The 57671-nt window shown below is 53.6% G+C and carries 48 protein-coding genes and 1 pseudogene (2 of these 49 only partly in view); 34 read left to right on the plus strand and 15 right to left on the minus strand.

Annotated elements, in window-relative coordinates; translation table 11 throughout:
• A protein-coding gene (locus EI42_RS02830; protein ID WP_111318601.1) for a cytochrome ubiquinol oxidase subunit I crosses the window boundary here: on the minus strand, nucleotides 1-393 show its beginning. 951 nt of this gene lie to the left of the window's left edge; only the first 393 of its 1344 coding nucleotides appear in the window; it begins with the start codon at nucleotides 391-393; its stop codon lies beyond the left edge, outside the window.
• Nucleotides 394-568: 175 nt separating this feature from the next.
• Complete coding sequence (locus EI42_RS02835) at nucleotides 569-1090, minus strand: GNAT family N-acetyltransferase (RefSeq protein WP_111318603.1); 522 nt, start codon at nucleotides 1088-1090, stop codon at nucleotides 569-571.
• Between the two features lie 85 nt (nucleotides 1091-1175).
• Here EI42_RS02835 and EI42_RS02840 point away from each other — a divergent pair, with 85 nt between their 5' ends.
• The 4 genes from EI42_RS02840 (at nucleotide 1176) to EI42_RS02855 (ending at nucleotide 6296) form a co-directional block, all read left to right on the plus strand.
• Nucleotides 1176-1823 (plus strand): 6TM ABC transporter family protein, encoded by a 648-nt coding sequence (locus EI42_RS02840; RefSeq protein ID WP_111318605.1) that lies wholly within the window; start codon nucleotides 1176-1178, stop codon nucleotides 1821-1823.
• Nucleotides 1824-2152: 329 nt separating this feature from the next.
• Entirely contained in the window at nucleotides 2153-2938 is a 786-nt protein-coding gene (locus tag EI42_RS02845; RefSeq protein ID WP_111318607.1) for an electron transfer flavoprotein subunit beta/FixA family protein, read from the plus strand.
• 24 nt (nucleotides 2939-2962) lie between these two features.
• Entirely contained in the window at nucleotides 2963-3928 is a 966-nt protein-coding gene (locus tag EI42_RS02850) for an electron transfer flavoprotein subunit alpha/FixB family protein (RefSeq protein ID WP_111318609.1), read from the plus strand.
• 232 nt (nucleotides 3929-4160) lie between these two features.
• Nucleotides 4161-6296 (plus strand): 4Fe-4S dicluster domain-containing protein, encoded by a 2136-nt coding sequence (locus EI42_RS02855; RefSeq protein ID WP_111318611.1) that lies wholly within the window; start codon nucleotides 4161-4163, stop codon nucleotides 6294-6296.
• A gap of 301 nt (nucleotides 6297-6597) precedes the next feature.
• On the opposite strand, the gene EI42_RS02860 is transcribed toward EI42_RS02855, so the two are convergent.
• The 3 genes from EI42_RS02860 to EI42_RS02870 are packed head-to-tail and all read right to left on the minus strand — an operon-like array spanning nucleotide 6598 to nucleotide 7738.
• On the minus strand, nucleotides 6598-7005 hold the full coding sequence (locus EI42_RS02860; protein WP_111318613.1) for a GntR family transcriptional regulator: 408 nt from the start codon (nucleotides 7003-7005) through the stop codon (nucleotides 6598-6600).
• 3 nt (nucleotides 7006-7008) lie between these two features.
• Nucleotides 7009-7401, minus strand: a complete 393-nt coding sequence (locus tag EI42_RS02865; protein WP_211326001.1) for a hypothetical protein — start codon at nucleotides 7399-7401, stop codon at nucleotides 7009-7011.
• Nucleotides 7334-7738, minus strand: a complete 405-nt coding sequence (locus EI42_RS02870; RefSeq protein ID WP_211326002.1) for a hypothetical protein — start codon at nucleotides 7736-7738, stop codon at nucleotides 7334-7336. The genes EI42_RS02865 and EI42_RS02870 overlap by 68 nt, the downstream gene beginning before the upstream one ends.
• A gap of 447 nt (nucleotides 7739-8185) precedes the next feature.
• On the opposite strand from EI42_RS02870, the gene EI42_RS02875 reads away from it, so the two are divergent.
• The gene (locus EI42_RS02875) at nucleotides 8186-9520 is read left to right on the plus strand and encodes a hemolysin family protein (RefSeq protein ID WP_111318619.1); all 1335 of its coding nucleotides are present in this window, start codon (nucleotides 8186-8188) and stop codon (nucleotides 9518-9520) included.
• Nucleotides 9521-9564: 44 nt separating this feature from the next.
• Here the strand turns inward: EI42_RS02875 and EI42_RS34605 are convergent.
• The 4 genes and pseudogenes from EI42_RS34605 to EI42_RS02900 form a co-directional block, all read right to left on the minus strand.
• Nucleotides 9565-9973: pseudogene (locus tag EI42_RS34605) on the minus strand (ABC transporter ATP-binding protein); the annotation flags it as partial.
• 176 nt (nucleotides 9974-10149) lie between these two features.
• Nucleotides 10150-10608, minus strand: coding sequence for an ATP-binding protein (locus tag EI42_RS02890; protein WP_111318625.1), 459 nt, complete (start codon nucleotides 10606-10608; stop codon nucleotides 10150-10152).
• On the minus strand, nucleotides 10596-11483 hold the full coding sequence (locus tag EI42_RS02895) for a class I SAM-dependent methyltransferase (RefSeq protein ID WP_111318627.1): 888 nt from the start codon (nucleotides 11481-11483) through the stop codon (nucleotides 10596-10598). The genes EI42_RS02890 and EI42_RS02895 overlap by 13 nt, the downstream gene beginning before the upstream one ends.
• Before the next feature lie 79 nt (nucleotides 11484-11562).
• Nucleotides 11563-12708 carry an acyl-CoA dehydrogenase gene (locus tag EI42_RS02900; RefSeq protein WP_111318629.1) on the minus strand — a complete coding sequence of 382 codons (1146 nt, stop codon included), beginning with the start codon at nucleotides 12706-12708 and terminating at the stop codon, nucleotides 11563-11565.
• A 239-nt stretch (nucleotides 12709-12947) separates the two neighbouring features.
• Here EI42_RS02900 and EI42_RS02905 point away from each other — a divergent pair, with 239 nt between their 5' ends.
• The gene (locus EI42_RS02905; RefSeq protein ID WP_170142306.1) at nucleotides 12948-13394 is read left to right on the plus strand and encodes a GNAT family N-acetyltransferase; all 447 of its coding nucleotides are present in this window, start codon (nucleotides 12948-12950) and stop codon (nucleotides 13392-13394) included.
• 3 nt (nucleotides 13395-13397) lie between these two features.
• Here the strand turns inward: EI42_RS02905 and EI42_RS02910 are convergent, their stop codons facing one another.
• Nucleotides 13398-13844 carry a YccF domain-containing protein gene (locus EI42_RS02910; protein WP_211326004.1) on the minus strand — a complete coding sequence of 149 codons (447 nt, stop codon included), beginning with the start codon at nucleotides 13842-13844 and terminating at the stop codon, nucleotides 13398-13400.
• A gap of 430 nt (nucleotides 13845-14274) precedes the next feature.
• Between EI42_RS02910 and nusA the strand changes: the two genes are divergently transcribed.
• The 13 genes from nusA to EI42_RS02975 all read left to right on the plus strand — a co-directional run bounded on the left by nusA (nucleotide 14275) and on the right by EI42_RS02975 (nucleotide 28844).
• Complete coding sequence (nusA, locus tag EI42_RS02915) at nucleotides 14275-15396, plus strand: transcription termination factor NusA (protein ID WP_111318633.1); 1122 nt, start codon at nucleotides 14275-14277, stop codon at nucleotides 15394-15396.
• 13 nt (nucleotides 15397-15409) lie between these two features.
• Nucleotides 15410-15739, plus strand: a complete 330-nt coding sequence (gene rnpM, locus EI42_RS02920) for an RNase P modulator RnpM (RefSeq protein WP_111318635.1) — start codon at nucleotides 15410-15412, stop codon at nucleotides 15737-15739.
• A gap of 663 nt (nucleotides 15740-16402) precedes the next feature.
• Nucleotides 16403-18706 (plus strand): translation initiation factor IF-2, encoded by a 2304-nt coding sequence (gene infB, locus EI42_RS02925; RefSeq protein ID WP_111318637.1) that lies wholly within the window; start codon nucleotides 16403-16405, stop codon nucleotides 18704-18706.
• A gap of 102 nt (nucleotides 18707-18808) precedes the next feature.
• Nucleotides 18809-19195 (plus strand): 30S ribosome-binding factor RbfA, encoded by a 387-nt coding sequence (gene rbfA, locus EI42_RS02930; protein ID WP_111318639.1) that lies wholly within the window; start codon nucleotides 18809-18811, stop codon nucleotides 19193-19195.
• Nucleotides 19192-20226 (plus strand): DHH family phosphoesterase, encoded by a 1035-nt coding sequence (locus EI42_RS02935; protein WP_111318641.1) that lies wholly within the window; start codon nucleotides 19192-19194, stop codon nucleotides 20224-20226. The genes rbfA and EI42_RS02935 overlap by 4 nt, the downstream gene beginning before the upstream one ends.
• Before the next feature lie 29 nt (nucleotides 20227-20255).
• Entirely contained in the window at nucleotides 20256-21146 is an 891-nt protein-coding gene (gene truB, locus EI42_RS02940; protein WP_111318643.1) for a tRNA pseudouridine(55) synthase TruB, read from the plus strand.
• A gap of 312 nt (nucleotides 21147-21458) precedes the next feature.
• Nucleotides 21459-22418, plus strand: a complete 960-nt coding sequence (locus EI42_RS02945) for a bifunctional riboflavin kinase/FAD synthetase (protein WP_111318645.1) — start codon at nucleotides 21459-21461, stop codon at nucleotides 22416-22418.
• Nucleotides 22415-23311 (plus strand): FHA domain-containing protein, encoded by an 897-nt coding sequence (locus EI42_RS02950; RefSeq protein ID WP_111318647.1) that lies wholly within the window; start codon nucleotides 22415-22417, stop codon nucleotides 23309-23311. The genes EI42_RS02945 and EI42_RS02950 overlap by 4 nt, the downstream gene beginning before the upstream one ends.
• Nucleotides 23312-23323: 12 nt before the next feature.
• Entirely contained in the window at nucleotides 23324-23776 is a 453-nt protein-coding gene (locus EI42_RS02955; protein WP_111318649.1) for an FHA domain-containing protein, read from the plus strand.
• Between the two features lie 177 nt (nucleotides 23777-23953).
• The gene (locus EI42_RS02960; RefSeq protein WP_111318651.1) at nucleotides 23954-25360 is read left to right on the plus strand and encodes an FtsW/RodA/SpoVE family cell cycle protein; all 1407 of its coding nucleotides are present in this window, start codon (nucleotides 23954-23956) and stop codon (nucleotides 25358-25360) included.
• Nucleotides 25361-25538: 178 nt separating this feature from the next.
• Nucleotides 25539-26969 carry an FtsW/RodA/SpoVE family cell cycle protein gene (locus EI42_RS02965; RefSeq protein WP_246046310.1) on the plus strand — a complete coding sequence of 477 codons (1431 nt, stop codon included), beginning with the start codon at nucleotides 25539-25541 and terminating at the stop codon, nucleotides 26967-26969.
• Between the two features lie 110 nt (nucleotides 26970-27079).
• Complete coding sequence (locus EI42_RS02970; protein ID WP_111318652.1) at nucleotides 27080-27547, plus strand: hypothetical protein; 468 nt, start codon at nucleotides 27080-27082, stop codon at nucleotides 27545-27547.
• A gap of 1 nt (nucleotide 27548) precedes the next feature.
• Entirely contained in the window at nucleotides 27549-28844 is a 1296-nt protein-coding gene (locus EI42_RS02975) for a hypothetical protein (RefSeq protein WP_111318654.1), read from the plus strand.
• A gap of 17 nt (nucleotides 28845-28861) precedes the next feature.
• On the opposite strand, the gene EI42_RS02980 is transcribed toward EI42_RS02975, so the two are convergent.
• Nucleotides 28862-29269, minus strand: a complete 408-nt coding sequence (locus EI42_RS02980) for a LapA family protein (protein WP_111318656.1) — start codon at nucleotides 29267-29269, stop codon at nucleotides 28862-28864.
• A 180-nt stretch (nucleotides 29270-29449) separates the two neighbouring features.
• Between EI42_RS02980 and mutS the strand changes: the two genes are divergently transcribed.
• The 9 genes from mutS to rpe all read left to right on the plus strand — a co-directional run bounded on the left by mutS (nucleotide 29450) and on the right by rpe (nucleotide 43229).
• Nucleotides 29450-32239 (plus strand): DNA mismatch repair protein MutS, encoded by a 2790-nt coding sequence (gene mutS, locus EI42_RS02985; RefSeq protein WP_111318658.1) that lies wholly within the window; start codon nucleotides 29450-29452, stop codon nucleotides 32237-32239.
• Nucleotides 32240-32561: 322 nt separating this feature from the next.
• A complete protein-coding gene (gene tkt / locus EI42_RS02990) occupies nucleotides 32562-34583 on the plus strand; it encodes a transketolase (protein ID WP_111318660.1) in 2022 nt (673 codons plus the stop codon).
• 117 nt (nucleotides 34584-34700) lie between these two features.
• A complete protein-coding gene (gene tal / locus EI42_RS02995; RefSeq protein WP_111318662.1) occupies nucleotides 34701-35846 on the plus strand; it encodes a transaldolase in 1146 nt (381 codons plus the stop codon).
• Entirely contained in the window at nucleotides 35846-37555 is a 1710-nt protein-coding gene (locus EI42_RS03000; RefSeq protein ID WP_111318664.1) for a glucose-6-phosphate isomerase, read from the plus strand. Before tal ends, EI42_RS03000 begins: the two co-directional genes overlap by 1 nt.
• A 192-nt stretch (nucleotides 37556-37747) precedes the next feature.
• Complete coding sequence (gnd, locus tag EI42_RS03005; protein WP_281278996.1) at nucleotides 37748-38659, plus strand: phosphogluconate dehydrogenase (NAD(+)-dependent, decarboxylating); 912 nt, start codon at nucleotides 37748-37750, stop codon at nucleotides 38657-38659.
• A gap of 169 nt (nucleotides 38660-38828) precedes the next feature.
• Complete coding sequence (zwf, locus tag EI42_RS03010; protein WP_111318668.1) at nucleotides 38829-40376, plus strand: glucose-6-phosphate dehydrogenase; 1548 nt, start codon at nucleotides 38829-38831, stop codon at nucleotides 40374-40376.
• An 86-nt stretch (nucleotides 40377-40462) separates the two neighbouring features.
• Nucleotides 40463-41761, plus strand: a complete 1299-nt coding sequence (locus EI42_RS03015) for a glucose-6-phosphate dehydrogenase assembly protein OpcA (RefSeq protein ID WP_111318670.1) — start codon at nucleotides 40463-40465, stop codon at nucleotides 41759-41761.
• Nucleotides 41762-41786: 25 nt separating this feature from the next.
• Nucleotides 41787-42536 carry a 6-phosphogluconolactonase gene (gene pgl / locus EI42_RS03020; RefSeq protein ID WP_111318672.1) on the plus strand — a complete coding sequence of 250 codons (750 nt, stop codon included), beginning with the start codon at nucleotides 41787-41789 and terminating at the stop codon, nucleotides 42534-42536.
• A gap of 21 nt (nucleotides 42537-42557) precedes the next feature.
• Nucleotides 42558-43229: a ribulose-phosphate 3-epimerase gene (rpe, locus tag EI42_RS03025; RefSeq protein WP_111318674.1), complete on the plus strand. Its 672-nt coding sequence runs from the start codon at nucleotides 42558-42560 to the stop codon at nucleotides 43227-43229.
• 62 nt (nucleotides 43230-43291) lie between these two features.
• On the opposite strand, the gene EI42_RS03030 is transcribed toward rpe, so the two are convergent.
• Together EI42_RS03030 and EI42_RS03035 are read right to left on the minus strand one after the other, a co-directional pair.
• Nucleotides 43292-43948: an alpha/beta family hydrolase gene (locus EI42_RS03030; RefSeq protein ID WP_111318676.1), complete on the minus strand. Its 657-nt coding sequence runs from the start codon at nucleotides 43946-43948 to the stop codon at nucleotides 43292-43294.
• A 26-nt stretch (nucleotides 43949-43974) separates the two neighbouring features.
• Entirely contained in the window at nucleotides 43975-44448 is a 474-nt protein-coding gene (locus EI42_RS03035; RefSeq protein ID WP_111318678.1) for an NUDIX domain-containing protein, read from the minus strand.
• 273 nt (nucleotides 44449-44721) lie between these two features.
• Between EI42_RS03035 and EI42_RS03040 the strand changes: the two genes are divergently transcribed.
• Together EI42_RS03040 and EI42_RS03045 are read left to right on the plus strand one after the other, a co-directional pair.
• Nucleotides 44722-46524: an alpha/beta fold hydrolase gene (locus EI42_RS03040; RefSeq protein WP_111318680.1), complete on the plus strand. Its 1803-nt coding sequence runs from the start codon at nucleotides 44722-44724 to the stop codon at nucleotides 46522-46524.
• A gap of 210 nt (nucleotides 46525-46734) precedes the next feature.
• The gene (locus tag EI42_RS03045; RefSeq protein WP_246046311.1) at nucleotides 46735-47706 is read left to right on the plus strand and encodes a P1 family peptidase; all 972 of its coding nucleotides are present in this window, start codon (nucleotides 46735-46737) and stop codon (nucleotides 47704-47706) included.
• 76 nt (nucleotides 47707-47782) lie between these two features.
• Here the strand turns inward: EI42_RS03045 and EI42_RS03050 are convergent, their stop codons facing one another.
• On the minus strand, nucleotides 47783-48097 hold the full coding sequence (locus EI42_RS03050) for a hypothetical protein (RefSeq protein WP_111318682.1): 315 nt from the start codon (nucleotides 48095-48097) through the stop codon (nucleotides 47783-47785).
• 275 nt (nucleotides 48098-48372) lie between these two features.
• The gene (locus tag EI42_RS03055) at nucleotides 48373-49002 is read right to left on the minus strand and encodes an NUDIX hydrolase (protein WP_111318684.1); all 630 of its coding nucleotides are present in this window, start codon (nucleotides 49000-49002) and stop codon (nucleotides 48373-48375) included.
• Between the two features lie 627 nt (nucleotides 49003-49629).
• Between EI42_RS03055 and EI42_RS03065 the strand changes: the two genes are divergently transcribed.
• The 4 genes from EI42_RS03065 to EI42_RS03080 all read left to right on the plus strand — a co-directional run.
• Nucleotides 49630-51168: a 30S ribosomal protein S1 gene (locus EI42_RS03065; protein ID WP_111318688.1), complete on the plus strand. Its 1539-nt coding sequence runs from the start codon at nucleotides 49630-49632 to the stop codon at nucleotides 51166-51168.
• Nucleotides 51169-51990: 822 nt separating this feature from the next.
• The gene (locus EI42_RS03070; protein WP_111318690.1) at nucleotides 51991-54510 is read left to right on the plus strand and encodes an ATP-dependent Clp protease ATP-binding subunit; all 2520 of its coding nucleotides are present in this window, start codon (nucleotides 51991-51993) and stop codon (nucleotides 54508-54510) included.
• Nucleotides 54511-54707: 197 nt separating this feature from the next.
• On the plus strand, nucleotides 54708-56129 hold the full coding sequence (radA, locus tag EI42_RS03075) for a DNA repair protein RadA (protein ID WP_111318692.1): 1422 nt from the start codon (nucleotides 54708-54710) through the stop codon (nucleotides 56127-56129).
• Between the two features lie 380 nt (nucleotides 56130-56509).
• On the plus strand, nucleotides 56510-57671 hold the 5' portion of the coding sequence (locus tag EI42_RS03080) for a PIN/TRAM domain-containing protein (protein ID WP_170142308.1). 23 nt of this gene lie beyond the right edge of the window; only the first 1162 of its 1185 coding nucleotides appear in the window; its start codon is at nucleotides 56510-56512; its stop codon lies off the right edge, out of view.

Raw genomic sequence — 57671 nt, forward strand, 5'->3', positions numbered from 1 at the left:
AACCGGAAAAGAACAGAGCCAGTGGGCACGCGGAGAAAGCCGATTCCAGCCATACAGGTAGAGACCAAGAAAGATAGCTTCCAGAAAGAAGGCAAATCCTTCCAGCATAAAAGGATATCCGATCACCCCGCCGCCAAAATCCATAAACGTTGGCCACAGAAGCCCGAGTTCAAACGAGAGAATGGTACCGGATACAGCGCCAATCGCAAACAGAATGGCGGCTCCCTTTGACCAACGGCGAGTCAGTAACATCCAGTCTCGATTCTTCGTTTTAAGCGCCAGACCCTCGGCTATGCAGAATAGAAGAGGCAGTCCGACCCCGAGAGCCGAAAAGATAATATGGAATGCCAGGGACGTTCCCATCTGGGCACGTGCAGCGAGCAGGTCTGACATACGAAATTCACCTCTACTCCTTCTAAAATTGAGGAACTGACTTCTTCTCTCCCCTCCGCACCACGGCGCCACCCGAATCACCCTTTCCTTATGCTACACGTGTCCAGAGCGAGTATTCGTTACACGCCGCATTTATGTCAACAACAACAATGCGCGCAGAATACCGGGAAGCAGATCAAAACGACATCGCGCGCAAATCGGGCCAACCGTAGGCAACCTCATGCAATGAAAAGCCGTTATCTTCCACCATCATTTCTCTAACCAGTATGCCTCCAAGCGCCTCATAGAAGCGCCGTGCCGGATTGGTGGCAAGCACCCAGATCAGCATACTCTCCATACCATGCGCGAGGAAATCTGCTACCAGCACCCTCACCAATGTGCGTCCGAGCCCCTGCCTCTGCGCTTCCTGTAACAGATAAAGGCAATATACTTCGGCGGCATAGCCGGGATCATCGCTCCGTAACGGTCCGCCGTTCGCAAAGCCCACAAGCCGCCCTTGTTTATCCTCCGCCACATAGACCAGCGCATCGGGCTGCTGCAACACATGTTCCCAGGTTCGCTGACGCCGCTCTAACGTACGCTGCGCGATATATTCGGCGGGCATCAACCCCTGATAGGTGGTCTGCCAGCTCTCAGTGTGAACGAAAGCAATGCCATGCGCGTCTTCAGTTCGCGCCGGACGAATGGTAACAACCATCTACGCACACTCCTGTCACTATGGTATAATCTGCCTTGATTTGAAAAATTCTATTCTGGTTCTATTCGCAGGAGGAGCAAACGCGGTGTCTCAAAGCCAGGCGCAAAAGATCATCAAAAGCCTGAAAGGGCTCGACAAGCAATTACAGCCAGATGAACAGCCTCTGCTTGATATTCCCGGTATCTGGGATAATGGCAAAGAGAAGCGTAGCGAGGCGGGAGACGTTGTGCTCACCAACCAGCGCGTTTTTGGCTTTTATTACCGCAGTTTCCCGCGAGAATATCTCTTCCTTGATGCTATTCCGCTTGCCTCCATCAAACGAGTAACGCTCCGTCAGAAGAGCTTTGAGCCGTTGTTCCGTGAATTAAGTATCAGCGATGGAGAACGAACTGTCTATGTGCGCTCCTCCCGTGCCAAAATTGAAGAATTGTACCGGGCACTTCGTTCCGCCATTGAAGAGCATGCCCCGACAGCCAGTGAGGCCTTTGAGCAGCCGCAAACCACAGAGGAGAGACGCGAGGCCCCAAGCTATGAGCGTCAGGAGGTCAGTGCTAAATTTGACACCTCCCCGCTGGCGATTACGCTCCTTTTCGCAGGCGGCATCTTACTTGAGGTCATCGGTGTCATTCTCTGGAGTTTTACCGGTAGTCCGCAGGCAGGCCTCTCGCTCTGTTTTGCAGGATTTATTGCCGTAATCACCGCTATTTTCGTCCAGCGACAACGTGCCCGCTAGCTCCTTGCACCACCAGGATAACACCTCCTCCTTTCCTGCAACAAACAGCCCACCCGAGTATGGCTCTGGAAGTGGGACACTTCCTCTTTTCTTCCAACCAGCGCTTCTGATTCCGCTTCGGAGTGATCTTCATGGATATAAGAAAATACCCCTCTTCCTTCTCCACAAACGCCGGGAAAGAAAAAGGCAGAGTTATTCCCATCTTCGCGCGTTAGCTAGCAACGTTGACACGTTCTTTTTCAGACAGGTACAATAGTATAACCGAAGGAAACAACGCGGTTTCCTTGTCTCCCACGTCCTACATCAACAATAGACGAGGCGCAGAAACGATGAAGATTATTGTCTGTATAAAACAGGTGCCTGACCCAAATACCACGGTCAGTAAACTGGACCCGAACACCAAACGACTCGTACGCACAGGCGTATCCCTCATTCTCGATCCTGGCGACGAGAGTACTATTTCCGCGGCAATCAAACTTCGTGACACCATTGGTAACAGCGAATTAATCGCGTTGAGCATGGGGCCCGCCTCCGCTCAGGAAGGCATGCGCCGCGCCCTGGCTATGGGCTGCGACCGCGCCATTCTGGTCACAGATGACGCGCTGGCAGGTTCTGACGCGCTGGCAACGGCTCGCGTCCTCTCCTCCGTCATCCAAAAAGAGGGGGCGGATCTGGTGTTCTGCTCGACCGAGAGTACCGATGGCTATACCGGCATGGTACCCGGTGGAATCGCGGAGTTTCTGGGCATTCCTCAGCTCACCTTTGCCCGCGAAATCAAGGTAGAAGGCACGAAAGCCGTCATCAAACGCGTGATTCCGTCCGGTTATCAAACCGTTGAATGTCAGTTGCCCGCTGTCGTCACCATCGCCAGTGGCTCGTTTGAGGCTATTTACCCGACCATGAAGGGTATTATGAGTGCAAAGCGCAAGCCATTCAGTCAGTTGAAGCTGGCGGATCTGGGTCTTGACGCGGCGCAGGTAGGTGAGCAGGGAGCCCGCGAGAAAATTCTGAGCATTGGTCAGGTCGAGGCCCGTGCGGCAGGACAGATTATCAAGGACGATGGCACTGCGGCTCAGCAGATCGCTGACTTTTTGCAGCGGTACCAGTTGCTTTAGGAACCAGCGAAAGGAGAATAGCAGATGGCACACACAATCTGGGTTCTGATCGAACTCGAAAATGGAAAGCCCGCCCGCTCTTCGCTGGAAGTGCTCGGGAAAGCTGCAAAACTGGGCCGTGCAGAAGCGATCGTGCTTGGTGCAGCCGCAGCAGAGATCGCTCCGGAACTTGGGCAGTACGGAGCTGAGAAGGTCTATGTCCACGCCGATGAAACCTATGACACATATCTGACCCTGCCCGCCGTTGAGACAGTCAGTAATCTTCTCAAGCAGCATCAGCCCGATCTACTCTTGCTGGCAACCACCTATAACCTGCGCGATATCGCTGCACGCCTGATGGTTCGCAACAATATCGGCCTGATTACCGACGCCACTGATCTGAACTTCGAGAATGATGGCCTGAAGGTCACTGTGCCCTGGGGTGGTGAGAATCTTGTCACCGCGACTCATCCCTATCAGGGAACCGGTATTGTGCTGGTCCGTCCGAAGGCCTTCGCACTGGAGCGCTACGAAGGGCGCACCGCTGAAGTTGAGACGCTCACGACCACAATCAGCACCGAAGCCCAGGCGATCAAGGTCATCGATACGGTCGAGGTTGCCAGTGAAGGACCAGCCCTCGAAGATGCCGCAGTGATTGTCAGTGGCGGTCGTGGCCTGGGTAAAGCCGAGAATTATCATCTGGTTGAAGAGCTGGCGGCAGCACTTGGAGGCGCTCCCGGAGCAACACGCGCCATTGTCGATGCTGGCTGGCTCCCCTATAGCTATCAGATCGGCCAGACGGGAAAGACCGTCAAGCCAACGCTTTATATTGCAGCGGGCATCAGCGGCGCGATTCAACATCTCTCAGGAATGAAAGGCTCAAAGTTTATCGTTGCCATAAACAAAGACGAGAATGCGCCTATCTTCTCAGTGGCAGATTTTGGCGTGGTTGGCGATGCGCTGACCATTCTGCCCCAACTGACAGAGGAAGTGAAGAAACGCAAAGCGTAGTCGCTTCTGTGACAATGCGGGTGCCTTTCCAGAGAGAAAGGTACCCTCTACAAGCACTTTTTACCCACGTCACCAACGATGCTGACGCGTTCCCCGCTTTCGGGGTGGTCGCCAGGCGTCGTGAAGAGAGTTCTTGAAAAAGAGGACTGAGCGCTTTTGTACGGGCGACCGATGCTCTCGCGAAAGCATTCCGAAAACCGCCCGTCCGAAGTCTAGACGGAGGTTCCATACCATGACGCCCCCACCGATTTCACCTACCGGGGGTTGGCTCGGCACCGCCCTGTTTCTTGTCGTACTGGTTGCAGCCCTGGGGCTCTTTGCCTGGCGAGCCGGCGAGCTGGTTATGCTGCTGGTAAAAGCGCGTCCAGAAAACCGCTTCGACCGCATCGATGACCGAATCGGCTCGATCTTTCAAGGCGTTCTCGGGCAGAGCGGTGTATTGCGCGACCCTATCCCTGGAATAGCACACTTCTTTACCTTCTGGGGCTTTATCGTGATCCAGATCGGGTTGCTGGATCTCATACTGAATGCATTCAATCTCTCGCTGCCATTCGTCGGTGAGAGTCATGTGTTCGCCTGGATTCTTGATAGCTTCCTCGTTCTGGTATTCGCGGCCCTGGTCATCTTTGCTATCCGGCGCGCAGTGTTTCATCCCAAACAACTGCAAAGCTTCCTGCATGGCCCCTGGGATGGCTATATCATTCTAGGGTTGATCTTTCTGGTTATCTTGACCCTTGCCCTGGTCGAGGGCTTCGAGTATAGCGCCACACACGGTACGGCCTGGACCCCACTCGGTGAGTTTTTCTACCCGCTGTTCCGTCTGGCCGGAGATCAGGCCAGTATCAACGCCTATCGCTTTCTCTGGTGGGTTCATGTCCTGATCGTGCTTGCCTTCCTGATCTATTTGCCACGCTCCAAGCACCTGCACCTGCTGGCAACACCGTTTAACGTCTTCTTCCAGAGCTATAAACCGAAGGGCGCACTCCCGCCGATCGAGAATCTGGAAGAGCGAGAGGATTATGGCGTCTCGAAGGTGGAGCAATTCACCTGGAAACAGCTCCTCGATGGCTATGCCTGTACGGAGTGTGGTCGCTGTAACACGGTCTGCCCTGCCACCAATACCGGCAAGCCTCTCTACCCGAAAGAGATCATTCTAGGCGTCAAAGAGGCTCTCTTTGTCCGCAGCGGTGAGATCCTGGGCCGCGAGACGATCTACGACAAATATGGAACCGCTGCCGTGAAGGAAGATCAGACGGCAGATGAGCAGGCAGCTCATCATAAACCAATGGTTGGCGGTATCATCTCAAAAGAGGCGCTCTGGGCCTGTACGACCTGTATGGCCTGTATGGAGATCTGCCCGGTCTCGATCGAGCATGTGCCCAAAATCGTTGACATGCGCCGCAGCCTCGTGATGGAGGAAAGCGAGTTCCCGCAAGAGGTTACTTCCCTCTTTAACAATATCGAGCGCAACGGCAATCCCTGGGAGATCAGTAACGACAAACGCGCCGAGTGGGCCGCTGGCCTGGATATTCCGCTGCTCTCTGAGAATCCCGATGCCGATGTACTTTACTGGGTTGGCTGTATGGGCTCATTCGATGAGCGCAACAAGAAGGTGGCAACCTCGGTTGCAAAGGTGCTCAAAGCCGCAAAGGTCAACTTTGCTATTCTTGGCCCTGAAGAAAGCTGTACGGGCGACCCCGCACGCCGCATCGGCCACGAATATCTGTGGTATATGCAAGCGCAACAGAACGTGGAGACGCTCAATAGCTACGGCTTCAATCAGTCGCTGCCACCCGCAGACGAGCACGCAGGCCCTCCCAAACATCGCACGATTATTACCGCCTGCCCCCACTGCTTCAACACCATCAAGCATGAGTACCCGCAGGTCGGTGGTGATTACGATGTGGTCCACCATACCGTGTTCATCAATAAGCTGGTAGAAGATGGCAAGCTTGAGCTTCCTGAGGGTTTTGATAAGCGCAAGCTCACCTATCATGACCCCTGCTATGTCGGTCGCTACAATGATGTGTACGATGAGCCGCGCCGCGTGTTGACTGTACTGAACAATAATGGCATCGTTGAGATGCAGCGCAACCGCAATCGGAGCTTCTGCTGTGGCGGCGGTGGCGGGCGAGCCTGGATGGAGGAAAAGATAGGCAAGCGCATCAACCAGACCCGCGTGAACGAGGCCCTGGACACCAAAGCCGAGGTGCTGGCTGCTGCCTGTCCTTTCTGTATCACTATGTTTGAGGATGGCATCAAAGGCGTTGAGGCTGAGGAGAAGCTTCAGGTTGAGGATATCTCGGAGATTCTGGTTCAAGCAATCGACCAGAAAGAGACATCCAACAGAAGACCTGCTACCATCTAGAGCCAGATAGCCCAAAGACGAACAGAAACAATAGAAAGCCGCCGGGACGTCCCTGCTCCGGCGGCTTTCTGCTTCCCCATGTTGAGCGGCTAGTTACGAACAGAAACAAAGGATTATGCTTCTTGTCCGGTTCGTGTATCGCTTTCAGTATCCAGTATACGGGAAGCCACTTCCACTGCCCTTTGCTCAGAATTACAGCCGAATTCACGTCAGACGAACGCGCATATGGTCTTTTTTCGCCCGGATTCTATCTCCTCTTCAAAATTGTCTTATGTAAGATTTGCCGAAGGCTAGAAAAACGCTACTTCCTTGCAGACGGATTATAGGACTGAACCTGATGCTCGATTTCAGCATAGAGCTCTTCTAGCGAGATCCCGAGCTGCTGTGTGGAAATCAGCAGCTCACGCACAGCCTCGCTCAGTCGTTGCTGCCGCTCCTCCAGGGGCAGCACGGGCGGCACAGATACAACTCTCGCTCGTTTTCCCACAGAAAGCTCGATCCAACCTTCTTCCTTGAGTTCCCGATATGCTCGCACGACTGTATTAGGAGCCAGACCCAGATCTCGGGCGAATTGACGAACAGGTGGAAGCTTCTCTCCGGCCCGCATGCTGCCCGATGCTATCACCCTTCTCAATTGCTCTTTGAGTTGCTCATAGGGTGCGACTGAACTATCATGATGAATGACGAGAAGTGGCAATGAGTCCATCATCAATTACTCCTTTTTGCTTCCATCCGTCAGCCGACCACCAAGCCCTCTACGAAAGAGATGCACAAAGAGACAACTGACAGGTAACAGAACCAGTGAGATCAACCAGGTTGCCACCCCTATCACGCTGAGCCAATCCGGCACGGTTATCCCTTCACTCTGCACCAGCAAACGCCATTGTGCTGCCAACAGGCCCGAGAGAAGCAGGAACTCCTGTCCAGTCAGAGCAGCGATCAAGCGATGCCGCAACCAGTCATCCAGACGGCGAGATTGCTGTGGATCAGGCGTCAGATTCAAACGAGCCCCACGCACAATCAAGGAGATCAGGAGCTCAACCAGCCCCACAAGAAGCAGCATCCCGGCAGGGATCAGCACCAGGCCCCAGCCGTACAATGGCACATGCCAGAACCCCCGCATTCAGCTCTGCTCCTGACTTCAAATAGGGCAGATAGAGCACTGTGAGCAAGATCGTATAGACGATCAGAGCCCCAATGAGCAGAGGGAACAGCACTGAACGGATATCGGTTACCTTTCGCCGATGCAGATCACTATAGGCAACAGCCGAGCGGCTCAATTTGCGTACGCGTATGATTCCGACAAGCACCCCGACACCATATCCACCCCCCATAAACAGGACAAGTTCCAGATAGAGTAGTTCCGAGTATAGCATCTGTTCAGACTTCCATGCCAGCATGAGAAGAGCCAGCGCCATGCAGAGCCAGCCAGCCCAAACCATAGTGAAGAGAAAATGGCCTGCCATATCTCAGTTACCCGTCTCATAAGCACCTGCATGGAATACTGCCCTTGTGGAAGATTCCATTCCTCTAGCTCCTGTTTTTAGAGAGAACTGCATCTGAGGAGTAAATCATGTACGTAATCCCATAAAGAGGGCAATGATACTGCCAATCAGGAATATACCGGCTATGAGAAAAAGATTCACAGACATACTTCTTTCTCCATTGAAGCTATCAAACCTGTTGTACAACGTAAAACCGTATCAATAGGTTAAGACAGTTGAAAGGGAAGAAGATCAAATCCTGGCAGGTTGAGGCTTGCGAAAAGCAAAACCTATCGTCACTGGCGTTTTCACATGCTGTCAGGCTATGTTAGAATATACTCCATAAGATAACTGCATGATTCTCAAGCATAACACTGGAATATCAAATAAAGGACGTAAAAGCACATGCCCGGCTTCCCTATAGTAGAGGTTATCATCATCTTTGTCTTGATACTGGCAAACGGTTTCTTCGCCGCCTCCGAAATTGCAATCGTTTCGGCGCGGCGCAGTCGTCTGCAACAACAGGCAAACGCAGGGAAGAAGAGCGCTGAGGAGGCGCTTAACCTTGCAGAAGACCCGGACCGTTTCCTTGCAACCGTTCAGGTGGGTATCACGTTGATCAGTACGCTCTCCGCGGCTTATGGAGGCGCGAGTATCAGTGATTGGTTATCTCGCTGGTTGGTTCAGGTGTTCCCATCCACGAAACCATATGCCGCCCCGATTTCCCTCGGCATTGTTGTTGTACTGATTACCTACTTCTCGCTGCTGATCGGTGAGCTGGTTCCCAAACGTATCGCCCTGCAATCGGCCGAAAAAATCGCCACCATTGCAGCCCCAATTATGCGCCGCCTCTCGATTATCGCCAGCCCAATTGTTGCCTTCCTGACAGTGACAGCTAACATTGTACTGCGCCTGGTCGGTCAGCAGACAGCGCGTAAGCAGGAGATCACCGAAGAGGATATTGTATACCTCGCACGTGAGGGAGCAGAGATCGGAACCGTTGAGAGCCGCGAAGAAGAGTTCATCAATCGCGTGTTTCGCTTCACTGATCGCTCGGTCGGCTCAGTAAAGGTACCACGCACAGAGATCGTTGCCGTTGAGGTTGGTACGCCTTTTGACTCCGTGATTGAAACCTTCCTCAGTTCGGGCTATACGCGCCTGCCGCTCTATGAAGAGACGCTCGATAACATTGTCGGCGTACTGTATGCAAAAGACCTGCTGCGAGCCCGCTCAAAGGATGAACCGGTTGATCTGGTCAAGCTGGCGCGTCCGCCCTTCTTTATCTCAGAATATCAGCACGTTGATGATCTGCTCCAAACCTTCCGCAGCAAAGGCATCCATCTGGCAATTGTCATCGATGAGTACAGTCAGGTAACCGGTCTGGTAACGCTTGAAGACCTGCTTGAAGAGCTGGTTGGCGAGATTCAGGATGAGTATGACCAGCCAGAAGAAAGCGGTTTTGTTCAGCGTGAAGATGGCAGTTGGCTTGTGGATGCAATGATCGATCAAGAACTTGTGAGGAAAAAGTTCAATATGCCCCCCGTGCCCGATGAGAAGGTCGAGTACAAGACACTGGCTGGCATGATCCTTACCCATATGGGGAAAATCCCGGCGGTGGGCGATAAACTGACCATCGATAATATCTCAATCGAAATTATGGATATGGACGGACGCCGCATCGACAAAGTATTGATTCGTCAGACGGCTCCCGAGGCCACAGACAAACAGCCAACCTCATAACCGAAAGGTTCCCGCAAGAGATATGTTTGCGGGAACCGCTTTCGTCAGTCTGTCTCGAACCAGAGGCGCTGCATCTCACTGCTCTGTGTCAGTAGCTCTTCCAGCGTTCCTTCAGCCTCAATTTGCCCAGCCTTCAGCACCAGAATATGATCAGCGCGACGCAAGGCAGGTTGTTTGTGCTTGCTCAAAAAGCCGCTCCCATAATGTCTGCTCCGTCTCGACATCCAGCGCACTTGAGAGATCATCAAAGACGAGCAACTCAGCATCTCGCACAAACATACGAGCCGCTCGCTGGATCTGGCCCCCTGATAGCTTGACACCTCTCACCCCAACAGGGGTCGCCAGCCCGGTTTCAAGGCCAACAACATCATGCTCCATCACCGCCGCGTGAACCGCCCGTTTTAGACGATCCTGCTCTAGCGGCGGGCCAAGAAGAATATTATCTTGTTCGGTAAAAGGGGAAAACAGGGATCAAAAACAGACAACGATCTACAGAGACTGAAGAGGGGAAAGATCTCATCCAGGAAAAAGCAAAAAAGCCCCTTCCAGCGTAATTCTTTTTCAGGGGAAGACGAAAAAACCAATTGCATCGGTCAGTATACTATACAGCGAACGAAGTATTCCAGCGGCTAAAGAGGGGAAACGGTAAACGTGAGATCTCTATTTGTCTGCACACAAAAGAGGGCATCAAAGCCCTCACTATATGCTGGCGGTTCCAGCTTCTTCACGGTGCTGAACAGGGCGACATCAGGCACCTGCGCGCGACCACTGCGCTGCTGATTCCGCTTCAGACAACTCTTGAGATTGGCAGTGAACCAGTAACCGATGATCTCAGCACCATACTGCTTCCCAAGCGCGATCACATCAGCGCGATCGTCTTTCGTCGGATTGGTATTATCGACAAGCGCAGAGCGCCCCTCGCGAAGTGCCTCTTCCAGCAGCACATGCTGGCGTCGCGCGGGCCGTCGATTGTTCGGGAACAGATCCTTGCTGATATAGGTCCATGTCTCTGGCTCAGGCTGAAGCACAGTACGCGCAAACGTGCTTTTCCCCGCACCCTGCAAACCAATCAGAATCACGACTTCCATACGCTCCGGCTCACAACAAAGCGCTCCTCACACTTGCGTACAGTGTCGATCCCTTCCCCATAGTAAGAGTAGGCCCACTCTTCCAGCGGTCCGATCACGCTTTGAAAGATCTCATCGGGAATCCGCCGGAGCGACGACCATTGCCGTTGAAGATATGATTCCAGTTCCTGGCGAGGCGTTGTTGCCTGCACCCAGGTAAATGAACTATCCTCCTCTGAATGCCAGCCAAGCTCTTCAAGGAAGGCATCAACTTGAGGCTTCTGTTCTAATGCCTGAAGGCTCTTCTTGCCGCCACGCTCCTCAACCATGCGCCAGAAGGTCTCGGCAATCTTGCTGATATCCGAAGGAACCGACTCATCCCAGGCACGCAGAAATACTCCGCCTGGACGCAGCACACGTAAACACTCCCGTACCGCCTGTTGCCAGCCATCAACAAGGTGGAAGACATGAATCGCGAGGAGCACATCAAACGAGCCTGACTCAAAAGGGATTGCGGTCATATCAGCAAGCGCAACTCGCAAGGCCGCTACCAGCTCAGGATGCTCATAGCGCACCACCCGGGGAATAGAGGCCACACGCTCATCTTCCAGCGTTCCCCAGGGATATGCCACAGCCTGCCAGCCACGTTGCTTCAGTTTCTGCTCCAGCCGATCGAGCATATTAGTGGAAATATCGATGCCGGTACAATAGAGTCCTTGTTCTGCCAGTGGAATAGCTACCCTGCCGGTTCCAATGCCGACTTCAAGCCATTTCTTCTGCTCGGGCTTGCCCGCGAGCCGAACAAGCTTCTGTGCGATCTGACAGGCCACTTCTTCAGGATAGCCCCGCGTCGCGTCATAGATTTGTGCCAGTGTATCAAAATTAAATGATGCCATGAGCCAGCCTTCTCCCTTTTCAACAAAAGGGGGCACAAACAGCCTGAGGCGATTTGTACCCCGCAGCGTTTCGCATTCTTTACTCGGCAAGCAACGACCGCGCGATTACCAGACGCTGGATCTGATTCGTTCCTTCATAAATCTGGGTAATCTTTGCATCGCGCATCATCCGTTCGGCGGGATACTCCTTCATGTATCCATAACCACCTAGAATCTGGATTGCATCATTCGTAACTTCCATCGCGGCATCAGAGGCAAACATCTTTGCCATCGAGGAATACTTGCTAAAGTTCTTCTCACCTCGATCAACCATCGCGGCAGCATTGTACACAAGCAAACGGGCGGCCTCAACCTTTGTTGCCATATCAGCCAGCATAAACTGAATGCCCTGATTATCGGCAATCGGATGCCCAAATTGCACACGCTGTTTGGCATAAGAGATTGCCAGCTCCAGTGCGCCCTGGGCGATCCCAAGCGCCTGCGCTCCAATGCCAATCCGGGTCCGATCCAGAGTCATCATCGCAATCTTGAAGCCTTGTCCCTCTTCACCGATCAGATTTTCGGCGGGCACCTCACAATCCTGAAAGATCAGCTCAGCCGTCTGAGAACCTTTGATCCCCATCTTATCCTCAACATGTCCAACAGAAAAACCGGGATACTCTTTCTCAACAATAAACGCGCTGATGCCGCGCGTGCCCTTCTCGCGATCGGTAATCGCAAAAACAGTGTTGACCTGGGCAAGGCCGCCATTCGTGATAAAGCGCTTTGAACCATTGAGAATATACTTATCACCCTGGCGCACAGCGACCGTCTTCATTGCAGCCGCATCGGAGCCGGAGCCGGCCTCGGTCAGACCAAAGGCCGCCAGCCACTCACCACTTGCCAGACGCGGGAAATAGGTACGCTTCTGTTTCTCGTTGCCAGCTAGCAAAATCGGCATTGAGCCAAGCTGTTGAACAGCCAGTAACAGGCCAGTAGTAGCGCAACAGCGTGAAAGCTCTTCAATAGCCATCGTAATCGCCAGTTCAGAGGACCCCAGGCCACCATACTCTTCGGGAAAAGGCATCGCCAAAATATCGTGATGAGCAAGCAGCTCTTTCATATCCCAGGGGAATTCGCCGGTGTGATCTATTTCGGCGGCACGCGGAGCAACTCGTTCCTCCGCAATCTCACGGATCGCCGCTATTAAGTCTCGTTCGTCTTCACTGACGGTTATCACAGCCATGCTCCTGTACTCCTTTCATGACGTCAGATGCGTCAACAGAAAATGCGCTCTCAGCCAGTAACACCGGCTCTTCGCACTCTCTCATGATTTCTCGAAGCAAAAGGGACTTCTTTGTTCCCTGCCTGGAATCCTTCATTCAGGAGTATATCACATTATCAGAACGGCTTCTGTCAGCAGGCTTTTCTTTCCCCGTTCGCCAGGCTATACTGAACCTATTCTATCGTTACAGGAGACCCCATATGTTACAGATTCGCTCTATTTCAGCAGAGGAAACCTACCCACTGCGCCAGCGCGTGCTTCGCCCCCATCAAGCGCTTGAAGCATGCGCCTACCCACATGATACCGATGAAACGAGCTTCCATGCAGGATGTTTTTTCGAGGATCAGTTAATAGGAATCGGTTCAATCTTTCGTGAGGCTCAAGACGGCACCACCAACCGGAATATCTGGCGGATTCGAGGGATGGCAGTCGCCCCTGAGCAGCAGGGAAAGGGCATCGGCGGGCGTATTCTTACCGCTCTGATTGCCTATGTTACCGCCCAGGGGCAGCCCGGCGAGATCTGGTGTAACGGGCGCATCACCGCCAAAGGCTTTTATGAACGCTACGGGTTTCAACAGCTCGGTGAGGTTTTCGAGCTACCTGGCATCGGTCCTCATGTCGTGATGCACCGACCAATTGAGGTGTGACCGTTAGTTGCGCCGCAAGGTCATAACGGCGGGCAGGCGATCAAACATCAGTAACCCGAGCGGTAAGCCAATCACGGTAATGCAGCACACAAAGGCTACCAGGGACCAGAGAGCTCCGAACCAGAAACCAATCAGACAATAGTACAGCGCACGTAGCAAGAAAGGATGCTGCGACACCTCTCCAGTATGCACAAACACCCCGCCGCTGGTTGCCACTACGTGCGCCTGTTGCGTCACAGGGCGCAACGTCAGCACCTGCGGCAAGCGGTTCAGCATGATCAGGCCAAACGGCAAGCCAAGAATCGTCAGACAGAGAAGGTACCCGACACAGAGCCAGAACAGCCCGAGCCACCAGCCAAGTAGCAGAAACCAGGCCGCACGCAAGAGAAATCCCGGGCCCTGCCGCGTCACCACAACCTGACTTTGTCCAAACGGATGTTGCTGCATCATAAAACTGCTCTTTCTTATTCGTATTCCTCTTTTTTATTATAAAGAAGACTTTCTCAAAAACAACAGGTACAAATCGCTACCACATACAGTCACCACTCTTCTACAAGAGATAAACGAAAGACAGACAAAGGAATAAAACGGAAGTTCCGACTGTTATATACTACGCAAGCCCGAAGAAGAAGCAGCTTCTTGCTCCCGATATTCCCCCGACTCCGAGCATGAGAACGAAAAAGATAAATGTACATCGAGGCGGATAAAGACAGGTTTTCCACTAGCCAAATAGCGATCTACATGCTATAATTATTTCAGAATAGAGTAGCGTTTTTGTGAAAAGTGGGTGCCCCCCACTTTTCTGTTTGCCAGAGGCTTTTTTTGCACACGAACAAATTGAACTAGTTTCACTGGGCACCCAGCGGGAGGAGTAAGGCACATGAGGAGCGAATTTCAGGCGGCAATTGCACAATTGATTGCCGAAAAGGGACTACCCCGCGAAGTGGTTATGGAGACCGTAGCGAACGCCCTGTTAGCGGCTTATCGCAAAAGCTTCGGTGGAGGCGAGAATGTACGCATCGAGGTTGATAAAAACGGTGAAGTCCATGTATGGGCGTCAAAGCGCGTCGTTGCCCAGGTCACAGACCCCAATGAAGAGATTTCTCTGGCAGAGGCACAGCGTTTAATCCCAAATGCAGCCCTCGGACAACTCGTCGACGTAGATTCTTCATTCATCTTCGCGCGTATCCCTACCCAGACGGCCAAACAGGTCATTTTACAACGCATTCGCGAAGCTGAGCATGAGCATCTCTACGATCAGATCAAGAACTGGGTCGGAGAGATACGCCTGGGCACGCTCACCCGAAAGGACGCTAACCGCGGTTGGGTCATCGACTTTGACCTTGATAAAGTAGATAAGGTCGAAGGCTTGATGCCAGTCAGCGAAGAGGTCCCGACAGAGCGCTACCGCCCGGGCCAGCGTATTCGCGTCTACATTTATGATGTTCGGAAGGTTCAGGGACGACTCCTGCAAATTCTGGCCTCGCGCACCCATCGAGATCTGGTACGACGTCTGTTTGAAGCCGAAGTGCCTGAGATCTACGAAGGCACTGTTGAGATTATGGCAATTGCCCGTGAGCAGGGAAGCCGCACCAAAGTGGCAGTTCATTCCCGTCAGGAAGGACTGGACCCGATCGGCGCATGCGTGGGTGTACGCGGCTCGCGCATCAATAATATTGTGCGCGAACTGAACGACGAGAAGATTGATATTATCCTGTGGGATAAAGATCCGGCAACTTTTGTAGCCAACTCGCTCAGCCCGGTGAAGCCGCTGAAGGTAGAGCTGCGCGAGTCCGATCATACTGCCATCGTCACGGTACCCGAACGTCAGCTTTCGCTGGCAATCGGAAAAGATGGGCAGAATGCTCGTCTGGCAGCCAAATTGACGGGCTGGCGGGTAGATGTTGTGAAGCCAGCCGAGGGCGAAGTCTACGAGGAACCGGTTGAGGATGAGGCGGTGACAACACGCCGTCAGCGAAGCCGTTCTCGCAGCCAGAAATAGGGAGCGGAGCAGCATGACAAAGGGGAAACAGGCAAAACCGCGGAAGCATATACCAATGCGCACCTGTGTCTCGTGCCACGAGACCAAATCGAAGCGCGAACTTCTGCGTGTTGTGCGCACGCCAGAAGGAAAGGTCGTGATCGACGCGACGGGCAAGAAGTCGGGCCGAGGCGCGTATCTGTGCGCTCGTCTCTCTTGTTGGCAACAGGCAATGAAAACCAGACGAATCGAGCAGGTTCTCAAGGTCGATAGCATCTCGGAAGAAGATAAAGCCGGGCTCAACGAGTTCATTGCGACCCTACCGAAAGAGCAAACGGTATCAACGGGCAGCACGAACTCGTAAAAAAGTACCAGAACCTCAGACAATACCACGCGAAACCTGTATACTGTGTAGTATCGGTATATCATTCAGTTGTAATACGCAAACGCTTGCAAGTGGCGGCTTTCTGCTGCCATTTGCAAAGGTTGCATCAGTATTCTATACTAAATGGGATATCTTATCCGATAGAAGATTTTACTGAGCTGGCTGCCACATTGTCTCACACCGTTCTTACACAGATAGCAATGTACCGGCATCTGGAAACAAAAGGCCGCCACTACTCGATGGTTGTTTTCTGATCGTCCCTTCTTTTCCAGCAGAACAAAGGTCGAAAAAGAACAAGGGACGTTTTCAATACGACGCTCTGACCTATCGGTCGGACAAGAATTGAAACGAAATAATGTATTGTATTATCTCTACTCTTGTTAGAGACACAGCCCCTCGTTTTACAGGGCAGTTGTATCAGCGAATGTTTGCGGAGCGATCAGCTATGATTCAATAAGCATAGCCTCTACGCCAGAGAGCGCAGACTAAAAACATGCCTGGCACTGCACCAACGAGGGTCTGTCCCCTCTCCTACAGAAAATGCTGAAGAGAAGGAAGAAGGGTGACAGACCTTTTTCATGGCTGTGAAGAGAGATTTCCGCCGCCTAAAGGCGCAGCAGATGATAGGAGGGAGTCTTCTTCATGAGAGATACGTCTGAACTCACAGAAGGCACTGAGCAGGCTAAACCGAAGACGACACAACAGACACATACCCGGAAGCCACGCGCAAGAGCCGAGAGCACAACACCAGGCAGCCAGGAACACGAGAATAAAGCACAGACGCGGCGGCGTCCTTCCAACAGTTCCCAGGGCGCGACACGCACCCAGAGTGGAAGCAAAGAAGGGCATCAGGGCACAAGCCCAACGCCTGCCCGTCCTGCACATTCAAGAGGAAGCACACACGCGCAGCGTCCTGCCACTAGCACCCACGGAGGCCATCGCGGGCAGACAACCCGAACAGCAGGAAACACTGCGACCAGTGGGCGGCCTGCACCCTCTGGGAAAACAGGCACTGCACAGCCGACTAGAGGTGCTCGCGGTGGTCAGGCAACCCAGTCGCCGACAGCCGGAACACGGACCAGTCGACCGAGTAAACCAGCCACCTCGCGTCCAGCCTCTCGCTCGAATGCAGCACATAAAGCGGCTGAACGTCGCGCCGCTCCGGTAAAGGAGAAACCCGCTGGCGGCCCGGTCACGATTCCACCACAGATTGTGGTGAAGGATCTGGCCGAGTTACTGGAGGTTACGCCGAATGAAGTCATTCGTCGTCTGATCGGTCATAGCATTTTCGCGAACATCAATCAGGTTATCGACTATGATAAGGCCGTCCTTGTCGCGCAAGAACTGGGCTTTGAGCCACAGGAGGCAAAGGTCTCTACGAATGCGGTACAGGGACGCCCCGTCGTCGCACCAGAAATCCAGAAACCCCCGATTCAGGACAAGAACGCGGTTGTCGTTCCTCCTGTCGTGACAATTATGGGACACGTCGACCACGGTAAAACAACGCTGCTGGACACAATCCGGAAGACGAAGGTTGCCGCGGGCGAAGTCGGCGGTATCACACAGCATATCGGCGCGTATCAGGTTGAGATCAACGGGAAGAAGATCACCTTCCTGGATACACCAGGCCACGAGGCCTTTACCTCGCTTCGGGCTCGCGGCGCACAGGTCGCTAATATTGCAATTATTGTCGTCGCTGCCGATGATGGCGTCATGCCACAGACACGCGAGGCAATCGACCATGCCCGCGCTGCCAATATGCCTATTATCATCGCCCTGAACAAAATCGATAAGGCGGGAGCAAACCCCGATCACGTTAAGCAGCAACTGGCCGAAATCGGCATTGTTGTTGAAGAGTACGGCGGTGAAACGGTCTGTGTTCCGGTCTCGGCCAAGAAGGGCGAAGGCATCGACGAACTGCTTGAGTACATCTTGTTGGTCGCGGAAATTCAGGATATCCAGGCCAACCCGAACAAGCTGGCAGTCGGTACCATCATTGAAGCCAAGATGGAGAAGAGCAGCGGCACATCTGCAACCGTGCTGGTCCAGGATGGCACTCTGAAAATGGGTGATCATATTGTTGTGGGCCCGATTGTTGGTAAGGTCCGTGCCATGTTCAACGATCGAGGCAAGCGCATTCAGAAAGCGCCACCGAGCACCCCGGTCAGCATTCTGGGTCTTCCCGAAGTGCCACAGGCCGGTGATCGTGTCGAAGCAATGCCCGATGAGAAGAGCGCCAAGCAGCGCGCAGCTGAAGAGGCCGAGCGCCGCAAGCAGGAGGCCAACCTGAATCAGGTCAGCCTGGATACGCTCTATCTACAGGAGGGTGCGGTCAAGGAACTGAACGTCATCCTCAAGAGTGACGTGCAGGGCTCTGCCGAGGCACTGAAGAACTCGCTCTCGAAGATCAGCAGCGAGAACCTGAAGGTCCGCTTGATCCGCGAGGGTGTCGGTAATGTGACCGAGACAGATGTCCATCTGGCGGCTGCCTCTGGCGCCATCATCATTGCCTTTAATGTGAAGACCGATGATGCAGCACAGCGTGAGGCTGCCAAAGAGGGCGTCGATATCCGCCACTACAACATCATCTATAAGATGATTGAGGATATCGAGAACGCGCTGAAGGGCATGCTTGAGCCACAGTACCGTGAGGTTATTGAGGGTCACGCCGAGATCGTGGCAACCTTTAAGGCCGGACGCAATATGCAGATTGCCGGTTGCCGTATCACCGACGGTAAAGTGACGCGCTCTTCACAGGCTCGCGTTCTTCGCAAGGGTGAGAAGGTCTACGAAGGCAAGATTGGTTCTCTTCGTCGTGGTAAAGATGATGTTCGCGAAGTTCATACCGGTTACGAATGCGGTATCGTGCTTGACGACTTCAACGCCATCGAGGTTGGCGACATCATTGAAGCCTTTACACAGGAAAAAGTCCAGCCCGGCGCATAAGCAACCGATACAATATCGTACAGAACAGAAGCGTGGAATCGAACTGATGACGGTCAGGAACATTCCACGCTGCTCGTATCATGGAGTTGAAGAGGGTCCATTATGCCAAATACACATAGACAGGAAAAACTGGCGGAACTGATTGCCGAAGAGATCAGTGATCTGTTGCGCACCCGGGTAAAGGACCCGCGCGTCGGCTTCGCCAGCATCACCCACGTAGATGTCAGCGGCGACTTACGTCAGGCCAAAATCATGGTGAGCGTTATGGGTACTCCGGAAGAACAGCAGAAAACGATCCAGGGTCTCAAGAACGCAACCGGGTTCTTGCGTCGCGAGTTGGGTTCCCGCCTCGTGCTCCGTCATGTCCCGGAACTCACCTTCAAACTCGATCACTCGATAGCAGAAGGCGCTCGGGTCCTTGCTCTGATCAACCAGATTGAACGCGAAGAGCAGGAGAAGACGCAACAATCAAAGACAGAGGAAGAATGAGTCAGCAAACCGTTCCCACAGCTACCCCATTAGATCAACAACTCAATCCAGAACTTGTGCAAAATGCAATGGCCCTGATAGAGCCAGCACAGCGGATCGCCTTACTCGCCCATGAGCACCCCGACGGCGATGCGCTCGGCTCTATTCTGGGCTTTTCTCATATACTCTCCCTGCTCGGGAAAGAATGCGTTCCTGTATGCGCCGATCCAGCCCCGCGCGCGTTTCACTTTCTTCCGGGCATCGAGAAGCTACAGACAACGCTCGGCGATGAACAATTTGATCTGGTCATTGCCCTGGACGCAGGCGAGTTCTATCGGTATGGAGCCATCTACGAACGGCACAGCGCGTTTCTTGAGCGGGCCCGCGTCCTCAACCTCGACCATCACCTGACCAGCAGTGGCTGTGGACAGGTCAACATTATCGATGTGGCCTCCGCCGCGACCGCTGAGCTGCTTGTCCTGTTCCAGCAACAGGCAGGGCTCCCCCTGAATACAGACGCGGCACAATGCCTGCTGACCGGCATCATCACAGATACCGGTTCGTTCCAGTATTCAAATGTGACTGCCCGAACGCTGGAGGCTGCCGCAGTGCTGCTGAATGCAGGCGCAGTTCCAGAAGTATCGGTGAAACCTATTTTCCGCACGCATCCCCTGGCCCAGAAGCGCCTTGAGGCCGAGGTTATCGCGAAAGCACAGGTGGCCTGTGGCGGTCGTCTGGTCTGGTCCTATATCTCGAAAGACATGCTTGAGCAGACCGGCGCGACAACCGAGATGGATAGCGGCTGTGTTGGGATGCTGCGCGATATCGAAGGCGTACAGGTTGGTGCTCTGTTCAAAGGCTACGAAGAGGGTGAAACCCGCCTGAGCCTGCGTACCTATGAGCCGGTAAACGCCGCCGATATCTGTATGCGCCTCGGAGGCGGAGGCCACGCCCGGGCCGCTGGCGCAACGATTTATAAGCCACTGGAAGAGGCCATTCCCGAGGTCGTCGCGCTCTTGAAAGAAGCCATCGGCGAAGGCGACGACGAATAGCGATCAGGAAAGAGGAGCAGCGGGCTGTCATGGATGGGATTCTTGTTATCAATAAAGCAACAGGCATGACGTCTCATGATGTTGTGGCGCGAGTACGCAGGCTTGTCAAACAGAAGCGCGTCGGACACGCTGGCACACTGGACCCGATGGCACAGGGCGTTCTGCCGCTCTGTCTGGGCCAGGCCACACGCGTCGCCGAGTACCTGAGTGAAAGCGGCAAGGCCTATGAGGCCGGGATTACATTTGGTACCGTGACCGATACCTATGATACGGAGGGGACGGTTCTCCGCACTGCCGATGCCTCTACGCTCACGCTGGAACAGATACAGGCCGCTCTCCCCCATTTCCTGGGGAAACAGCAGCAGCTTCCGCCGCGCTATTCGGCAATCAAGCTTCAAGGACAACCCGCCTATAAACTGGCGCGTGCAGGCTCCGAAGTGCAGCTACAACCTCGCCCGATCGAGATCTATCATCTGAATGTGCTTGCATGGACACCTCCTACCCTGATGCTGGCAGTTGAGTGCAGCAAGGGGACCTATATTCGCTCACTGGCTTATGATCTCGGCGAGTATCTTGGCTATGGGGCACATCTTTCCTCGCTGACCCGAACCCGCAGCGGTCCTTTCACTCTGGCCAAAAGTGTGACACTCGAAGCACTGGCCTCCGCGATAGAAGAAAACCGACTTCAGGAGTATCTGCTTCCTGCTGATAGCGCAGTGCGGCATTTTCCCGGACTGACGCTGGATGCGGAGACAGCAGAGCGTGTTCTGCATGGAAACACCTTTCGTTATCCGGCCCTCCCCCATACACAAACGCCCCTGGCACGCGTGTATGATCCAGATGGCCGCTTTATTGCACTAGCCTCCTGGAATAGTGAGCAGTGCACCTGGCAACCAGTCAAGGTATTCGTCACGGCCTGATCCCGAAATTCAAACTTTTTGTGACAACCAAACGTAATCAAGGATAAGAAGACAGCCAGAAAGAGCAGACGGCAAGCAGCACCGTCACCACGCCCGGGACTTGTGAGAGCCAGGCTTCTCCCTCTGCAAAGTTGAAACAGGATGCAGCCTCAAGCAGTCCGCTGAGCGTTGTTGAATGTCTGCTATGGCTACGATTATTGCTGACAAAAATAGCCTGTGGTACTATAGGAGTACTCTAAAGGCAACATTATTTAACACAATAGGGTACGGCATTTCCAAGAGATTCTTCTGGAAGCCACTTTGAAAATATATATGGAATATACAACAACGCTCACACAAACCGAACCTATCGTTATTACTATAGGGAACTTCGATGGTATTCATCGGGGTCACCAGTATCTTCTGCACACCCTCTGCGTCATGGCAGAACAGCTGAGCAGTAAACCGGTATTGGTTACCTTTTCACCTCACCCGCTTGAAGTCGTTCGGCCCGGCGTCCACCTCCAACTGCTCTCTACGCTTGATGAAAAGCTCGCCCTTGCCCGTGAATATGGCAAGGTTGCTGACTCAATTGTTGTTCACTTCACACCTGAAGTCGCGGCAATGACCGCCGAGGAGTTTATGGACAACCTGCGTCAGCACTTCACCATCAAGGGGCTGGTAGTCGGTGCGGATTTCCGACTCGGCCATAATCGTATGGGAGACGTTGCCTTTCTGCAACAGTACGGGCAACAGCATGAATTTGAGGTAGCTCCGGTTCCGCTCCAGGAAGATGATCAGCAGCGCATCAGCAGTACCCGCATTCGGAAGCTCATCGAAGAAGGAAATATCGTCGAGGCTAACACGCTCCTCGGACATCCATTTGAGGTAAGCGGCGTCGTTTTCCATGGAGATAAACGCGGTCGCCTCCTCGGTTTCCCGACGGCAAATGTCCGCCCTGGCGAGCAGAAATTGCTCCCGGCTGATGGAGTCTACGCCGCGTATGTCCGCGTAGTCAAAAGTACCGGTGGTGACGAAGCGGGGGCCTCCACCGTTTATAACGGAGCAGTCAATGTTGGCTTACGACCGACCTTTGACGGAAAGGTGCGCCAGGTCGAAGCGCATCTACTGGATGTTGAGCTTGATCTGTACGATAAAGAAATTCGGATCGATTTTATTGCCCGCCTGCGAGGAGAGCAGAAATTTGCAGGCATTGAAGCGCTCAAAACACAGCTCTCCACTGATATTCAGCAGGCACGGCAGATATTAACAGCCAGGAGGGTGAGCAATTGAAAGCTCGCCAGAACCCATTAAATAAATTTGAAGCGTTTATGCAACGCCTGATCGAGCGTCCGTTCGCGCGTCTCTTTCCGTCCCGTCTGGAACCGGTGGAGATTGAGCGGCGGCTTGAGCGGGCGCTGGATGACAATACGTTGCTTCAGGGCGAGGGACGTCGCCTCGCCCCGAATGTCTATGACATTTACCTGAGCATCAAAGATCACCAGCAACTCGCTCCCGGTCAGGCCATGCTGGTTCGTGACTGGCAAAATCATCTTGTCGAGTACGCGCGACGCCACCATTATACCCTGCGCACAATGCCGATTATTCGCCTGCACGCTGAAAGCTCAATGGGCCCCGGCGAGATTCGCGTTGAAGTGGAGATGGGTGACGGGCAAGGAGGTGACGGTCTGATGGCAACACAGGCCCTTTCTCCCGAACAGCTGGCTCAGATTCGTGCCGCCCTGCCACAAAACCAGTTCGGGGGCTCTTCCCCGCAACAACCGCCAGTTCCTCAATCTCCGACTCCGGCCAGCAGCCCCAATCACTATGGGCCGCCCGCGGGGAATAATCCGCCTTCTATGCCCGGGGTACAGCAGACGGCTGCGGTGCCACCCGCACGACTCACCATCCGTCTACCCCAGTCAGGCCAGCAAGTCTATCGGATCGAAAAACCGGTCGTCAATATTGGTCGCCAACTCAGTAACGATATCATTGTTGAAGATAAACGCGTCTCACGCTATCATGCTCAGGTAAAGTATCAACCCGACGGCAATTTTGCCATCTTTGACCTCGGTAGCACAAACGGTATCACGATCAATGGCATACCGAATATGCGCCAACATGTTCTGCGCAATGGTGACCGTTTTACCATCGGCAGCTATGATTTCTACTTCGAGAGAAGGTGAGACCTCCGCCCTATGGCTTTACAAATAGACTCTTTTTTATTGATATTGCGCATTTTGCTGGTTGTGCTCCTCTACCTGTTTCTGATGCAGGTAGTTATTGCGATTACGCGCGATCTCAAGAAAAATGCAGCCGCCGGTGAGGGGAGTTCGGAGCCATCCGGGCGCATCTGGGGCCATCTTGTTGTGGTGAACAGCGGCCCAACCAGTCTAATGCCCGGAACACGCTTCGCCCTTCAGCCTCAGACCAATATCGGTCGCGGCCCGACAAACACGATTCCTATTCAAGATCAGTACATTTCAGCAGAGCATACCCGCATGTGGTTCCGTAATGGCACATGGTACGTTCAGGACGCAGGTAGCGCGAACGGCACCTATGTCAACGGCCAACCGGCACGTGATCCACTCCCCGCGAAGGCCGGGGATATTATCAGCGTCGGCTACATCCAGTTTAAGCTGACCCAGTAGACCTGAGCCGCCCTTAAGGCACAGGTATTCGGGAGGATCAGGAACTCGTCCCCTCTCCTCCGCCGAGGCGCCTGAAAAAGAGCTTATGCGCGCTCCGATCCACAGAAATTCTTAGACCGATCAAAAAGCAGTGCAACAGGAAACGCTTAGCTCGTGTAGATAGAGAGGTGTAGATAGATGGCAAGTCATTCACCCGATAGACCGCGCCGCTATCGTTGGAAAGAGCTAGGATTGTTTATTATCCCTAGCCTCATTATCGTCCTTATCACAACACAATTACTTATTGCCAACTCGTTGAAAAACGCCAGTGATGCCAGTTCACCACTGACGGCGCAACAGCTTCCAACACTTGAAGGACTGATTCCGGCGCTCGGTCTGATCGGCGCCTTTGCCGTGGTTCATATCGTGCTGAATCTCTTCTTTCGGAAGGCAGATCAAGTGCTCCTTCCGCTGGCCGGACTCCTGAGCAGCATTGGTGTGCTGATGGCCACCCGCCTGGGCCCTGATCTACATAACCCGCGTCTGGGAACCAACCAGTTCTTATACGCGCTGCTTGGTTTTGGCTTGTGCTGCGCCACAGTCGCCATCTTGCGTGTACCACAAAAGCTCTCGCGCTACAAATACATCTGGGCACTGATCACGCTGGCATTGCTGCTTCCAGCACTTATCAAAGGCGTACTCGCCGGAGACGCACCATCCCGCGACACGCTCGGTCTTGGGCCCTTCAAAATCCAGCCTTCGGAGTTCGCAAAGATTGCCATTGTGATCTTCTTCGCCGCCTACCTCAGCGAGACACGCGATATTCTGGCAAAGGGCTTTATGCGGATCGGTAATCTACGTCTGCCGCCACTACGCCATCTGGGCCCACTGGTTTCCATGCTTGGCATCGCGCTGGCAATCTTCCTGGTCGTCCATGACCTCGGTCTGGCTCTGCTAATCTACAGCACTTTCCTCTGTCTGATGTATCTTGCCAGTGGCCGCCTGATGTATGTGCTGGTCAGTCTGGGAGCATTCTTCGTGCTGGGCTTTGTGGGTTATATGCTGCTAGGCTATGTGCGAAATCGCTTTGCGGTCGTTGGCTTTGATGTTGTGAACTGGGACAAATGGACACCAGAGCAGGTTGCATTCGCGGATGATCCCGGCTATCAGATCATGCAGGGACTGATCGGTCTCTGCACCGGTGGCCTCTTTGGTCAGGGGTTCGGGCTTGGTCATCCAGCGGGACGCTTCTTCATTCCGGTAGTCGAGTCGGACCTGATGCTTTCCGGTCTGGGCGAAGAAATTGGCTTGATGGGTCTCTTTGCGATCCTCGGCCTCTATCTGCTGATCATTCATCGTGGCTTCCATATCGCCATGAAGGCGCGTGACTCGTTCAGTCAGTTGCTAGCAGCCGGTTTGACGACCATCTTCGCGATTCAAACGCTGGTCATTATCGCGGGAAATCTCAAGTTGATGCCATTGACCGGTGTTCCTCTTCCCTTCTTGAGTCAGGGTGGGAGTTCACTGTTCGCAAACTATATCATTATCGGCATCTTGCTCCGCATTTCCCATAATACAGAGGTTGAAGCGGAAAGTTCATATTAGACCCCTTTTACCTCTCTATCAGATAGTTCGTGATAAACCGGGAAGGGATTTCCTCTCCCGGTTTTTCTCTTTCACGCCGGGTAATTCTTTCGATCAAGAATATATAATTTGTTGATATAATAACAGGGAAAAACGGAAAAGAGGCGCACCGTATTTATCAGAGAGGCAGGTATGAGCCATGATGAAGAGCCAGCTCCGAACAAAGTATAGAACACGGCCCGAAAAGCAAAGTGTGCTCAGGCGGTATCGCTGGACAGAGCTGAGTCTGTTCATTCTTCCCGCCCTTATTCTGCTGCTGATCATGACACAGCTTTTTATCGCGAACAACGTGATCGAGCATATTGACCCACGTTCAGCTTATAACCCGAAGATCCTCCCGACCGTGCAGGGCCTGATTCCAGCGCTCGGTCTGATCGTCGCCTTTTTTGTGATGCATATTCTGCTCACCATCTTCTTCCCAAAAGCGGATCAGTTTCTGTTGCCACTGGTCAGCCTGCTCAGCGGTATCGGCGTCATGATGGTTACCCGTATCGGGCGCGATCAGGGCTTTGATCTTGGGAGCAAGCAACTTGTCTGGGTTCTGCTTGGCCTGATTGCGTGTGGCTTGACGATGATCGCGCTTCGCTATCTGCCCCGGTTCTCGCGCTACAAGTATACCTGGATTGTATTAAGCTTTATCGCGCTTGCCCCTGCCGTTATTAAGAGTATCATGGACTCCGATGCAGGCCCGGCTCGTGATGCGCTGCGCTTTGGACCATTTAATCTTCAGCCTTCCGAGTTCGCGAAAATCACTATTGTGATCTTCTTTGCTGCCTACCTCAGCGAGAACCGAGAGATTATCGCGAAAGGATATATGAAACTGGGACGGCTGCATCTCCCACCGCTGCGCCATCTGGGCCCGCTGGTGATGATGCTTGGCCTGGCACTGCTGATCTTCCTGATGGTCCATGATCTCGGCCTGGCGTTGCTGATCTACTGTACCTTTCTCTGCCTGATGTACCTTGCCAGCGGTCGCCTGCTTTATACCGTTGTCAGCCTGCTCCTGTTTGTTGGAATGGCAATCATCAGCTATAACCTGTTCGGCTACGTCCAGAACCGCTTTCGGACGGTGACATTCGATATTGTACACTGGCAAAACTGGACACCCGCTCAGCAATACTATGCGGAAAACCAGGGTCAACAAATCTTACAGGCTGTGATGGCTATTGCCAGCGGAGGACTACTCGGCTCGGGGATCGGGCTCGGGCATCCGACCTATGTGCCGGTCGTTGAGTCTGACATGATCTTTACCGGGATCGGAGAAGAGATCGGTCTGATTGGCCTGTTCGCGCTTATCTGCCTGTATGCGCTGATTATGTATCGGGGCTTTCGCATCGCTATTACGGCACGAGACCCTTTTATGCAGCTCCTCGCCGGGGGCCTGACCAGTATTTTCGCGATTCAGACACTGGTTATTACGCTAGGTAATATCAAGCTACTGCCATTAACCGGAATCCCGCTCCCATTCCTTAGCTATGGAGGAAGCTCAATACTCGCAAACTACATCATTATCGGTATTCTCTTACGTATTTCTCATGATACCGAGATGGAAAAAGAAACTGTCTACTAGCAGTTTAGCGAACATTCTGCTTTCTTGTATATCAATACTGCTCATGCTATACTGCCCATATATTGGCCCCGTGTATAATAAAGGTAGTATTATTGAACGAGAGAGACGGTATGGGACAATACAGGCAATGGTTATATTACCGAGAAAATAAACGACGTCTTCAAAACGAATTGACACAGCGCGAGCAGGAGCTAGCCCAGCTTCAGGCCCAGGCAGCCCGCTTACAGCGCTCCCTTTCACTGGAAGACAATGCTATTATCCGGGCGCTGACCGAACATGCCACCGAAGCGCAGAAGCAGTCAGCACCCGCCTCATATCCTTCAGCCCGAGAGGTTACCTCGCCCTCCTTACAGGCCGTAGCCGTTGGCTCAACGCCTCAGGGGAGCACGCCAGAAAAACCCTATTTTGCAGAGCAACAAACAGCGCCGCAGGTAGCCCTCCCCTGGTGGATTCGCAATCTCGCTTCTACAGATATGCCCATAGATCAGCAAAGCGACCGGGTAAACCGGCTCGTTGAGCGATGGGCACAGCGCTGGCACCGCCAGTCAGAGCAATCACAGGATAAGAGGGAGAATTAGGATGCGCCCGGTAGAGAAGCAAACAACCGTACATTATTTTCCCGCTCACATTGAGGCGCTCTATGCTCGCTTGGGTGAACATGATGTCGAGCAGTTCTACCAGGGGTACAAGCTCTGGAAAATCCAGCAGCAAATTATCGCCCTGCAAACAGAGTTGACCGCGCTCAATAACGAACTGAAAACCAACGAAGAACAGACGCAGAGAGTTCAGCCATCACCAATCGCGCTCGCCGCGCTGGCACGCCTTCAAGCCAGTGGCGTGCATGATCTCGACCTGCTTGACCGCATGCTTTCACGTGGCGATATCTGGCTTGATCACACTATGCAGTTGCTTGAACGGTGTGAGTCGCTCGACCTCATTCAAGGTGACTATACGACGTGGTGCGAGAATGCCCTTGATGGCGCATACAACTGGCTTGACTCGATTCAGGAAGGTCAGCGCCCGCCAGAAGCCGCCGAAGAGGAAAGCGCTATTACCGAAGAGATGCTGCTGCAAAAGCTCACCAACGACGATGAGGGAGAATTGCCAACTCACACAGAGAAACCCTCACAGCCCGAGCAGGTCGTTGAAGAGCAGCCCACCATTGGGGTTGTTTACAATGAGGCCGCGCGGGCCGAAGAGAAACAACTACCATCCCTTGAGGCCCTTCATCATGTACCAGAGCAGGTCGCTGAAGAGCAGCCCATACAGGCAGGCATTGGTGATGTACCCGAGGAAGCCAAAGAGGAACAACCACCATCTCCCAAGAGCACGCTGTCTGCTGAGCAAGCCGAAGATCAACAGTCCACGCAGGCAGGCATCCACAACGTGTCTGAGCAGCCTGCTGAGGAACAACCCGCTATCGACGGTCCAATCACCGAGCCTCAAGAGACACCCGAGACAGCAGAAAAAGAAGAGCTCGTTCCTGTTGTTCAGACCAACTCACAGGGCGAAACACCGACCCTTGTCGCAGAGCCGGAAGAGAGCACACAGAAGCGCAAGCAGCCCATTACAGAGAAGATCAGCAGTGTGCGCCTGCCAGAAGAGGGAAGAGTCACCATTTCGGCGAATGTTCCAGAAACACCGCTGCCCGAGCAACAGCCCACAGAGGAGACGGATGAGCCCCGTGAGCAAGAAGGGACGACACAAAAGAAACCAGCAGATGAGCCCCATGAGAAAGAGAAGACGACACAGGAGACTACCATCAACGAGAGTAGCCAACAGGAGAAGCCAGACAGGAAGACCCAGGAAGATTCTCACGACATAGAACACCAGAATATCTTCAAACGCTTCCTGGGGCAACTCTGGCGTAGATAGAGCCTCCTACCCACATTTCAGTTTTTCATCGGCTTAATCAAACGAGGCATCGATGTCATTGGCTGTCTCTGGGCCTGTCCCGGTATGGTTCCCTGTTGCTGTGAGAGCGGGGCTTGCGGCTGCATCATCTGCTGCGCCAGTTGCGTCGCAGCTAGCTGCTTCTCCATCTCTGAAACACGTTTCTGCAAGCGCTCATTCTCTTTTTGCAGGCGTGCGATTTCGCGCTTGTCCCGCTTGCCAGCAGCGACATCAACCAGATAGAGCAGGATAGCCCCGATAAGAAAGGTAGCGATAAAGATGATCCCCACCGGCAAAGAGAGCTGAAGACTAAAAAAACTCAGGGTAACCTGATCAAGATTCTGGACACTGAACATGGCAACCAATGCGCCGATTAAGCCCAGAATTACCAGCATGAGGTAGATCATTTCAACCTCCTTGCGCCATTAATATCACATATTATAATGTATCTATCTTCCACCATAAACCTGTATAGACTATTTGATCTATTGCTACGCATTGCAGCCTCATTCTCTTAACCAGGCCTACGCAAATTGACTCTCGGAGGAAGAACCTCTATACTACAATCTGTGCCTGGAGGAGGTTCTATGGTCTTATTCGGAGAGTTTGCAAACGATACACCCAATCATAGCCCGGTTCGCGCTCAATATCTGAAGATCAAAAGTCAGCATCCCGATGCGATCCTTTTTTTTCGCATGGGAGACTTCTATGAAATGTTCGACGATGATGCGGAGATCGTCGCCCGCGAACTGGAAATAGCGCTCACCCGTCGTGATTTTGGTCGGGGACAAAAGTCGCCAATGGCCGGCGTCCCCCATCATGCCGCCGACGGCTATATCGCGCGTCTGGTCGGTAAAGGCTACCGCGTTGCAGTCTGCGAGCAGACCAGTGACCCCGCTCTTTCGCGTGGCCTGGTCGATCGCGAGGTTGTCCGCGTTGTCACACCGGGAACAGTCATTGACCCAACAATGCTGGCCGCGAAACGGAACAATTTCCTTGCAGCGGTTGTGCTTGGACGTAACGCCGTTGGGATTGCATATATTGATATCACGACCGGTGAGTTCGCCGTGACACAGTTTAACACACCTGAACCAGAGCTTGCCATTCAACAGGAAATCTCACGTGTTGGACCGGCGGAAGTGCTGGTTGAGGCCAACTATAGCCGCCTGGGAAGCCGCAAGAAGCGCTGGCTGGCAACCGTTCTGAGCGAGAAACAGGTCACCAAGCTCGGCAGTAATGGCGATCCTAACGCCACTATACCAGAACTGGATGAGGACGACGACGAGGACGATTACGCTCCACTGGTCAAGCTGCTAAACGGGCTAGCCGGGCATATCACGCCCTACGACTCCCGATATTTTGCCGAAGACGATGCGCGCCATCGCCTGCTCAAACAGTTTGATGTCAGTTCACTTGAGGGCTTCGGCTGCGATCAACTGCCCCTGGCCATTCGCGCTGCCGGAGCCGTTCTGGCTTATGTACAGGAAACGCAAAAGGGGCTACTCCAACAACTGACCTCGCTGGAAACCTACTCTACCAGTAGCTTTATGACGCTTGATCCCTACACCCGGCGCAATCTGGAACTCTTCGAGACGGGACGCAGTGGCACAACGAAAGGCTCGCTGCTCTGGGTATTGGATAAAACACGTACCCCGATGGGAGGACGTCTGTTGCGCCGCTGGCTCGGTCAACCGCTGCTGAATATTCAGGAAATTCAGACGCGCCAGGAAACGGTACAGGTTCTCTTACAGGATACCCTGCTTCAGGCACAGCTCGGTGAAGCGCTGAAGAAAGCGGGCGACCTCGAGCGCCTGATTAACCGGGTCCGTCAACGTATTGCCTCGCCCCGGGATCTGGTAGCGCTGGCAAATGGACTCCGCGCCGCCTCCGAGGTGCGCCACTGTCTGGCCGAAAGCAGCAGCGCAACGGTTGCCGCACTGCAAGGGATCATGCAGCGGCTCTCTGACAACGGAGACATCATCGAGCTGATCGAACACGCCATCGTCGAAGATCCGCCGGTCAGCATTACCGAGGGCGGTATTATCCGCGCTGGCTTCAGTCCCGAACTGGACAAGCTACGCGACGCCTCGGTCAACGGCCGCCGCTGGCTCTCCGAGTTAGAACAGCGCGAACGAAAGCGCACCGGTATTACCAACCTCAAGGTTGGTTTCAACAAAGCGTATGGCTACTTTATCGAGGTCACCAAGTCGAACCTTGACCGTGTCCCGGCCGACTACCAGCGCCGCCAGACCCTGACCAACTGCGAGCGTTATATCACGTCAGAGCTCAAAGAGCAGGAGGCGCTGATCCTGAACGCGCAGGAACGCATCAACAGAATGGAGAATGAGTTCTTCGTGCAACTGCGTTCAGATATCGCGGTTCACGCCTCCGAGCGCATTCTAGACACCGCGCACGCCGTCGCAGAACTTGATGTCTATTTGAGTCTGGCCGAGATCGCTGCGAAAAATAACTATTGTCGCCCGATTATCGACGAGAGCGATACCATTCATATCGTCGCTGGTCGTCACCCGGTAGTGGAACAGACACAATCGGATACAGCGTTTATTCCCAATGATACCGATCTCTCGATCAGTGAGGGCCAGATAGCCATTATTACAGGCCCCAATATGGCCGGTAAATCGACCTATCTGCGCCAGGTCGCATTGATTACCCTGCTGGCCCAGATTGGCAGCTTTGTGCCCGCAGAATCGGCCCGTATCGGCATTGTTGATCGCATCTTTACTCGTATTGGTGCCCAGGACGATCTGGCAACCGGCCAGAGCACCTTTATGGTTGAGATGGTGGAAACCGCCAATATATTGCACCATGCCACACAGCGCAGCCTGATTATTCTGGACGAGATCGGGCGCGGCACCAGTACGTATGACGGACTGGCGATTGCACGGGCCGTCGTTGAATATCTGCATAACAACAGGCGAAGCGGCGCTCGCACCCTCTTCGCAACGCACTATCATGAGCTTGTGGAGGTCTCACGCATTCTGCCACGGGTTCGCTGTCTCAATGTCGCAGTGGCCGAAGAAGAGGGCAAAGTCATCTTTCTGCGCAAGATCGTACCCGGAGGCGCCGACCGCAGCTATGGCATCCATGTCGCTCAGCTAGCGGGCCTCCCCCGCCCCGTGATCCACCGGGCAGAAGAGATCCTGGCAGAGCTTGAGCAAAAAGGGGACGCCAAAAGCCGTCGCAAGGCCATGCGCGATCTCACCATGCCCCAGGCGTGGCAGATGACGCTCTTTGCGCCCGAAACCCATCCGGTCGTTGAAGAACTCAAAAATCTTGCAATCGATGAACTGACACCCATTGAAGCGATCAGTAAGCTTTATGAGCTTCAACAAAAAGCCAATAAAGAACATGCATAGGAGCATTTCGGGGACTCGATTACCACAATTATCGAGTCCCTTTTTTCAATCCTTTGAAGACAAGCCGCTACACCTCTCACAAACGCATCACAAACTGGCTTCCGGGGCGCCAAAACCAGATGACGAAGGGCGGCATACGCTGTATCATCCAGGCGGGATAATGCTGCCCGTATGGAAAAATAGAGCCCAAAAGATCGGCGACTTTTTCAGAAGGAAGTACCCGACCACAACATAAGAGTTGCCATATGTGATATCATTAGGGTGACGATAGTGTAAGATATACAATAAATCATCCGATTTCGTTGGAGGATTCACAACTCTCATGACAATTCAACAAGAGAAACCGACACATTCGCAAAGCTCTCTTGAAGATCTCTGCATAAATGCTATCCGCACGCTGTCTATGGATGGAGTCCAGCAGGCCAATTCTGGTCACCCGGGAACCGCAATGGCCCTCGCCCCGCTGACATATCTCCTCTGGACCAAATACATGCGGCATAACCCGCGCAACCCGAAATGGGTGAACCGTGACCGCTTTATTCTCTCCTGTGGACATGCTTCAATCCTGTTGTATAGCATGCTCTATCTGACCGGCTATGATCTGAGCCTTGAGGACATCAAGAATTTCCGCCAGTGGGGAAGCAAGACCCCGGGCCATCCGGAGTATGGACATACCGCAGGCGTCGAGACAACCACCGGCCCGCTTGGCCAGGGCGTTGCCAACGGCGTTGGTATGGCGATTGCTGCTCGCTTCCAGGCAAGCCGCTACAACAAGCCGGAGCATCAGATCCTCGACCACTACATCTATGGCATTTGTAGCGATGGCGACCTGATGGAAGGTATCGCCTCTGAGGCCGCATCGCTGGCAGGAACACTCAAGCTTGGAAACCTGATTTACTTCTACGACGACAACAACATTACCATTGAGGGTGATACAGCAATCGCTTTCACCGAGGATGTTGCTGCTCGCTTCGAGGCCTATCACTGGCACGTCCAGCGCGTTGAGGATATCAACGACCTGGCAGCGCTTGACAAGGCCATTCAGGCAGCCCAGGCCGAGAAAGAGCGCCCGTCCCTCATCGTCGTGCGCACGAAGATCGCATACGGTAGCCCGAACCTGCAAGGACATCACAAGGCCCACGGTGCTCCGCTTGGTGCAGAAGAGGTCGTTCTGACAAAGCGCAACCTGAACTGGCCATCTGAAGAGCCGTTCTTTGTTCCAGAAGAGGCTCTCAACTACTTCCGCCAGTGCGTTGAGCGTGGCGCAGAGCAGGAAAAGGCGTGGCAGGAACAGTTCAACGCCTACGCAGCCGCCTATCCTGAGCTGGCCGAGCAGTGGCAGCAGGAACAGGCAGGCAAGCTGCCGCACGGATGGGATAGCGAGCTCCCCGAGTTCCCGGCAGGTGAGGCGCTGGCAAGCCGCGTTGCTTCCGGTAAAGCTCTGAACGCGATCGCGCCCAAGCTCCCTAACCTGATCGGTGGATCCGCCGACCTGGCCCCATCCAACAACACCGACATGAAGGGTCTCGGCGACTTCGGCCCTGAAACCAATGGACGCAACATGCACTATGGTGTCCGTGAGCACGCGATGGGCGCAATTGTCAACGGTATGGCCCTCTACGGCGGCCTGATCCCGTTTGGCGCGACCTTCCTGATCTTCTCCGATTATATGAAGGCCTCCATTCGCCTTTCGGCACTTATGGGTCTCAAATCCATCTTTGTCTTTACACACGACAGCATCGGCGTTGGTGAAGATGGCCCGACCCACGAGCCAATTGAGCAGCTTGCTTCACTGCGCTCGATTCCCGGCCTGACCGTGATCCGTCCGGCAGATGCTAACGAGACAGTTGAGGCCTGGCGCGCCGCCATCAGCATCGATGGCCCGGTTGCCCTCGCACTCACGCGCCAGAACCTGCCGACCCTTGATCGCAACGAGCTGGCATCAGCCAAAAACCTTACCCGAGGCGCATACGTGTTACTCGATAGTGAGAAAACACCGGATCTGATCCTGATGGCGACCGGTTCAGAGGTCTCTCTTGCAGTCGATGCCGCACGCAAACTCCAGCAGGAAGGCGTAGCCGTCCGCGTCGTCAGTATGCCAAGCTGGGAGCTCTTTGAGAAACAGGACGCAGCATACAAAGAATCCGTCTTGCCAAAGAACGTCAGAGCCCGTCTCGCGATTGAGGCCGCTTCATCCTTTGGCTGGGCTCGCTACGTTGGCCTCGATGGTGCAACCGTCACTATCGATCAATTCGGCGCTTCGGCACCTGCAAAACTGCTCTTCCAGCATTTCGGCTTCACTGTTGACAACGTGGTAGCCAAAGCAAAAGAGCTGCTGGCCTAATCGTAAAGCCAGAGCGTTTTTCGGCCATGGGCGGTCACCAGCAGAAACGACCGCTCATCGGCCCGACTTCTGTAGAAACAATCCGATTGTGTTATAGAGAAAGGTAGATGATAGATTATGACGAACCCATTGCTCAAGCTCCAGGAGCAGGGCCAGAGCGTCTGGTATGATAATATTGACCGCGCTCAGCTCAACTCTGGCGAGTTTAAGAAAATGCTCGATAACGATGGCATTGTAGGTGTGACTGCAAACCCGACCATCTTTGAGAAATCGATCAGCGCTGGCCATGCCTATGACGAGCAGATGCAGGAACTCCTCCGAGCAGGCAAGAGCACGAGCGAGATCTACGAGGCTCTGGTCATTAAAGATATTCAGACCGTCGCGGACATGCTGCGCCCGATCTATGATCGGACCAACGGTCAGGATGGTTATGTCAGCCTGGAAGTCTCGCCTGAGCTGGCAAACGACACGCAGGGCACAATCAGTGAGGCAGAGCGCTTCTGGAAGATGGTTAATCGCCCGAACCTGATGATCAAGATTCCGGCCACCCCGGCAGGTATTCCAGCCATCTACGAGACACTGCGCAAGGGGATTAACGTCAACATCACGCTGATCTTCTCCATTCAGTCCTATCGCGAGGTTGTTGATGCCTACATCCGCGCTCTTGAGGATCGCAACGGCGAAGGGCTTGAGATCGATCACATCGCATCTGTCGCCAGCTTCTTCGTCAGTCGCGTCGACACCCTGGTTGATAAGCTGCTCGATGAGAAGATCAAGGCCAGCAACGACCCAGATGAGCAGGAGAAGCTGAAGTCCCTGCAAGGAAAAGCGGCAATCGCCAACGCCCGCATTGTCTATCAGGAGTTCAAGAAGCTCTTCAGCACCCCGCGCTTCGAGTCCTTGAAGCATGCCGGTGCGCATGTTCAGCGTCCGCTCTGGGCCAGCACCAGCACCAAGAACCCGGCCTACCGCGACGTGCTCTATGCCGAAGAACTGATCGGCCCCGACACCGTCGATACTATGCCGCTTGAGACAATCGTCAAGTTCCGCGATCATGGCGTGGTTCGCCACAGCATCGAAGACGATCTTGATAGCGCGAAGAAAACCCTCGACACGCTTGAGCAGGTCGGCATTTCCTATGACCAGATCGCCAGGCAGTTGCAGGACGAAGGTGTTGAGAAGTTTGTTGACTCCTTCCATCAGCTCTTCAACGGTATCGAGAGCAAGAAAAAGGCCATCAAAGAAGGGCAGGTTGCAGACTAATGAGCACAGCACTGCAAGTAGGACAATTTCAAGCGCCAGCAGACCTTCAGCGCTCAGTCGCTGAAGGGTGGCGTGTACTGGACGAACAGCAGGTAGCAGCTCGCATCTCGCAGATTGATGCATCGCTCTGGAAATCCGATCCGGCTATTCAGGAAAAGATCCGGAATCGTCTCGGCTGGCTGACCGTCGTCAATACCATGCGAGAGAAGTACGACGAGATCGCCACATTGGTTGACGCCGTGCGCAAAGATGGCTACAAGAGCGCCATTCTACTCGGTATGGGCGGCAGCAGCCTCTGCCCTGAGGTTCTGCGCACCACCTTTGGCGTGGTTCCTGGCTATCTTGAGCTCTACGTGCTGGATACTACCGACCCGGACACCGTGCACACCGTCGAACAGAAGATTGATCTTCGTACTTCGCTGTTCATTGTTGCTTCCAAGTCTGGCGGTACGATCGAAACGATGTCTCACTACAAGTACTTCTTCGATCGAGTCAGCAAGGAAGTCGGTGCGGATGAGGCCGGTAAGCACTTCATCGCAATCACCGATCCCGGCACCTCGCTTGAGACACTGGGACGTGAACAGAACTTCCGCCATGTCTTCCTGAATCCACCCGACATCGGTGGCCGCTATTCAGCACTCTCGTTCTTCGGTCTGGTGCCAGGCGCACTGATCGGTCTGAACATTCCGCGCCTGCTGGAGTGGGGCGAGAAAGCAATGAACGCCAGTCAGAAGAGCAGCGCGCAGGAAAACCCTGGTCTCTGGCTTGGCGGGATCATGGGCGCACTCTACAAGCAGCAGCGCGACAAAGTGACCTTCATCATCTCGCCCGAGTTACGCAGCTTCGGCTACTGGGTTGAGCAGTTGATTGCGGAGAGCACCGGTAAAGAAGGCCGTGGACTGCTCCCGGTTGAAGGCGAACAGCTTGGCACCCCCGACGTCTATGGCAATGACCGCATCTTTGCCTATCTGCGCGTCGATGGAGGCGACAATAGCGAGCTTGATAAAGGCGTACAGGCGCTCGTCGACGCGGGCCAGCCTGTTGTGCGCTTTGAAATCGGCGATCTCTATCAGATCGGCGCTGAGTTCTTCCGTTGGGAGTACGCAACAGTCGTTTCTGGCTTCTTCCTGGACATCAACCCGCTGGACGAGCCAAACGTTCAGGAGAGCAAGGACAACACCAAGCGCATCCTGACCCAGTATCAGCAGGAACATCGCCTGCCTGAGCCGACTCCAGTTGTGGTCACCAACGAACCGGCAAAGATTGAGATCGTTGGCAAAGAGAACGGCGGCAAAGATCTCGCAGGCTATCTGCACAACTTCCTTGCGCAGGTACGCCCCGGCGACTACATCGCTATCATGGCTTATGTAGAGCGCACTGAGAGCACAGAGGCTGCCCTTCAGGCTCTGCGCACGCACCTGCGCGATACATATAAAGTTGCCACCACGGTTGGCTATGGTCCGCGCTTCCTGCATTCGACCGGCCAGCTTCACAAAGGTGGTGCCAACAACGGCGTCTTTATTCAGATTACAGGAGATGTCCATCAGGATGCCTCGATCCCTGGCGAGATCTACTCGTTCGCTGTCCTGAAGGAATCCCAGGCCCTCGGCGACCTCTATTCCCTGGATAACCATGAACGCCGCAACATCCGTATCCATGTTTCCGGCGATCTGGCAAAAGGCCTACAGGTCGTGGATCAGGCCATCTAAGCACAGACGTGTGTCGCAGGTAAGGATACCCCCTTTCTCTGACAGCGGGTATCCTTACAGCACTGTTTTATCAGTCATTCCAGTAATGATCGAGAGGGCGAGCATGCTCGCCCGGGCGAAGAGCCTTCGCCAACATCACACTTATAACAAAATACGCTATTTCCCAAAGGGGCGTATTGAAATACTAAGGAGATTCAGAAAATGGAAATCGGTTTTATTGGACTTGGCCGCATGGGCGCAAACATGGTTCGCCGCCTGCTTCGCGACAACCATCGCGTAGTAGCATGGAACCGCACCGCAGCAAAGACAGATGAGATTGTCAAAGAGGGCGCAGAAGGCGCATACAGCATTCAGGAGCTGGTTGGTAAGTTGCAACAATCTCCTCGCGTCGTGTGGGTCATGGTTCCTGCCGGCCAGGCAACCGACGACATGATTCAGGAAGTTCTCCCCTATCTGAACAAGGGCGATATCATCATTGACGGCGGAAACTCCAACTACAAAGACTCGATCCGCCGGGGCAAAGAGCTGACCGAGAAGGGCTTCCACTTCATGGATGCCGGTACCAGCGGCGGTATCTGGGGCCTGAAGGTTGGTTACTGTCTGATGGTTGGTGGCGAGAAAGAGACCTTCGAGTACATCGAGCCCTTGCTGAAGACCCTGGCTCCCCCTGATGGCTACCTCTACTGCGGCAGCCACGGTGCCGGACACTTTGTCAAGATGGTGCATAATGGCATTGAATATGGTATCATGCAGGCCTATGGTGAAGGTTTTGAAATCCTGAAGGCCAGCCAGTATGACTTTGACCTGCATGCTATCTCGCACCTGTGGAATCAGGGTAGTGTGGTTCGCTCCTGGCTGCTTGAGCTGGCAGAGAGTGCCTTTGAGCAGGATCCGCAGCTTGAGAGCATCAAGGGATATGTTGAGGACTCTGGTGAGGGTCGCTGGACCATTCAGCAGGCAATTGACACCAACGTTCCGGCACCGGTCATCACGCTCTCGCTGTTCGAGCGCTTCCACTCGCGCCAGGATGAGTCCTTCAGCGCGAAAGTGCTGGCAGCACTGCGCAAGGGCTTCGGTGGTCACGCGGTGAAGAGCAATCAATAACAGGGGCCACTTCCTTTACCATTTATCCAGTCATAAACAGCCAGTAAAAGGCATATCGGGGAAGGTCTGGCAACCCGCCAGCCCTCCCCTTCCTGCTGTTCACTGTGGATTTATACAACACGCAGACAGAGACGTAATCATACATCTTTAAGAATCAGGAGATTTACACATGCCTCAACGTGCGGTAGTCGAGGCGCCAAATCCTTTCCGCGAGGGACTGCGAATGAAGCAGAGCCCGGAGCCATGCGTGATGGTCATTTTCGGCGCTACAGGCGACTTGACCCATCGAAAACTTTTACCGGCACTCTATAATCTGGCTCTGGAGCACCCACTCCCTGCCGGTTTCTCCGTTGTGGGTTTTGCGCGGCGCCCCTACAGCGATGAGGAATTTCGCAAACAGGCGCTCGACTCAGTCAACCAATTTTCACGTCAGAAGCCAGTCAACCAGCAAGTCTGGGAGAGTTTTGCATCTGGCATCCATTACCTTCAATCCAATTTCCATGATCCTGAAGGGTATGAGCGGCTTGCCGCCCTGCTTAACAAGCTGGATCAGGAGCGCGGAACCAGCGGGAACCGCATTTTCTACCTGTCAACGCCCCCAAGCCAGTACCCGACCATCATTCAAAACCTGGGTGCGGCAGGCCTGAACCGGAACCGCAAAGGCTGGACCCGCGTCATCGTGGAGAAGCCATTCGGTCATGACCTGGCCTCAGCACGCGAGCTGAACCGCCAGATCGGGAAAGTCTTCAAAGAAGAGCAGATTTATCGTATTGACCACTATCTTGGAAAAGAGACCGTCCAGAACATTCAGGTCTTCCGTCTGGCAAACGGCATTTTTGAGCCGGTGTGGAACCGCCGCTATGTTGACCACGTACAAATTACAGCAGCGGAAAATATCGGTATCGAGGGCCGGGGTGGCTACTACGAGGAATCGGGTGCGATCCGCGACATGATTCAGAACCATATGCTCCAGTTGCTCACGCTGGTTGCAATGGAGCCGCCGATTGCATTTGAGGCAAATGCCGTGCGAAACGAGAAAGTGAAAGTTTTGCAGGCGCTGCAACCGATCGTCGGACAGGATGTGCTTACCAACACCATTCGAGCACAGTATGGACCGGGCTATGTGGGTGGTCAACCGGTCAAAGGATACCTCGAAGAGACGGGCGTTTCGCCAACGTCGACTACAGAAACCTATGTCGCGCTGAAATTGTTCATTGACAACTGGCGCTGGGCTGGCGTACCATTCTACTTACGCACCGGAAAACATTTGCCGAAACGCGTAACAGAAATCGCAATTCAGTTCAAGCAGCCACCATTGATGCTCTTCAAGCGCCAGGACAGCCAATCACAGGTTGAGCCCAACGTTCTGACTCTGCGCATCCAACCGGATGAGGGCATCTCGCTGAAATTTGGCGCGAAAGTTCCGGGAACTGATATGCAGATTCGCTCGGTGAACATGGACTTCTTCTATGGTTCATCTTTCGTTCGTCAGCAGCCAGAGGCATATGAGCGCCTGCTTCTCGATAGCATGCTTGGAGACTCAACGCTCTTCACGCGACGCGACGAGGTTGAGGCCGCCTGGGCCTTTGTGCAGGGAATTCTTGACGAATGGGCAAGTGGCGATGTTCCCATTCATACCTACGAATCCGGTACCTGGGGTCCACAGGCCGCCGATGAATTCATCTGGCGCGACGGCTTCCGGTGGCGTCGTCCGTAACATCCGCTTAGCCTTTTACTGATATATGGTGTTTGTACAACGCTGTCTGCGTGAACAACGACGTTCATCTGAGAAGGGAACGGGGTATGACGAAGGTTTCTACCGGAAACACTGAGCCGCGCCTTCCGTGGGCCGGAAAACAGGTACGTATGGAAGACGTAGAGGAGACTTTAGCCGAACTCTGGCATCTCTCAGCCGATAATGTCCGTATAGGTCAGAATATTCGTGTCCGCACTAGCGTGCTCAATTTTGTGATCTGCGCTCCCAACCTGGCCGCAGCTCAGCATGCTAGTGCGGGGCTGCGCAATCTCGGCAGTACTCATATCGGACGGGTCATTCTGCTGATCCTGAATCCCGATCCCGGAGCCCCCCCAGGTGTCTCGACCTGGGTCACGCTTCGCTCTTTCCCGATTGTCTCCGATATGATGCGCCATACTTTTGAACAGGTGACTGTCCTGCTCTCCGGTTCTGCTGCCTCTGCGGCAGATACCATTTTACAGCCACTCTTCAAACCTGACCTACCCGTGTATCTCTGGTGGCTCCAGGATGTCCCGACTGACAATCCGCTCTTCCACCATCTGGCAAATTCGTCCAGCCGCGTTATTGTCGACTCGCATGGCTTTTTCCAGCCCGAGGCAAGCCTGATGCAGCTTGCCCAGATCAGCCGCGCATTACGCGATAGCGCGTTGAGCGATCTGAATTGGAGCCGTATCACCCATTGGCGTCAACTGGTTGCTCAGTTCTTTGATGTGCCCGCCTATCAGCGTTATCTGGAAGGAGTCTTCCGCATTGAGGTGGAACATTCCGTGCTCCCCACGGATTCAGCAGAGGATACTCGACCCGCCCGGTCACCTATTGCGGGAGCCACAGTCAATGCAACGCGTGCCCTTCTACTCGCGGCCTGGCTCAAAACCAGTTTGAACTGGCACATTGATCCAAGCCACCCGGACAATTATCGCGATCCAGAGACCGGTGCTTATACCTGGCATACACTTCACCGCACCGGGCCACTCCACTTCATCCCGACCGAAGAGACTGCTGAAGGGCTTTATCCCGAACCGGTGATCTCCCACAGTGGTGAAGGGACTATTTTTGTGCGCCCTCGGGTGCAACCTGGCCTTCCTCCCGGATCTATTTGTCTGGTCCGCCTATCCAGTACAGTAGATGGAAAACTTGCGACGTTCACCGTCAATCGCACTGATGACCGAGAACATGCGCTGACCGTGGTCACGCTCCCCGAAGGAGCCAGCCCCCCGCGCACCGTTCCAATACCCGGTACACAACCGGCAATCGATCTCTTACATGAGGAATTAGAGATTATCGGGCGCGATCATCTCTATGAAGACACCCTGCAAGAGGTCTCTCAACTCCTATCTGAAATCTAAGTTATAGCGTAGGAGCGTTGCTTTTATGCAGAACATACATGTTTCAACGTACGCCGACCTTGAGGCGCTGAGTCTGGCCGCAGCTCGCTGCGTGATTCAGGCTGCTCATGAGGCTATTGCCGATCATGGGTACTTCACCATTGCGCTCTCTGGCGGCAATACCCCGAAAGCGCTCTATAGCCTGCTGGCAGAAGAGCCCTACACCAGCCAGATCGACTGGTCAAAGGTTGAGGTCTTCTGGTCCGACGAGCGCTGTGTACCACCCGATAGCCCCGATAGCTGCTATCGCATGGCATATGATACGCTGCTCGGCAAGGTTCCTCTGACCGAACAGCAGATTCACCGCGTTCCAGCGGAACAGGCTGACCGCGACGCTGCCTCTCAGGCTTATACCGATGAGATGCGTCGCGTCTTCAAAACCGAAGGGACTCCGGTCTTTGATCTGATCCTGCTTGGCATGGGTCCAGAGGGCCATACTGCATCTCTCTTCCCGCATCAGGAGTCTCTGAAAGAACAGGTTCGGCTGGTCATGCCGGTTACGGTTCCCAAACCGCCTCCACCGCGCCTGACCTTCACGCCTCCCGTACTGAATGCCGCAAAACATGTGCTCTTCCTGGTTACAGGAAAGGACAAGGCCGAGGCTGTGCAAGCTGTGCTGGAAGGTGAATACAATCCCGAGGAGTACCCGGCCCAGATTGTGCAACCGTCCAACGGTGATGTAACCTGGCTGTTTGATACAGGCGCTGCCTCGCACCTATCACAAAAAGCACGCTAAAGAGGAGTGAACTGCACAAGCATGATCGGTATTGTTCCTTCTATTCTTTCAGCCGATTTTACCCGTCTGGGCGAGCAGGTCCGCGAGGCCGAGACAGCCGGCGCACAGCGCATCCAGATCGATGTGATGGACGGCCACTTTGTACCGAATATCACGATGGGTCCGATGGTTGTTGAGGCAGTGCGCCGCTGTACCAGCCTGCCCCTTGAGGCCCATCTGATGATCACCAATCCACAGGACTACATCGAGACGTTCGCGGAGGCTGGCGCTGATGTGATTATTGTGCATCAGGAAACCTGCCCGCATCTGCACCGCGTCCTGATGCAGATCAAGAAGGCTGGCAAGCAAACCGGCGTGGCTCTGAACCCGTCAACGCCAGTCTTTATGCTGGAAGATATGCTGCCCTTTATTGATCTGATCCTGGTCATGACCATCAGTCCAGGCTTCGGCGGTCAGGATTTTGTGCCGGAGACGCTCCCCAAGATCAGGCAGGCTCGTGAGATGATCACCAGACGCGGGTTGACCAACATTGATATTGAGGTCGACGGCGGCATCAATATCAAGACGGCTGCTCAGGTCGTCAATGCCGGGGCGAACCTGCTGGTCGCAGGCTCCGCGGTCTACAATAAAAAGGAAAGCGTGGCAGATGCAGTCAAGCGTCTGCGCCTTGCCGCAACCTCTTCCAATCTCTAAAACCTGAAGCAAAAGGCCCGTTCTGGATCGCTTGAGTGCAGAGGACGGGCCTTTTCTTTGCGTTATGCCCGCTTCAAGAACTGGTCCATTCGCTCCATCACCTGCGCAAGCACCCGCAGCGAGCCCGGCGCGTCGTTTCCCAGTTGGAGGCTGTGATCCGCTCCCGGAACCAGCATAACCTGATCGGTTGTTTGGGCCTGAAACTCCTGCACCAGCCGCGCATCATAATAATGATCTTTGTCACCAATTACCAATAAAGAGCGCTCTTTTTCATGCAACAGCGCTCGAAAGATCGGATCTCGCAGCACCGGAGTCAGCCAGATAGCCTGTAACGTGCCTTCAAACGTTATATCCGCAAACAACTGGCTCATGACGATGGTGCCAAGCGACTTGCCAATAAGCGTCAGCCGTTTGTATGCACGTTGCTGTAATGCGGCGCGAGAGGCAGCAAGCGCATCCTCCCGGATACAACGTAATACATCATCAGGAGCCAGCGTCTCAAAGTTCGCTCGCTTGTTATAGTCGACACAGAGTACATCGGCCCCGGCATGTTGCAGCAACATAGTTGAAAAATAGAGCAGCGGGTGATCGGTAGTATAGCCCTGTCCCGGAAAGATGAACGCAAGATGCTCGGTTGTATGATCCTGACAGAAGAACTTATGGGGAACAGGCTCCCCCTGATAGCCAGTAATCGGCAAGCGCTGCATTGTTGACGCCATATCTTTTCTCCTCATAACATGAAAGCTCAGGAAAAATAAGGACGCTCACGCCGCTCAAGATAGTGCTGAATACGCAGACGAATAGAGGGATGTATTGCGAGTTGCGCCAGCTCGTCCACGGCAAAAAAACCAACAGCCGTCGCCTCATCTTCGTCTGCCTGGAGCGCTCCGCCAACCATGCGGCAGGCAAAGCAGATCGAGAACTGTTGCCGCACATCATGCTCTGAGTACGCGATGATATGGCGGGGATCGCTATACACTCCTATAATATATTCCGGGACAACCTCTATGCCGGTTTCCTCACGCGTCTCGCGAATCACTGTCTCAGCAATACTCTCTCCCACTTCCATCATACCGCCCGGCAATGACCAGTACCCGTTATCTCTGCGCCGCTGAAGCAGGATCTTCTGCTCGTCATTTACCACGACCGCCGAAGCAGCAGGCACAATACGATGCGCTTCCGGGGCCGCAGGATCATAGTAATAATCAGTGCGGGTCATATTTCCTTCTCCTTTCAACCCTGCATCGTCAAGAAATAGAGCGATTGTTTCCTATCTTCCTTCCCCTCCTCAATGAACTTTCTCCCTCAGTTCCTGATGAAGCAACCGTCTCAACCAACAAACCTTATTTCAGTCTATCGCTTGCTATTTCCTCCATCATACGCTATAAATGTGCTTACATGGAAATAATTGTAAGTGCATTACGTTTCTTCATTCTCTGAAAAATCTGTCATAAAGAACGCCAGTTATCATTTGAAAGGTCGGTTCACTCTTATGGACACATCCCCGACGCCGGGAAATTCTGATAGAACGCCATCACAACCTACAACATCGGGTCAGGATGAGCAGCTTATCTATGATGGGCCTTTTATGGAATATACGTCATCCGATGAATCAGCAATACTTCAGACGCCACAACAGCCAGCTTCACCACAGCCCGGCCCATATCAGGCGTCACCACCTCATGCACAGCCGTACCAACAACCGATCTTTCCACCACCAGCACCGCCTGGACGCCGCCGTGTGGTGATTGGCGCTGTCAGTCTGATTCTGGTGCTGGCCCTACTGCTTTCGGGTGGCTACATTGCCTGGTACTATCTACAGCCGTCGCCTAAAACAGCGTTTCCGGGCCTTCCGGGCACCGCGACAGCGCTCCCACAACTCAATAGCGCATTCACACAACAAAGCTGTCCCTTTGAACTCGGGAAGGGAATCAAAGAAGGCTCACAGGTGAAATGTGGCTATCTAACCGTTCCCGAAGACTATGCGAAACCAGATGGGAAGAAGATCAAGCTAGCCGTCGCTATCTTCACCCCACCCGGTGACGCAGCAAAGTCTCGCCCGCCCTTCTTCTATCTAACCGGAGGCCCGGGCGGTACCGCACTGGGAGATCTGGGAAGCTACATCGATTCAACGAATCTCGATAGCATTACTCTGGGCCGTCAGCTTGTACTCTTTGACCAGCGTGGTGCAGGCTATTCTCAGCCCTCGCTTGACTGCCTGGAAATGGATCAACTGGACAAAGAGACTCGCGATCAGCAACTGAGCGAGGACGAAGCCAATAAGCGCTATATTGAGGCAGGCCAGAAATGCCGTGATCGCCTCACTCAATCGGGGGTAAATCTGGCAACCTATACCACAATCAATAACGCCACTGATGTGCACTCGCTGATTCAGGCCCTTGGCTATAAGCAGGTTGACCTTTACGGTGTATCGTATGGTACGCGCCTGGCGCTGACCGTGATGCGGCTCTTCCCCGGAGAACTGCACAGCGTCACCCTGGATTCGACCGTCCCCTTACAGACTAATCTCTTTGAAAATCTGCCGGGCCTGCATCAGCACGCCTTTGACACCTTCTTCAAGGGTTGTTCAGAAGATACAAGCTGCCAGCACAAATATCCGGAGCTGGAACGCACCTTTTATAGGCTGGTCGATCGCTGGAATCAGCAGCCAGAAACGATCAAGGATGCAAAAGAAGGCACCTTCCTTGTTGATGGCAACGGACTGGTGAACTGGCTCTTCAGCGCCCTCTACGTGACACAGTTCATTCCTATGTTGCCCCAGGTCATCGAGCAACTTGACCAGGGTGACACGCTGATGTTTACCTCGATGTATACGCTGCTCTTTGCCAATCAGAATATGAGTGAGGGCATGTACTACTCTATTATGTGCGGCGAGGATATGGCTTATACCACGCAACAGAAGCTGATCGAAGAGACCCAGAAACTGCATCCGCCTCTGAACACATTGCTCATGCCAAACACCAAATATGATTATGAGATCTGTAAAGTCTGGAATCAGCCAGCAGTGCCCTCGGAGCAGAAACAACCGGTAAAAAGCCAGGTCCCCACTCTGATTCTGGCCGGAGAATATGATCCCATCACGCCACCCTCGCAGGGTGAGATGGCACATAGTACCCTGCCAAAGAGCACATTTCTGGTATTCCCGGGAACCGGGCACGGCGTCTTTATGACCAACATCTGTCCGATGACCATCATGAACTCGTTTATGAGCAACCCCGAGCGGACACCCTCGTCAAGCTGTCTGCGTTCGGTGCCGGAACCCCCTTTCATCTAGGAAGTTTGCAGGGAGAAGTCAGCGGTTGACTTCTCCCTTTTCTTTTGCATCCCCAGAGTGGGAATAGTGCGTGCTTGCCAGCCCTCAGCGATCAATCACTACATGCAAATACCTTCATTTTAAGATATACTGCCAATATAACGATCCTTCACAAGAAATCGTGTGATCCCACTGACAGGTAACTCAGTGCAGAGAGCATATAAGGAGTCGATGATGCAAGCCAAAAATCCACTGCATGACAACATTACCGACATTCCAGGCATTCGTGTCGGTCATGATACCAACCTTGAGGCCGCAACAGGATGTACTGTGATCCTCTGCGATCAGGCGGCAACAGGTGGTGTTGATATTCGTGGCAGTGCTCCAGCCACACATGAAACTGATCTGCTGAACCCTATTCACCTGGTGTCGGAAGTCAATGCCGTTCTGCTCACCGGAGGGAGCGCGTTCGGCCTGGCGGCGACAGCGGGCGTGATGCGCTATCTAGAAGAGCATCAGCAAGGATTCCAGACAGGAATAGCCCGGGTACCCATCGTTCCAGCAGCAGCAATTTTTGACCTGGCCCTCGGTTCAGCCAATGTGCGACCGGATCCCGAGTCCGGATATCGAGCCTGCCTTCAGGCTACAGTAGGTCCTATTCCTCAAGGCAACGTCGGAGCAGGCACAGGAGCCAGCGTCGGAAAAATGTTCGGGCTGGCACGAGCGCATAAGGGTGGCCTGGGCTCAGCCAGTACCCGACTGCCTTCAGGAATACTTGTCGGAGCGCTTGCCGTTGTTAATGCATTTGGTTCTGTTGTTGATCCTGATACTCGCGAACCGATCGCCGGGCCCCGAAGCGCAGATTTACCTGAAGGACTGAGCTTTCAGCAGGCTCATCCTTTCAGCAACACCACATTAGCAGTCGTCGCAACGAACGTTGCCCTTACCAAAGCGGAAGCAACCAAGCTTGCGCAAATGGCACACGACGGCCTTGCACAGGTCATTCATCCTGCACATACCATGTTTGATGGCGACACAATCTTTGCGCTCGCCGTAGCACAGCATCGCCCAGACCCCTCCCAAAAGGCTCAACTTGTGAGTCTTCTTGGAGCAACTGCCTCAAGCACACTGGCACGTGCGATTCTCAGGGCAGTACAAAGGGCCGAAACATTGCATGGCCTACCGGCAGCCACAACGTCTTAAACGAGTACCAGCAAGGGTATCTCTTTATATCTCGTGTGGCAACTCTCCCATTCTTTCTACACTGAAGCTTGACACACTACGGTTGCAGCATCACACACATTACAGCGCCTCCGCCAATCAGCATGAGAATCACGCAGACAAGGATTGCCAGATAGAAGCGATAGCTTTTCACACTGACAGCGGCCTCATATCCGAAAGCAGAGCGTTCAAGGTTTGGCGGAGGGATTTCACGTTTTGCGGTAAGCGTCTTCAAGCCACCAGTAGCGAGCTCTCGGGAGCACGAAGCAAAATCAATGGAGTACCTGTGATGCGCGTTTTCAGCGTCACCTGCGCCAGAGCGTAAAGGGGAGGGGAATGAGGATGAATAGATTGGTTCTGAAGCATAAAACATCGAGTGAGCAGATGATTTCATTTGAGGTCTTCGCGGCAGGTTATGCGCAAAATGCGTATCAGATGTCGGTACTGTCACTGTCTTTTCTCCGCTCCGGTACTTACAGACCTAACCACAATACGAGATTTTCGACTACAAACGCACTACAGAACCTCTTTACTACATTCATAATTGTAGCTAAACTGCGGGGATTAGCAAGAGCCATATGACTAATGGGGGGTGATAATTCTCCACCTCCTGGCTCAATCCGTCTTCACTTCCTATTGTACAACAGCTTAATCCAGAAGTTGAGCCGCAGCCTGAGTACGCTGCCATTCCGCCACAAGCAGAAGGAAATCATGCACGATGCGCCCGGTCGCCCCCCAGATACAGTATGGTCCATAGTCATAAAAGTAGATGGTACGCGGACCGCGCCGTTCAGTACGCAGAATCGCAGGATCAGCCAGCGCAGAGAGCGGGATCTGTAAAAGCTCAGCCACCTCACTTTGCTGCAAAGTGAGCGCGCCCGGACCCTCTGGCAAGAAGCCAACCACCGGCGAAATCAAAAAGTTGCTGACCACCGTAAAGACCGGAGACTGTAAGCCCAGAATCTCAACGCGTTCCGGCAGTAAGCCAATCTCCTCCCATGCCTCACGCAACGCAGCAAGCGCAACCGTCTCATCATCGGGCTCGATACTACCACCTGGCAGACCAATCTCACCACTATGAGCCCGCAACGAACTGGCTCGCCGAATAAAGAGCAGGTCAATTTCTCCCTCACGTTCAAAGAGCGGAAGAAGCACAGCCGCTTTCCGTGCCTGTGGTTGTCGGCCTTCGACGCGATCGATCAGCAGGTCGCTGTGAGCCACGGGAGCAAGTTTGGACTGAAGAAATTGAACAAAAGCCAAAACCTCTTTGCGTTTCATACCAGATATTGTATCATAAAAAAGCTCTTCATCTTCACAAAACTTTCACAGGTGGAAAGTATTTTCGCCAGGCCAAAGAAGCGCCACTGAAGCGCGAAGAAATAGGGTCCGGGGGGTTGCATTATTGTGATACAATGTGGAAGATAGAAAACATCGGAGAGCATTGCTAAAAGGCTGCGCATTGTCTTGCATTCAAGGACGGCTTTTGGTATAATTGAAGCATCGAGTGGGGGTATGCTTTGTCCAGGCGCTTATGTGTCTTAACTAGAGCTTACCTGCCTGCGAGTATCGTTTCGTATACCGTTCTGTAGAGCAAACAATATGGTTCTGAAGCCGCTTTATGGTTCTGAAAACGACAGAGCATCGAGAGCGCAATTCTAATCGAAACGATTACCGCCTTAGCATCTCCTCCGATAAGCCCAATTCCTTAAATTGGTACACTCCCCAGGTTCTTTTTAAGCAAAGAAGCAGGAAACCGCTCATCTCGGTTTTACCTTGTTATGGTAATCGAAATGACGCAAAATAGAATACGGTAAAACACTATCTTTCTCTTTACTTTTTTTAAACCGTTGGCCGGAGTGTCACCAGCACAGGGCAAAAACCGTGGATCGAAGGGGGTTTTTACCCATGCAAGCACAACAGCAAGGCGACCTTTCGACAAAGCCAGCGGAAAATCCTAACAGCGGGCGGGTACAGACGATGATCGAAGGCAACGACCCTCAAGTACAGAACAACAATCCAGTGAACCCCGAAGAAGTTTCGGACTTCAATCAGAACACGATGGCGGAGCTTTTAGCCGCCTCGGCTAATCCCATTATCAAACGTGGGGATGTCGTCGAAGGCACCATCGTGCACATCGACTCGGATGAAATCCTTGTCGATATCGGGCTCAAATCCGAAGGCATTCTTTCGACGAAAGAGCTGCCTTCTAGTGGCTATGGCTCCTATAATGAACTCCATCTCAATGATCGAGTTCTGGTCTATGTTCTTCAGCCGGAAAATGCTGAAGGACATGCGGTGCTCTCGCTCAAGCGTGCGAACACCGAGCGCCAGTGGCGTATTGCCGAGGAGCAGTACAAGAACAACGAGATCATCAAGGCGAAGGTCATTGATTTCAATAAAGGTGGCCTGATCGTTGATGTGAACGGGATTCGAGGCTTTGTGCCTATCTCGCAGATCTTGAACCTGAAGCGCGAAGAAGTTGCAGCCGGTGGCGAGAACCAGGAAACGGCCGCCAAACTGGCTTCGATGAAAGACAAAGAGCTTCAGTTGAAGATTATCGAGATCAACCGTGCACGCAACCGTCTGATTCTCTCGGAGCGCATGGCCGTTCAGGAATGGCGCCAGCGTCGCCGCGAGGAGCTACTTGAAGAGCTCCAGCCGGGCGAAGTCCGCAAAGGCGTGGTCAGCAATCTCGCCAACTTCGGCGCATTTGTTGATCTTGGAGGCGCCGACGGTCTGGTCCATATCAGTCAGCTTGCCTGGAGCCGAGTGAACCATCCAAGCGAGGTTCTTCAGGTTGGACAGGAAGTTGAAGTACAGGTCCTCAGCGTTGACAAAGAGCGCAAAAAGATCGCCCTGTCGATCAAGCGCGCCGAAGTTGACCCCTGGACCACTGTGGAGCAGCGCTACCATGTTGGTCAGCTCGTTACCGGCACTATCACTAAGATTGCACCCTTCGGTGCATTCGCACGCATCGAAGATGGCATCGAGGGCTTGATCCATCAGTCCGAGTTGCCTGCCGGTACCGATCCGAAGACGCTTCAGGAAGGAACGCAGCTTCAGTTGCGCATCCTGCGCATCGAGCCTGAGCGCCGTCGCCTCGGTCTGAGCCTGCGTCAGGTGGAAGAGCCAGACGCAGCGAAGGAGACCAAAGAGGCAGCCCAGCCGACAGAAGAGAAGGCTCAGGAGCAGACACCTGCCGCTCAGCAGCAGGCAGCCAAAGAAGTTCCTTCTCTGAGCACCACGCCTCCGTCTCTGGAGAGCGCTCCTGCGCAGGAGCATAAACGCGAGCGCACTGAGAAGCGACCAGAGAAACGCGAGCGCGATGCCTCGCTACTCAAAGGTCTTCCGTCCGATGATGAAGGCGAGATGACCGCAATGGCCGAAGCCTTCCGGGCAGCAGCGCTTCAGCGCTCAAAGGAAGAGTCCGAGACCGAGAAGTAAGCCGGCGGCAACAACAGAAAAAACGGTATCAGACGATACAAAAACACAAGCTTCCCCCGTTGCTCTCTTTATCGAGAGAGTAACGGGGTGAACTGCTTCTTTGCCAGCATATTCTTCAGCTTATAAAGCAAGTACGCTTCCAGAGTATAACTACAATCAAGGTGAACCCACCATTTTCACCACCAAAAAGAAAGAAAAAATAAGAAGAATTGGTGTACAACTTCCCGATATACCGAACGTAACTATTAGTAGAGAGTATATACAGGGAGAAGATAAGAGGCATGCTGATATGCCGCGAGGTCAGACGCACTCCCTATAAAATAGAACTTTTGGGTCTCCTTGACGCAGCATATTCCGTGTAGTATTATAAAATGCACAGTTTATCAAGTATGCTAGAGGGGTTTCTTTACCAGCGTTGCAAGGAGCAGGTAAACTGGTTGAGCACATTCCGCTGAAGCGCAGTTCTCCTTGCAGAGTCCCTCGGTCCTGAGGGCCAGAGAGCTCAAGAGGTTCCATGATTTGGCGGAAAAGTGGTGTTCTCACAAGCCGGTTCCATTTCCTCTCTCCACTTCCCTGGAAAACTTCTCTAAAGAAACAGACAACAAAGCGAAAGATTCTCCCAGCTTCCTTTATATCGCAATAAAAGAAGTGCGAGGACGGGATTGTACATAGAAACAGTAAGAGTTTCTCGACAGACGGGAGGCTACAGTTGTTATCCTTGACGCTGTATGATGGGTGTTGTATGATGAATCACATAGTTTACCTGAGCGACACAGAGGGCTCGGTTCCACCCTCTGCCACTGAAAGGGGGGTGACAAACAGGTGAACGACAGAGATAGGTTTGATAAATTCACAGAGCGAGCCAGAAAAGTCTTGAGTCTCGCTCAAGAAGAAGCTCAACGCTTCCAGCATAATTATATCGGTACAGAGCATCTCTTGCTGGGCCTGGTGCGCGAAGGCGAAGGGGTGGCAGCGAAAGTTCTGGCGAATCTCGGCGTCGAACTCAACAAGGTTCGCAGCGCCGTTGAATTTATAATTGGGCGCGGTGACCGCATCGTTCTTGGCGAAATCGGTCTGACCCCGCGTGCCAAGAAAGTCATCGAACTGGCTGTTGACGAAGCTCGTCGCCTCAATCACCACTATATCGGCACAGAGCATCTCTTGCTTGGTCTTGTGCGTGAAGGTGAAGGGATCGCTGCTGGCGTTCTCGAAAGCCTGGGTGTCAACCTCGAAAAAGTTCGTACTCAAACCATACAGGTGCTCAGCCAGTCTGGCGCGCCGCATGAGCGCGAGGCGAAACATTCGAAGACCCCCACCATCGACCAGATGGGCATTGACCTGACAGCCGCCGCTCGTGCCGGAACCCTTGATCCCGTCATCGGGCGTCATCAAGAGATCGAACGTGTCATCCAGATCCTCTCCCGCCGTAACAAAAACAACCCCGCACTGATCGGTGAACCGGGCGTTGGTAAAACGGCTATTGTCGAGGGACTGGCTCAGCGTCTGATCTCAGGCGAAGTACCGGAAACGCTCGCCGGGAAGCGTTTGCTCACCCTGGATGTCGGCTCCCTTGTGGCCGGTACAAAGTATCGCGGTGAGTTTGAGGAACGGCTGAAAAAGATCATTGAGGAAATTCGCAACAGCCGCGACTGCATCATCTTCATTGATGAGGTTCATACCCTCGTAGGTGCCGGTGCCGCAGAAGGCGCGGTCGATGCCGCGAATATCCTGAAACCGGCTCTTGCCCGTGGAGAGCTGCAATGTATCGGTGCAACTACTCTCGATGAGTATCGCAAATACATTGAACGTGATGCCGCACTTCAGCGGCGCTTCCAGGAAGTGATAGTCCGCGAGCCTTCGGTTGAGGAAACCGTGGAGATCCTGAAAGGTATCCGCGAACGCTATGAGCAGCATCATCGTCTGGTGATCACAGACGAGGCGCTCAAGGCCGCAACCGAGCTTGCCAGTCGATATATTACTGATCGCTTCATGCCCGATAAGGCCATCGACCTGATTGATGAGGCCGCCAGCCGCGTTCGCATGCAGAACTCGCTCGCTCCTCTCAATCTGAAAGAAGCGCTCAAAGGGCTGGAGTCCGTTCTGCGTGAGAAAGAAGCAGCCATTCAACAGCAGGAATATGAGCTTGCTGCTGAGTTGCGCGACCGCGAGGTCAAGCTGCGTGAGCGCATTGCCAAGCTGGAATCTGGCTGGCAGAAAGAGCGTGGCAGCGAAAAGCCTGTCGTTGGCGAAGAGGAAATCGCCCAGATCGTTTCGATGTGGACAGGTATCCCCGTGATGCGTATCGCTCAGGAAGAGTCTCAGCGCCTGTTGAAGATGGAAGAGGCCCTTCACGCTCGCGTTATCGGCCAGGATGAGGCCATTGAGAAGATTTCCCGCGCTGTACGCCGCGCTCGCGCCGGTCTGAAAGATCCCAAACGCCCGATTGGCTCCTTCATCTTTATGGGACCAACTGGCGTCGGTAAAACCGAGCTGGCAAAAGCACTCGCCGAGTTCATGTTCGGCAGCGAGGAATCTCTCATTAAGATCGACATGTCAGAGTTCATGGAGCGTCATGCAGCCGCACGTCTGGTCGGCGCACCTCCGGGCTATGTCGGTTATGAAGAAGGCGGCCAGTTAACTGAGGCGGTCCGACGTAAGTCCTACAGCGTGATCTTGCTCGATGAGATCGAGAAGGCTCACCCCGACGTCTTCAATATGTTGTTGCAGATCCTTGAAGACGGCAAATTGACCGACGCGAAGGGTCGCACCGTTGACTTCCGAAACACTGTCATTATCATGACATCCAACGTTGGCGCTTCCCTGCTGAATAAGGCTGCCGCTATCGGCTTCCACCAGACGAAAGACAGGGAAAAGGTTGAGCACGATACAATGGCAAGCAAGGTGATCGGCGAACTGAAGAACACCTTCAAGCCAGAGTTCCTGAACCGTATTGATGAGATTATCGTCTTCCATTCACTGCGCAAGGAAGAGATGTACTCAATCGTGGATCTGCTGCTCAACCGCGTCCGTGCACAGCTTACTGAACAGCAGATTGAGCTGGTCGTCCCGTCCGCTGCGAAGGACTTCTTGATCGAGAAGGGCTTCGATCCTCAGTATGGCGCACGTCCGCTCCGCCGCACTATTCAGAGTCTGGTCGAAGACCAGCTTGCTGAAGGCCTGCTGCAAGGCAAGTTCCGCCCGGGCGACCTCGTTGAAGCCGTGATTGAAGAGAAAAAGCTGGTTCTCAACGTGCGTAAGCGCGTCGAGCCCCTCCCTCCGGGAGCAACTCCTGAAGCTGCTCTCTCGGCAGGCGGTGAGGGAAGTTCCAGCCCAGAATCCTAGTAGAAACCAGAGGGGTATGTTGTACCTGAACATACCCCTCTTCTCTCTTACCCGTTTCTTCAAAACCTCTTGCCGGTCTTACATCCTCCAATTGGAAAAGATGTATGTCGGTTTCCGTCTCGCACGGGATTTCCAGAATGCGTCCTTCTTTGTTGTATCGCGGTCTCTCTCGTCAAGTTGAAATAGATTGAGTAACCATGCCGAAAACTCGAACAAAATACGTCTGTCAGCAATGTGGTGGTGAGCAGAGCAAGTGGATGGGGAAATGCCCCGATTGTGGCTCCTGGAACACACTGGAAGAGGTTGCCGAGCTACCGGCGCAGCCACGTCGTCAACCCCTCCTTACCGGTTCGTCATTTCTTTCACAGGGGACCAGCGCTCCGGTTGCTTTGCCACATATTCAGCCGTTGACACAAACCCGTATTTCTGTTGGCTATTCAGAAATGGATCGCGTGCTTGGTGGTGGTCTGGTTGCTGGCTCTCTGACATTGGTCGGGGGCGAACCTGGTATCGGCAAATCCACGCTTCTCCTTCAGGTGTCCGGCCATATTTCCCGGTCCTCCGGTCCTGTCCTCTATGTTTCAGGCGAAGAGTCCGTCGAGCAGGTGAAGATGCGCGCTGAACGGCTTGAGATCACAGGCGAACAGTTGTATCTTCTGGCTGCGATTGAGCTGGATGTCATCGCCGAAACCGTTCATAAGCTCAAGCCCGCTCTGGTCATCGTCGACTCCATTCAGACCGTCGTTGCCAGCCACCTGACCGCCGCTCCCGGCAGCATCAGTCAGGTGCGCGAGTGCACCGTCCAGCTCATGCATCTTGCAAAAAGTACCCATGTGCCTATCTTTATCATCGGCCATGTGACCAAAGAAGGCACGGTTGCCGGTCCAAAAGCCCTTGAACATATCGCAGATGCCGTACTCTACCTTGAAGGCGAACGATATCACTCCTATCGTCTGCTCCGCGGCGTGAAAAACCGTTTCGGACCCACCCACGAAGTCGGCGTCTTTGAGATGCATGGGGAGGGCTTGCTTGAAGTGCCTAATCCTTCAGCAGCATTCCTCTCTGATCGTGCCTCAGGTGCTACCGGCTCCGCTATTGTGGTCAGCATGGAGGGCACCCGACCAATTCTGGTGGAGGTACAGGCCCTTGTCACTCCAACCAATTATGGCATCGCCCGCTGTAACACCAACGGTATCGAACATAGCCGCCTGCTGATGCTGCTGGCTGTTCTAACCAAGCGTGTCGGTCTTCCTGTCAATAATCAGGATGTCTATGCGAATGTCGTTGGCGGCTTCTCGCTGGAAGAGCCCGCGGTTGATCTTGGCATCGCAGCAGCCATCGCATCCAGCTATCGCGATAAAAATATCCCGGATGATCTGGTGCTGATTGGTGAGGTGGGACTTTCGGGCGAGTTACGGGCGGTCAATCGCCTGCCTCTGCGCATTCGTGAGGCGGCCAAACTGGGCTTCAAGCGCTGCATTATTCCTTCAGCAGGCAAAGGGTCACAACTTCGCACTGAGCTGGAAGATGCGGGACTCCCACCAGACTTTACGATTATCACTGCTAGTACTTTAGGTGTTGCATTAGAGGTGCTCTTCAATCTTTCATCCCAGGATTGAGCAGTCTTTTTCAACATCACTTGCGATCGATTTAGCGATTACATTACACTAGTAATGAGGAAGGCAATCGGTCCTTCCACTGCGAGATGATAGTGAACGTATGACTTTTGCAGTACGACACACCGTTTTCAGCACGATGATAGCCTTACTATGGTTGTTGCGTCCCGTCCTGAAAACATGTATACTGCATAGTCGATATAGTAAATTTTCTGCTCAACAGGCACGGTTTCTATGATTTATCACAGCAAGCGAGGCAACATGTTATCTGCAATCATTCTTCTTCTTTTCATCACCGTTCTCGCCTGCATTTACATCGTCGCGCCTTTTGAGCATGAAACCATGTATCGCATCTATTGTGTTTTGCGACGGAGGATGCAGGGATGTCCGTTAACAATGTGTCACGTATTGTCGGGTGCCTCATTGCCATCGGCACCATATTCAGCTACTACATGTGGCAGCTTTCCCATGCCGTACCGGGGAAAGAGTCTCTTCCCTGGCAGTGGATTATTGGTATCGCGCTTATCGCCGGGGTCTTTGCCTTTGTAATCACCCCATACGTTACGGTCATTCCGTACGTATGGATGCGCGATAAAATTCGGAAAGCAGCCGCCAGCGATCTGGTAGCTGCCGCCATCGGCCTGACCGTTGGCCTGATTATCTCGGCCCTTCTGGCTATTCCTCTCAATAGCCTGCCAGAGCCACTGGGACATCTGTTGCCCTTTGTCGGGGCCGTGCTGTTCGGCTGGCTCGGTGTGGCCTCTGCGGTTATGCGTAAAAGCGATCTTGCCCACCTTTTTCAGGGCATGTGGCAACGCCGCCGCGACCGCGATCGCGATGAAGAGAATGAACGCGACCGCAAGAAAGATCGCGACAAAGACAAGGCTAAAGCGCAGCATCCGCCCTCTCCCATTCTACTGGATACCAGCACGATCATTGATGGCCGGATCGCTGATATCAGCCAGACCGGTTTTATTAGCGGCACACTCACTGTTCCACGCTTTGTCTTGAATGAGCTTCAACGCATCGCCGACTCCGCTGATACCATGCGTCGCAACCGGGGACGCCGTGGTCTTGAAATTCTCAATCGGCTTCAGAAGGATGCCACGGTGCCCATCGAGATCATTGATACCGACGTTGAGGGCATCAATGACGTTGATGGCAAACTGGTCAAGATGGCAAAAGACCTGCATTGTCCGATCATTACGAATGACTTCAACCTGAACCGGGTAGCCGAGTTGCAGGGCGTCAAAGTTCTGAATATTAACGAGCTCGCCAACGCGATTAAACCGGTGCTGCTCCCCGGCGAAGATCTGCATATCAAGATTATGCAAGATGGCAAAGAGCTCGGACAGGGCGTCGGCTACCTTGATGATGGCACGATGATTGTCGTCGAGAACGGACGCCAGTATATGAACATGACGATCGAGGTGACCGTCACCCGCGTGCTGCAAACGGTCGCCGGTCGTATGATCTTTGCCCATCCCAAGCAACCACAAAGTCAACAGCAGACGAACACCGCCTCTCCTCCCTCGGTCCCTCAGG

It is taken from the genome of Thermosporothrix hazakensis, from assembly GCF_003253565.1.
GTDB classification, from domain to species: Bacteria; Chloroflexota; Ktedonobacteria; order Ktedonobacterales; family Ktedonobacteraceae; genus Thermosporothrix; species Thermosporothrix hazakensis.

Coding starts and splice junctions, on each gene's coding strand:
- EI42_RS02835 (WP_111318603.1), bottom strand. CDS start 1,090: ATGGTTGTTACCATTCGTCCGGCGCGAACTGAAGACGCGCATGGCATT.
- EI42_RS02845 (WP_111318607.1), top strand. CDS start 2,153: ATGAAGATTATTGTCTGTATAAAACAGGTGCCTGACCCAAATACCACG.
- EI42_RS02850 (WP_111318609.1), top strand. CDS start 2,963: ATGGCACACACAATCTGGGTTCTGATCGAACTCGAAAATGGAAAGCCC.
- EI42_RS02855 (WP_111318611.1), top strand. CDS start 4,161: ATGACGCCCCCACCGATTTCACCTACCGGGGGTTGGCTCGGCACCGCC.
- EI42_RS02860 (WP_111318613.1), bottom strand. CDS start 7,005: ATGATGGACTCATTGCCACTTCTCGTCATTCATCATGATAGTTCAGTC.
- EI42_RS02870 (WP_211326002.1), bottom strand. CDS start 7,738: ATGGTTTGGGCTGGCTGGCTCTGCATGGCGCTGGCTCTTCTCATGCTG.
- EI42_RS02875 (WP_111318619.1), top strand. CDS start 8,186: ATGCCCGGCTTCCCTATAGTAGAGGTTATCATCATCTTTGTCTTGATA.
- EI42_RS02890 (WP_111318625.1), bottom strand. CDS start 10,608: ATGGAAGTCGTGATTCTGATTGGTTTGCAGGGTGCGGGGAAAAGCACG.
- EI42_RS02895 (WP_111318627.1), bottom strand. CDS start 11,483: ATGGCATCATTTAATTTTGATACACTGGCACAAATCTATGACGCGACG.
- EI42_RS02900 (WP_111318629.1), bottom strand. CDS start 12,708: ATGGCTGTGATAACCGTCAGTGAAGACGAACGAGACTTAATAGCGGCG.
- EI42_RS02905 (WP_170142306.1), top strand. CDS start 12,948: ATGTTACAGATTCGCTCTATTTCAGCAGAGGAAACCTACCCACTGCGC.
- EI42_RS02910 (WP_211326004.1), bottom strand. CDS start 13,844: ATGATGCAGCAACATCCGTTTGGACAAAGTCAGGTTGTGGTGACGCGG.
- nusA (WP_111318633.1), top strand. CDS start 14,275: ATGAGGAGCGAATTTCAGGCGGCAATTGCACAATTGATTGCCGAAAAG.
- rnpM (WP_111318635.1), top strand. CDS start 15,410: ATGACAAAGGGGAAACAGGCAAAACCGCGGAAGCATATACCAATGCGC.
- infB (WP_111318637.1), top strand. CDS start 16,403: ATGAGAGATACGTCTGAACTCACAGAAGGCACTGAGCAGGCTAAACCG.
- rbfA (WP_111318639.1), top strand. CDS start 18,809: ATGCCAAATACACATAGACAGGAAAAACTGGCGGAACTGATTGCCGAA.
- EI42_RS02935 (WP_111318641.1), top strand. CDS start 19,192: ATGAGTCAGCAAACCGTTCCCACAGCTACCCCATTAGATCAACAACTC.
- truB (WP_111318643.1), top strand. CDS start 20,256: ATGGATGGGATTCTTGTTATCAATAAAGCAACAGGCATGACGTCTCAT.
- EI42_RS02945 (WP_111318645.1), top strand. CDS start 21,459: ATGGAATATACAACAACGCTCACACAAACCGAACCTATCGTTATTACT.
- EI42_RS02955 (WP_111318649.1), top strand. CDS start 23,324: ATGGCTTTACAAATAGACTCTTTTTTATTGATATTGCGCATTTTGCTG.
- EI42_RS02960 (WP_111318651.1), top strand. CDS start 23,954: ATGGCAAGTCATTCACCCGATAGACCGCGCCGCTATCGTTGGAAAGAG.
- EI42_RS02965 (WP_246046310.1), top strand. CDS start 25,539: ATGATGAAGAGCCAGCTCCGAACAAAGTATAGAACACGGCCCGAAAAG.
- EI42_RS02970 (WP_111318652.1), top strand. CDS start 27,080: ATGGGACAATACAGGCAATGGTTATATTACCGAGAAAATAAACGACGT.
- EI42_RS02975 (WP_111318654.1), top strand. CDS start 27,549: ATGCGCCCGGTAGAGAAGCAAACAACCGTACATTATTTTCCCGCTCAC.
- EI42_RS02980 (WP_111318656.1), bottom strand. CDS start 29,269: ATGATCTACCTCATGCTGGTAATTCTGGGCTTAATCGGCGCATTGGTT.
- mutS (WP_111318658.1), top strand. CDS start 29,450: ATGGTCTTATTCGGAGAGTTTGCAAACGATACACCCAATCATAGCCCG.
- tkt (WP_111318660.1), top strand. CDS start 32,562: ATGACAATTCAACAAGAGAAACCGACACATTCGCAAAGCTCTCTTGAA.
- tal (WP_111318662.1), top strand. CDS start 34,701: ATGACGAACCCATTGCTCAAGCTCCAGGAGCAGGGCCAGAGCGTCTGG.
- EI42_RS03000 (WP_111318664.1), top strand. CDS start 35,846: ATGAGCACAGCACTGCAAGTAGGACAATTTCAAGCGCCAGCAGACCTT.
- zwf (WP_111318668.1), top strand. CDS start 38,829: ATGCCTCAACGTGCGGTAGTCGAGGCGCCAAATCCTTTCCGCGAGGGA.
- EI42_RS03015 (WP_111318670.1), top strand. CDS start 40,463: ATGACGAAGGTTTCTACCGGAAACACTGAGCCGCGCCTTCCGTGGGCC.
- pgl (WP_111318672.1), top strand. CDS start 41,787: ATGCAGAACATACATGTTTCAACGTACGCCGACCTTGAGGCGCTGAGT.
- rpe (WP_111318674.1), top strand. CDS start 42,558: ATGATCGGTATTGTTCCTTCTATTCTTTCAGCCGATTTTACCCGTCTG.
- EI42_RS03030 (WP_111318676.1), bottom strand. CDS start 43,948: ATGGCGTCAACAATGCAGCGCTTGCCGATTACTGGCTATCAGGGGGAG.
- EI42_RS03035 (WP_111318678.1), bottom strand. CDS start 44,448: ATGACCCGCACTGATTATTACTATGATCCTGCGGCCCCGGAAGCGCAT.
- EI42_RS03040 (WP_111318680.1), top strand. CDS start 44,722: ATGGACACATCCCCGACGCCGGGAAATTCTGATAGAACGCCATCACAA.
- EI42_RS03045 (WP_246046311.1), top strand. CDS start 46,735: ATGATGCAAGCCAAAAATCCACTGCATGACAACATTACCGACATTCCA.
- EI42_RS03050 (WP_111318682.1), bottom strand. CDS start 48,097: ATGTTTTATGCTTCAGAACCAATCTATTCATCCTCATTCCCCTCCCCT.
- EI42_RS03055 (WP_111318684.1), bottom strand. CDS start 49,002: ATGAAACGCAAAGAGGTTTTGGCTTTTGTTCAATTTCTTCAGTCCAAA.
- EI42_RS03065 (WP_111318688.1), top strand. CDS start 49,630: ATGCAAGCACAACAGCAAGGCGACCTTTCGACAAAGCCAGCGGAAAAT.
- radA (WP_111318692.1), top strand. CDS start 54,708: ATGCCGAAAACTCGAACAAAATACGTCTGTCAGCAATGTGGTGGTGAG.